The organism is Brevibacillus porteri (assembly GCF_003013475.1).
Lineage (GTDB): Bacteria > Bacillota > Bacilli > Brevibacillales > Brevibacillaceae > Brevibacillus > Brevibacillus porteri.
On sequence record NZ_PXZO01000053.1, the window covers coordinates 57672 to 115342 of the forward strand.

Here is a 57671-nt window from a genome sequence, read left to right on the forward strand (position 1 = left end):
CGCAGCTTCTCTCGTACGCAAAAAAGGGAGCCACCCTCATCTATTGCGGGAAAGAGGCGGATCATCATACATTGCCGCAAGAAGAGATCAACCTCCTTCTCATCCGGGAATCTCAAAAAGGGAAATATGTCGTTCGACTGAAAGGCGGGGACCCGAGTATGTTCGGGCGGGTAGGAGAGGAAGCACAGATGTGCCGTGACCATTCTATTCCGTTTGAGATCGTCCCAGGGATTACTTCCGGGATGGCGGCTCCGCTCTATACGGGGATTCCGCTGACTCATCGTGACTACAACTCTTCCGTCGCTTTTGTCACCGGTCACTTGTGTGAAAAAAATGCGGGAAAGGAACCGGACTGGGCTGCCCTCGCCTCGATGGAAACGTTGGTCATCTACATGGGTGTGAAAAATCTGCCTCGCATCAGGGAGCGCCTTCTTGCGCATGGAAAAGACATCCATACGCCCGTTGCTCTCGTGCGCTGGGGGACGGTGCGTGAGCAGGAGACGTTGATCGGCAAGCTTGGGACGATAGATAAGGAAGTCGAGCAGGCTCGTTTTGCCGCACCCGCTATCATTATCGTAGGTGAGGTCGTCCGTCTGCGGGAATCGCTGAATTGGTACGAATCACGCCCCTTATTCGGACAACGGGTAGCCGTTGCAGGAAGAGCAAGCGATGAAGGAAATAGCGAGCTCGTAATTGCATTGGAGCAGTTGGGCGCCGAAGTCCTACCGATTCCTTTGAGCGAACGTTGCACGTTTGACACACCATTGACAGAGCTTGCCACTTATCGTTGGCTCGTCTTCGAGAATGAGCAGCAAGTATCCTTTTTTACTTCTGCCTTGCGACAACAGCGTTTTGATGTACGGCGCTTGACGAACAAGCTGGCTGTTTGTGGGCAACTGGCTTTTGAGGCTTTCGAGAAACGGGGGATATATCCGGACTTGGTGCTGGATGAAAACACATCACTGCTCGCATTCCCTGACCTGCTTGCCTTGGAAAAAGAAGAGCAGGTGCTTTATATAGGGGCAAGGAAGCCGCAAAGAATCACGCTGGACCACGGCAAGGTGATTCAAGTGATCCAAGCAGGCACGGTGGAATGGGATGAGAAGCAGGTCGGTACGAAAGAGGCAGGATTGTCATTTGATTGGATAGCGACGGATGACGCTCATACGCTGTCAGCTCTGGCGCAATTCGCCGGCGATACCTGGTCAAAGACACCGATCGTATGTGTCGGGAAGGAAACAGCAGCTGCAGCGAGAGAAATGGGCTGGCAAACCGTGAGCAGCCAAGAAGATAAAGCGATCCATATAAATGAGCTCATGGCGTGGCGCCCATGCCAAGCGTGGGCAGACTCTTGTCTTGTCGACGACTAGTTCGCAGGAAGGATCGTACGCTGAATGATCAAGGAGGGGGCATATGAGCCAGCTGAATTTTGCGACAGCTACAGAGGAACAACTCGCTTCCATCAATAATAGTCTCGCAAAGGGCGACACCATAGATGTAATCAGATGGGCCTACCAAACGTTTTCAGATGATTTGATTTATTCTTGTAGCTTTGGGGCCGAGGCCATGGTGCTGCTCGATATGATCAGTGGAATAAAAAAGGATGCCAAGATCACTTTTTTGGATACGAATCTCCACTTTTCCGAGACGTACAGCTTGATTGAGCAGGTGAGAGCGAGGTATCCTGCGTTGCGGATATCGGTCAAGCAGCCGGACATCACGCTGGCACAGCAGGCAGACCTCCATGGCGAAGAATTGTGGAGCAGGCAGCCGGATATGTGCTGCCATATCCGCAAAGTACAGCCGATGGAAAGTGTGCTGACCGGAGCGGTTGCATGGTTGTCAGGACTACGCAGAGAGCAGTCGGCCACGAGAGCGAATGTCGATTTTATCAATCGCGATGAAAAATTCAAGTCGCTAAAAATTTGCCCGCTCATTCATTGGAAGTCGGAGGAAGTATGGCAGTACATTCGGGCATTTGAATTGCCGTACAACCCCCTTCACGACCAGAGCTATCCGAGCATCGGCTGCGCTCCTTGTACTCGTCCTGTAAAAGAGGGCGAGGATTCGAGAGCAGGGCGCTGGGCGCAAGCAGGGAAAACGGAATGTGGCTTGCATCTCGCAAGGTAACGAAAAAGAGAAAAACAAACCATGGATAGGAGGGACTTTTGTATGAGTGGGAAACCTCACGGGGGAGAGCTGGTAAACCGTTTTGATCCACAGGCAGACCTGTCGGTGACTACGCATGAGGTAGAGATAGATGCATTTGCACTCGCAGATCTGGAGTTAATCGGGATTGGGGGCTACAGTCCGCTTGAGGGATTTTTGAATCGTGCGGATTATATTTCTGTCGTAGAGCAGATGCGACTGGTAGATGGTACCGTTTGGAGCATTCCGATTACGCTTCCGGTCTCGACCACTGTCGCAGGAGCCTTGCAGATTGGAGACAAGGTGCGGTTGAGCCATAAAGGTTCGGTCTATGGCATTCTTGCGATCACCGATATTTATTCACCTGACAAGGAGCGTGAAGCCCGGCTCGTCTATGGTACCGACGATACGAATCATCCCGGGGTGAAAAAGCTACTGGAGCGTCCCGCCGTTTATTTGGCTGGCCCAATTACGTTAGTAAGGCGCACCGAAAAAGGTCGCTTTGCCAGCTATCACTTCGATCCGGCACAAACGAGAGAAAGATTTGCCGAGAAGGGCTGGAGAACGATTGTCGGCTTTCAGACGCGCAACCCAGTCCACCGCGCGCATGAATACATCCAGAAGTCAGCACTCGAAATCGTCGACGGTCTCTTTTTGAATCCTCTAGTGGGCGAAACGAAGGCAGATGACATCCCAGCGGATGTGCGGATGAACAGTTATCAGGTATTGCTGGAGAAATACTATCCGGCTACCCGGGTAGAGTTGGCCGTATTCCCAGCTGCGATGCGTTATGCAGGACCGCGGGAAGCGATTTTTCACGCATTGGTGAGGAAGAATTACGGCTGCACTCATTTTATTGTAGGTCGGGACCACGCGGGTGTTGGCAACTATTACGGGACGTACGATGCCCAGCATATTTTCCGCCAGTTCCAGCCAGAGGAGCTAGGGATTACGCCATTATTTTTCGAGAACAGCTTTTATTGCAAGAGCTGCGAAAACATGGCCTCTACCAAAACATGCCCGCATGGTAGTGAGCACCATGTCGCGCTGTCCGGAACAAAAGTGAGGGAAATGCTGGCGCGCGGGGAGGCTCCGCCACCTGAATTTAGCCGTCCTGAGGTCGCGCTGGTATTGATCGAAGGGATGCGACCGGTGTCCGTATCATAATCGGCTAGAAGAAAGCGGTTGTAAGAGAGGAGAGAGACGATGAGTAGAGAGGGCACCGCGAATATCGTATGGCATCCAACGACGGTAACCAAACAAGACCGTCAAAAGCGTGCGGGCCACAAAAGCTGTGTCTTATGGTTTACGGGGCTGTCTGGTGCGGGCAAATCGACGTTGGCCAATGCAGTCGAACACGAATTGCATCAAAGAGGACTGGCCAGTTACGTACTGGATGGTGACAATATACGTCACGGCTTAAACCGCGGATTGGGGTTTGGGACAGAGGACAGACGGGAAAATATTCGCCGAATTGGCGAGGTCGCGAAGCTGTTCGTAGATGCAGGCTTGATTACCTTGACGGCATTTATCTCTCCTTATCGGGAAGACCGGGAGCTTGCGCGTAATCTGGTAGAGGCAGGAGAATTCATCGAGGTATACGTAAAATGTTCATTGGATGAGTGTGAGCGACGGGATGTGAAGGGACTATATCAAAAAGCGAGAAACGGAGAGATTGGTCAGTTTACGGGGATTTCAGCACCGTATGAAGAGCCTGTTCAAGCGGAACTGGTCATTGAAAGCGACAAGCAGACAATTGAAGAATCTGTCCAGAGTGTCCTTACATACCTGGAAGAGCAGCAAATTCTCTAATTTTATGGGGATGTAAAAAAGCACGACGCGAGAGGCGCCGTGCTTTCTTCGTGAGGGAAAATATTACTTCGTAGTGGTCGCTGCTTCTTCAGCTTCCAGATCCTCAGTCAATTCTTCCATCCATTTTTGTTGATCAACCATGCTTTCAGCGATTGGACGAACAAAGCCTTTGTCGCTAAAGCTGTTGATTGCTTTTTCATCTTTCACCAGCTGTTCTACAGTCAGACCAGCATCTTTTGCTGGTGCATTGAACTTGGTTGCTTTTCCGAAGTTGTATGCATATTGATCAGCAGCCAGACCGATTGTCACTGCTTGCTTCATTTCAGGAGCTTGGAAAGTTACGCTCAGATCGCTTGTTTGTTTCACAGGCATTTTGTTGCTGTCGATGTAGAAGTCGAGGTTCCAAGCGAGCTTGTGGAAGCCTTCTTTTTTCATTTCTTCTACGATTTTTTCAGGTGTGTATACTTTACCTGTTTCATCCAGCCATTTTTTCGCTTCAGCCATGCTTTCGTTGATCATTGCTTCTGCATTTGCACGCTTCTCAGCCTCTGTAGTTTTCTTGCCCAGTTCTGGATACAGATCTTCTGTCATGGAAGTGGTCAGTACCATCATATCGATCGCAAAATCTTTTACTTCTTTGCTAGCTACTGCATCGTTAGCTGTGAAGAAGAACATTTTCACGAGTTCTTTTGCGTCGATTTTTACAGTTACGTGAGTCGCTTCTACTTTCTCACCGTTCGGCAATGTAACGGATTGTTTGCCATGGTTTTTCGCGTCTGTCAATGTATAGCCATATTTACTTACATACTTTTTAACAAAGTTGAAAGTAAGGTCGTTCATTTTGTCTTGGTAGTCTTTCAGCTTCGCAGCGTTAGCAGCATCGGAGCCGCCAAACTCAGCCATGAAAGGATTGGATGCGCTCGAATCGATTACCAAGTACTTGCTGTCCAGTGGAGACTTCACATAGACTTTATCTTCGTCAACGATCGTTTCAACAGATGCTTTTTTGTCACCTGTCCACAGCTTGTTGTCGCGCAGGAGTTTGTCGTCTTTTACTTCTACTTCAAACTTCACAGTATCCATATCCAGCTGGGAGCCTTTTACTGTTACGCCTGCTTTCAAAGCGGACAACAACGCCGTTCCTTCTTTGTCAGCCGTTTCTCCGAATGCTTCAGGCAATTTCTCAACGTCGCCTGTCAGCTTCAAGGAGCCTTCAAAATCATAGTTTGGCTTTTCAATTGTCGCTACGATAGAATCACGCACCAGGGATGCCTCGCCAGCACAACCGGTCAGCAATACTGTACCTGCTACCAGAAGGGCGCTTCCTTTTTTCCACATGATGTTGTTCCTCCCCTATGTATATTATTTTTTTATTCCCCTCTTCTTCTACGCACAAATAGAGAAAAGGTTTCGCAAAAACGGAAAAAAATCACAATCCAGCTAATTCTGCCCCATTTTCGTGGTAAAATGAAGGGGAAAAGATGGTTAGTGAAGAAAGGGCGTTGCAACATGTGGTCGTGGCTTCAAAAGCTGATGAACTTTTTTCAGGGAGAAAGAGAAGAAGAAATAGAGGAAGAAGGCCGTCCAGCAGGTACCGGTAACCCAACAGGTAATCCCGTTCCCCGTCAGCCTCAGCCTCAGGCGAAAACAAAAAGCATCTACCCAAAAGAACGGGTAAGCAATCGAGATATAGAAGACAATGTGCGTCAAAGAAGAGAGCGTCAATTTCGTTTTCCAGTTGTCCCGGATGACTATTTGGACAAGAAGCGTAATCATAGCGTAAATCCTGCCGAATCGAATGAACGCAGTCGTCAGCAGGCACCTCGTGAGAGATTCGAGCCCAAGCGTGAAACGGTGCGGCCAGCAAATGATCGTGTGCTGGAAACAAAGACAGAGCCTGTTTTCGAGAAAAAGAAACCTGAGCTTGTCAAAAACAACATCGAGATACCGCAGCGTCCAAACCGTACGCCGAAAAAAGAAGCGGAAAAAGTAACGAGACCCGTTTTTTCTACAGAAGAAAAGCGTGCCTACCAGCCGTCTGAAATCGTTTCCCCTGTTTATGGGAAGATAACCCCGGCGACGCGCGAGGCAGAGCATCGGATTCATACGACTGCAGGAATCATATATCCGCGTCTGGAGCAAGAAGAGCATTTGCAGCAGGTGAAGCAGTGGGAACAAGAGATGAGCGAGCGGTATTTTCCAGAGGAGCAAGAGACTGCTTCTTTTGAGCAAAATGAACCGCAGCATGTTGTTGGAGATGAATCTATACATAACGAAAGAGAAGAGACTGCTTCGGAGTCTGCTATGGCAGAAGCTCTTGATTCAGAACGAGAGGTTGCTGCTTCCATGCAAATGGAAGAGACGGTAGCAGAAGAAATAGCAGGGAAAATGATAGATACGGAGTTGCAAGCTACGGATCTGCAAGAGTCTGATGTTGATGCTTTTGAGCCAAAAGGCGAAGAGATTGTAGCTCGGGAGAATGAGGAAGAAGAGGCACAAACTGAAGAGATAGAACTTGCAGAATCAATGGCGAGCGAGAATTCCGAAGAGAAGGAATCGGAGTCTATTGGGCAACCAGAACCGACAGACTACTCTCAAACGATGGAAGAGCGACTAGCCCATGAGGAAGCCGAGCATAGACTGATCACTACACGCAGTGCGGTTGTGCAGGTGGAGAGCGAGAATGTTTGCGATCATGTGGAGTCTCCTTCTGTTGGGGAGGAGAATCAAGAAGACGAAACAGCGCTAGGGAGAGATGGCCTCGAAGAGCCTGCCTATGCATCTGCAATTAGCAGATTGCTAGAAAGGGCAGAAGTAGATTCACCACAGGAGCTCAGTTCTGCAGAAGTGGGTTCGGTTTCCGAAGATACGCCAGGGCCAACTGAGCCAACTGAACCTGAATCTATTATTCAACAAATTGTGGAACCAGTTGTGGAATCTGTAGAACCGATTGTAGAACCAGTTGCTGAATCCGTTGCAGAAACCATACCAGAATCCGTTCCAGTCTCTGTCCCTGCTTCATCCGCTGCACTGCCCGTGAACATATCTCAGGTATCCATGACGAAGCAATCTGCGTCTGCTCCGGTAAAAGACTCGTCCAATGAAGCGGACCAAGGAGCAGAGTCAGCACAGCCGCCATACGACTTGCCGGATTTGGGACTGCTGAATCCGAGCCCGCCGGTTAGCGATGACGACGATGAGCATACCCAAATTCAAAAGCTGTTATTGGAAGAGACGCTCGCGAATTTCAATGTCAGCGCTCAGGTAGTAGGGATTGTCAAAGGTCCATCCGTGACGCGCTTTGAGCTGCAACCGGCTCCCGGCGTAAAAGTGAACAAGATTACGGGATTGATTGACGATATCAAGCTGAATTTGGCTGCCAAAGACATTCGCATCGAGGCACCGATTCCAGGTCGCAATGCCATCGGAATCGAAGTCCCGAATATGTCCAGCCAGCCTGTATTAATCGAAAAGATCATCAGCTCTGACAAGTTTCAGGAGCATTCCTCTCCGCTGGCGGTCGCACTCGGTATGGACATCGGCGGAGAGCCGATTATTGCGGATATTAAAAAGATGCCGCACGGTTTGATTGCCGGCTCGACAGGCTCCGGTAAAAGTGTCTGCATCAACTCTATCATCGTCAGTCTGCTTTACAAGGCGACTCCTGAGCAGGTGCGATTGCTCTTGATCGATCCGAAAATGGTGGAGCTCGCCCCTTACAATCATTTGCCGCATCTGGTTACGCCGGTCGTGACGGAGGCCAAGCAAGCAACGGCTTCTCTCAAGTGGGCCGTGGAAGAAATGGAGAAGCGCTATGCGCTGTTCGTAGATGCGGGTGTTCGCGATATTGACCGCTACAATCAGACGACAGATGATCAGCTTCCTTATATCGTAATCATCATCGATGAGCTGGCTGACCTGATGATGGTCTCGCCGCAGGATGTGGAAGATTGCATTATCCGGATCGCTCAGAAGGCACGTGCTTGCGGTATTCATTTGCTTCTAGCGACACAGCGCCCATCTGTAGATGTTATTACCGGAAACATCAAGGCAAACGTACCGACTCGTCTTGCTTTTGCCGTGTTCTCCCAAGTTGACTCACGTACGATTCTCGATCAGTCTGGGGCAGAACGACTGTTGGGTAGAGGGGACATGCTGTTCCTTGAGAGCGGCACGACTCCGGTTCGTCTGCAAGGGAACTTCGTTTCAGATGACGAGATCGAGCGAATCACGCACATGATCAAAAAGCAAAGAAAGCCTGCGTACATTTTCAGCAAAGAAGATTTGGATCAGCAGGTTGCATCGTTTGACAGCGGAGATGATCCGTTGTATCTGGAAGCGCTCGTGTTCGTGGCCGATCAAGGACAAGCTTCTGCATCTGGATTGCAACGCCGTTTCCGCGTCGGATATAACCGTGCCGCTCGTCTCATCGAAATGATGGAGGCAGATGGGTACGTCGCAGGACAAAGCGGCGGTAAGGCTCGCGCTGTCCTTATTTCCAAGGAGGACGCACAAGCCGTAGTGGAGGGATCGACACTCCTGTAATAAATGAGGGTCTTGCATCGAGCAAGGTCCTTTCTAATCGGACGAGTTGCCTAAATATTCAGTAAGGTAGTATGCTATAGGATAGATGTGAGATGGAAAGGAACGATGACGATGAATCCGCTGGCGAAAAAGTATCAGGAGATTGACGACAAAATTGTCTTGTTCAATGAAGAGTATTATTTGAGCGTGGAAAAAATCGACATTACCGCAATGACGCTGGAAAAAAGGGAGTCTCTCTTTAACCAGCTGTACGATTTCGACAGTTCGGATATGGAACTGGAGATCGATGTCTCCGAGGAAGAAAAGGGCGTCTGGTACCTGCAATTACTCGTACCGCATGTATTGACATTGCCTGAGGCTGCCAAAAGACGCATCGAAAATGGAACCAATCAACTCACCCAGCATTTGAGTGAACAGGCAGATGAGCTCGTGAGAACGCAATTGCTCGGGGAAGAAATTTATACCTATGTGAAACGCTACAATCCGGATTTGGAGCGTATTGCCTAATAACAAACATCCATCTATCCCACAACGAGGGGCAAGATGGATGTTTTTCATTCCCCTTAGCTTTTGGCCGTTTTGGTCGTTAGCCAGGTGCAGGCAGTTTTATTTGTCGTAATCGCAATCCATTCGCATGGTTGATTGTTTACAGGAGTGATCAAGCGCAGTGTATCGCCTTTGAGACCGCCGTATTTGACGGAGGCGCTGGGGGCTGTTGCGACATACACCACACGTTCGTTGATGGAAACAGTTGGGATATAGGTAGAGTTTTCGGATTTGTAGCCGCTAGTGAGGGAAACAGGAACAGGGAGGTTTTTCATGGAGAGGGTTATTTTATCCGAAGACTTGTGATAAAACATTTTTCCAGTAACCTGGCTGAAGTCGCCACCATCCACGGTGACTACCAATGGGTACGTTCCGGTGCCGAAGAGCATGATCGCGTGATCAGAACCGGAATAACGGTTGTTGATGAGGGAGACATTTCCGCAGCGGTTCAATGAAATGTTTTGGGTCAACCGAGGGTCAAACGAACAGTCTCTCACGGTAACCTGTCTTTCGGCGAGTACATCCCATGGTTCCAAGCTCAAGGCATAGCCGCCGATGGAAGTAGCTGTATCATTGGCCTCGAAGCTGCAGCCATCAAATACAAGACCTACATCCGAATAATCCACGGTCAGACCGGTACCAACCGTCTTTGTACTTCCTTGTGCGGTCGTATGCAATACCCAGCGACAGTTGCTGAAAGTCATGTTTTTCATAAAGTTCACCCGATTTTTCTGATCAGGTGCCGTATAAAAAACCGAGGAACTGATACAGCCTGTCATGCCAGTGAGACTGAAGCTGGCGAGCGAAACAAGCTGACTACCTTGCACGACCATCGGGGAGGACAGGTCTCCTTCCAAGTCGAGCTGTTGACGGCAAGAGATATTGCTCAGGTTTACGAACATGGGTGTGGCTCCGTCGAACCCTGCATTGAGCTCGACCTCAAAACGATCACACGCTACATTCGCTGCATTCAGACGTTCCAGGCCACCCGTCACCGTAATATCTGAGCGTGTACGATTGCGGTTGTCACTGTAAAAATCGGTAATTTGCACAGTGCGGACATAGGAGTTCGTTTCCCCGGCAAAGTAAAAATGGTCGGCGATTCCATCCGTACACCATACTTGTCGTAGCGCTACGTAATTGATATAGCTGCTAGGACCGCCACCACGAATGTAGAAATCGGCGCTATGCTCGTAATCGTAAGGATCGGGAGGCAGTGGGTTTGCTCTGGCATTGGAATCAATCTTTAGGTTGGTGACCACAAAAGAATCCGCATCACCACCTGTGGATGTAATCGAGAACAGCCAGCGCCAATCTGCGGCAGTTGAATTGACTTTCCTTTTTAACACGGAATAAGGACCGATTCCCAGCATTACTAAGCTTTTTCCTGCCTCCAGGATGGCCTCCAGCCTGTTTGGTTCAATGATATAGGTGCCAGCAGGGAAAAACAGAGGAATTTGCAAGTTCAGAGCAGCAGTCAAGGCAGTCTGAATGGCTTGGGTATCGTCGGTCACTCCATCCCCCTTTGCTCCGTACGTTTTTACATCAATCCACATAAAAGCATTCTCCTCCAAAAAATGGGTAGACAAGATTGTCTTCTTTTCATTTCATTCAACCATTTCTCAAATGTTGACAACCATTTGGTAAAAAGGGCATGGACTACATAAAAAATGTGTTCCATAAACTTCGGGCAGCCACTGGCATATTTGTCCTAGAACCTCCGTATGAATAAGCAAAGAGGTGGATAGTATGTCGATTTTGGTGACAGGCGCAGCTGGATTTATCGGTTTTCATGTAGCACGACGGCTTTTGGAACAAGGACAGACGGTATGGGGGGTAGATAATTGCAATGAGTATTACGACCCGGTCTTGAAGAGCAAACGACTGGAAATCCTCCAAGCGTATCCATCATTTCGTTTTTTCAAAGCGGATATTGCAGATCAGAGCAAAATGGACGAGTTGTTCCGAGAAATGGAGCCGGAGATTGTCATTCACTTGGCCGCTCAAGCGGGCGTCAGGTACAGTCTGGAAAATCCTCATGCTTATACGACTTCCAATATCACCGGGTTTCTGCACATTTTGGAAGGATGCCGACGGTCGAGAGTCAGGCATTTGCTCTACGCATCCTCAAGCTCCGTCTATGGAGGGAATACAAAGCTACCATTTGCTGAGTACGATCCCGTAGATGAGCCGGTCAGCTTGTACGCAGCAACGAAAAAAGCCAATGAACTGATGGCCTATACCTATAGTCATTTATACGGCCTGCCTGCAACGGGACTTCGCTTCTTTACGGTATATGGGCCTTGGGGACGACCCGATATGGCACTCTATACGTTTACCAAGGCGATTTTGTCGGGAGAGCCTGTCCGCATTTTCAACTACGGCAACATGACAAGAGACTTTACGTATGTGGACGATATCGTCGAAGGGATGCTGCGACTGATGAATCGAATTCCCCAAAGGGAAGGGGATAAGGCGCCGCATGAGGTGTTCAACATCGGGAATCACCAGCCGATCGATTTACTTACGTTTCTCTCGATCCTGGAAGAGAAACTGGGTAAAAAGGCTGTTCGCGACTATTTGCCCATCCAGCCGGGGGATGTTCCTGCTACCTATGCGTCAGTGGAAGCTCTGTATGAGGCGACAGGATTTCGACCGAAAACACCAGTCGATGTAGGGATATCTCGCTTTGTAGACTGGTACGTCAGCTATTATGGTGTGGCTCATGCGTAAAAAAGTGGGAGTAGTAGGTCTTGGATATGTAGGACTGCCTGTCGCGATTGCTTTTGGGCAAGTGCTTCCAGTAGTTGGTTTTGACATAGACGAAAGACGCATACGCAGTCTGGAGGGCGGAATGGATGAAACGGGAGAGATGTCGACGGATGAGCTAAAGCGAGCCAACATCACGTATACAGATGACCCCGCAAGTCTCGCAGCGTGCAATTTTATCATCATCACGGTACCCACTCCTGTCGATTCTGCGAAACGGCCCGATATGCGGGCACTCATTCTCGCATCTGAAAGCGTTGGGCAACATCTGACTTCAGGGACCATCGTTGTCTATGAATCGACCGTTTATCCAGGGGCAACAGAAGAAATTTGTATTCCTGTATTGGAACAAGCATCTGGAAAGCTGGCGGGGACTGATTTTTTCGTCGGTTACTCACCTGAACGAATTAATCCGGGGGATCGGGAACGGAGATTGTCCCAGATCGTCAAGGTCGTTTCAGGGCAAGATCGCCAGACGTGTGAAACGATTGCCGAGATGTATGGGTTGATTGTAGAGGCGGGTATTCACAAAGCGCCTTCGATTCAGGTGGCTGAGGCAGCCAAGGTGATTGAGAACACGCAACGCGACATCAATATCGCCTTGATCAATGAGCTCTCGATTATTTTTGACCGCTTGGGCATTTCTACGGCAGATGTACTCGAAGCAGCACGGACCAAATGGAATTTCCTTCCGTTCTCTCCAGGACTCGTCGGTGGTCATTGCATTGGCGTCGATCCGTACTATTTGACATACAGGGCGGAGAGTGTTGGTTATCATCCGCAGGTCATACTGGCTGGACGACGGATCAATGACGGAATGGGCAAGTTCGTCGCGACCTCACTCGTGAAGCAAATGATCTGGCAAAATATTGCGATTCAAGGCTCGCGAATTACGATCATGGGCATCACCTTTAAAGAAAACGTGTCGGACATTCGCAATAGTCGGGTCATCGACATTATTCAGGAACTAAAGGAGTTCGGAGTAGAGGTCCAAGTGACAGATGAATTGGCTTGTCCAGAGCGGACGAGAGAGGAATACGGTATTCAATTACGAGAGTGGGAAGACCTGCAGCCTGCCCACGGAATCGTATTGGCCGTACCACATGAACGATATCTGCACCTGGGATGGGAGGAGCTTGCAGGGCTCTTGTATCAGGGGCAAGGTGTCATCGCAGACGTGAAAAGCGTGCTAAATTGCGAAACATGCCCGGCAGAAATTAGTCTGTGGCGTTTATGATGACCATTCTTTGAATAACGATCACCTGGAGCGGATGAATATGAGCTACCGGAAGAGAAGATTCTGGTTAAGCTTATCGGACGCAGGAATTATCAGCTTGGCTGTCTGGTTGGCCTGCCTGGTTCGATTTGATTTTTCTTTCACGGAGATAAGCGAATATCAACCTATGTATTTGATGATGGGCCACGTACTGTTCGTCGTGACAGGCATGCACTTTGCTCAACTCTATCGACCTGTTTTCCGCTATGTCAGTGTTCGCGAACTGGTCTCGATCATTTTAGCTACGAGCTTTTCCGTTTTAGCTCTCTATCTGGTACTGAAAATGACGTACCTGCTTGGTTGGTCCATCCGATTTCCCACCTCACTTTTTCTCATGACGCTCGCCTTTGTCTTGTTCGGGATCACAGGCTCCCGGTTTGTATGGAAGTGGTGGTATGAAGAGCGGGAGAAAAGAACCCAGGATCGCAGGCGCACATTAATTATCGGAGCAGGTAGCGCAGGTGTGCTCGTAGCCAGGGAGATGAAAACCTCGCCTTTGTCGGAGCTACGTCCAGTGGCTTTTATCGATGATGAGCCCAGCAAACAAAATCTGCGTGTGTACGGCCTGCCAGTTGTAGGGAATCGGGCTGACATCGCCCGCGTCGTGCAACGACTTTCTATATCAGACATCGTGATTGCCATGCCATCCGCTTCCCGGCAGACGATTAAGGATATTTTCGACATTTGCAAAACGACGAGAGCGAGCGTCAAAATTTTGCCGCATGTAGCAGACATCATCAGCGGAAAAATCACGATGAACATGATTCGGGATGTAGCATTGGAGGATTTATTGGGAAGGGAGCCTGTTTCTGTCAATCTGGAAGAGATTACGGGGTACTTGCGGCAGCAAGTCGTACTTGTGACAGGAGCGGGCGGCTCGATTGGGTCCGAGCTTTGCAGACAAATAGCTAGATTTGGTCCAAGGAAACTGCTTCTCTTGGGGAACGAAGAGAACGGCATTTTTGAAATGAGCCTGGAGCTCTCGCGTTTGTTTCCTGAACAGGAAACGGTCAGCCTGATTGCAGATATTCGTGACAGACAAAGAATTGCTTCGATTATGCATGAGTATCGTCCCGCCGTTGTGTTTCATGCGGCAGCCCACAAGCATGTGCCGTTAATGGAGAACAACCCGTGTGAGGCATTAAAAAATAACATTCTGGGTACGAAAAACGTTGCGGAATGCGCGCTGGAAACCAGCGTTTCTCATTTCATCCTGATCTCGACGGACAAGGCAGTGAATCCAACCAGTGTGATGGGTGCCACGAAAAGGATCGCTGAGCTTCTGATCCAGGGCTATAACCATTTCGGACTTACCCGTTTTGCGGCTGTTCGTTTTGGAAATGTCCTGGGGAGCAGGGGGAGTGTCGTTCCTGTTTTTCTCAATCAAATCCGGTCAGGTGGACCGATTACCATTACGCACCCAGATATGGAGAGATTCTTTATGACCATTCCTGAGGCTGCCCAGCTCGTCATCCAGGCGGGAGCACTCGCTCAGGGAGGGGAGATATTCATTCTCGATATGGGGAAACCGGTCAAAATTGTCGATATGGCCCTCGACCTGATTCGCTTGGCAGGCTTGGAGCCCGGTAAGGATATTCCGGTTGTATTCACGGGAGTTCGTTCGGGTGAGAAGCTGTACGAAGAAATTTTGACAGAGGAAGAAGGCTTGTCGTCTACTTGCCATAATCGCATCTTCATTGGGAAGCCGCTCGATTTTTCCTGGAATGAGCTCTTGGCAGGGATCGCCCGGTTGGAGCAAATTGCAGACAAGGGAGCGACGATGGAGGACAAACAAACCATTATCGAGACTTTGCAAGGGATCGTTCCTGGCTATCAATCCACTTCTTACGTGAAGGAAGAGTCTACGCCAGTCCCTTATCAAGTGGCGATCGGATGAGCGTCAGCAAATGGAAGGAAAAGATTTCCTCGATAAAGTGGAAGCGGCTGCTTGTATGGGGAGGATTGATTTGTCTCATCAGCTTGAGTGGCTATGGTGTGTATGTCTATCTGTCGTTAAAAGAAACGGCCAGCAAAATGTACCTCCCTGTTCGCACGCAGAAATCTGTCGAGGTACCTGTAGCGACTGCACCAGCTACAGTGAGGCAATCGCCGACCGTGAATTCACAAGAAGCAACTACACCGCTTGCGGCTGAAGTGGAGAACTCCGCTATCTTGCCCAAAGAACCGATCACTCTGCTGCTTCTTGGTGTTGATGAACGAGAGAATGACAAGGGGCGCTCTGATGTCATCCTCGTACTCTCCGTCAACCCGAAAACGAAATCTGCGTTGCTCCTCAGCATACCGCGTGATACGCGAACCGCTATGGCTCACAAGGGTACTCAGGATAAGATCAATCACGCATATGCATTCGGTGGAGTGCAACAGACAGTAGACACCGTCGAACAGTTTCTCCAATTTCCCATTGATTACGTGGTGACCGCGAATATGGAAGGATTCGCAGGTGTGATCGATGCGCTGGGAGGAGTGGAAGTCAACAACAAGCTTGCCTTTACTTATGCGGATTTCACCTTTCCAGTAGGTCCCATCCAGTTAGACGGGAAGCAAGCCTTGGTCTATGCTCGCATGCGCTACGAGGATCCGAGAGGCGACCTCGGGCGCAACGAAAGACAGCAGGAAATTATCAAGGCATTGCTGGACAAAGGTGTAACGCTTGCAGCGCCTACCCGATTGAATGACGTCCTTGCGACGATGGAGAAATACGTGAAAACGAACATGACCTTTGATGTGATGAAACAGCTTGCCTTAAGCTACAGCACGGCAGTTACCTCCGTTGAGACGATTCGTTTGGAAGGAAAGGGTCAAATGATCAATGGAATCTACTACTATATCGTCAGCCCGCAAGAGCGTGAGAGGTTGACCGAGAGTCTTTCAACTTTTCAAAAACAAATCGAACCTCCCGTACAACTGCCGAAAGAAGGAAGTGACAGCATGGCGGGGCAAAGGGGGAAGCAGGATGAATGAGGAGCTTAATCTTCGTGAAATACTCCTGATGTTGTTGAAGCGATGGAAGCTGATCCTTTTAATTACCTCTTTGTGCACCATCGGAACAGCGCTCGTGAGCTTCTATTTACTGACACCGATTTATCAGGCGAAGACGGAAATATTAGTGAATCGCTCACTGGATTCAACCGTAGAGAGCGTGCTATCCGTCGCGGAAATTGATTCCAATCTGAAATTAATTGAGACCTATCGCGTGATAATTGAAAGTCCGCGGGTGATGGAGCGCGTGCTCGAAGTGATCGGGGCGGGCGCTACGATGGAGGATCTGCTACTTCAAACAAAGGTGGAGCCAGTCAAGGATTCGCAGGTCATTTCCATTACGGTAGAAGACCCGGATCAGGGCAGAGCAGTGCTCATCGCCAATACAATCGCGACGACCTTTCAGAAAGAAGTCGTCAAAATGCTTAGCATGAACAACGTGCATATTTTGGCAGAAGCCCGAAACAATCCGGCGGCCATTCCAGTGAGTCCAAAACCAATCCTCAATTCGGTGATCGCCTTTGTCCTCGGGTTGGCAACATCTATGGTCGTCGTCTTCTTGCTGGTGCAGATAGATACCCGGCTTCAATCGGAAAAAGAAGTGGAGGAGTATTTAGGCTTACCTGTCCTGGCAACGATTGCGGTGATTGACAAAAAAACGCGGAAGGCATTTCGCCAGCCCAAGGTGGAGGAAGTGAGGAATGAGTATGAGAAGGCAGAAGCCTGATGATCGTTACCAAAAGCTGATCGCCCATTGGGAGCCGCTGTCTCCGCTGGTAGAGGGCTACCGTACCCTTCGCTTAAACATTCAGTTTTCCATGGGCGACAAGCTGATGCAAACGATTTTAGTCACCAGTCCAGGGGCTTCTGAGGGAAAAACGATCACCGCTGCCAACCTGTCCTTGATGATGGCAAAGGATCGCAAAAAAACGGTGCTGCTTGATTTTGACTTGCGCAATCCGCGGGTACATTTCACCTTTGATATGCCGAATCTGTACGGAATTAGTTCGTACTTTTCGGATATGTGCCAGATTGACGATATGATTCAACCATCTGGCGTGTCAGAGCTGTCGATCATTACGGCAGGGCCAATCCCGCATAATCCGGCGGAAATGCTCGGAACGCCACGGCTCTTGGAATTGATGGCATACCTGCGCCACAATTTTGATTTTGTGATTGTCGACAGCCCGCCATTAATCGTAAGCGACGCAATGGTGCTGGCAAGGGAAATGGATGGCTGTGTCATGGTGGTGGATGCAAGCAAGACGAAGCGGGATTCTGCTGTCAAAGCGGTAGAGCAGTTAAAAGCGGCAGGAGCCAATCTGCTCGGTGTTGTTCTCAACAACAAAAAGGTAGGGAAGAGAGAAGGCTACTACGGATATGGGTACAACGCATAGCAGAAAGCGGGGCGTTTGTAGGCATGCATGCCCTCAAATTAGCTTGGCAACGACAATGGAACCGTCTGCATAAAGATCGCGATGTTCACGAAGTGATTCGCGGCTCGGCCTTCACGTTTTTGTTTCGGCTCCTTGGCTTCATGCTGCTCTATCTCTTGCAGTTCTACATTGCCAGAGAGTATGGAGCCGAGAGCCTGGGCATCTATTCGCTGACGATCACCCTGATGAACATCGGAATGGTGCTGGCCGTTTTGGGGACGGATACAGCCATAATCCGCTTTCTCTCGGAGTTTCGCGCGAAAGGCTCGCTTTATCAGATTTCCGAAGTATTCAACAAAGTAGTGCTGTGGGCGACGCTGATTTCGATTGTGCTTGGGGTACTTTTGCATGTGTTCTCGGAGCAGGTGTCCGCCTACGTGTTTGCAGGGGAGCTGCCAGCAGAGGCACTGCGAGTCGTCGCGTGGATGCTTCCGTTTGTGTCGCTCGCAAGGCTGTATGCATCTGCGTTTCGGGCACTGCATCGGGTTGTCATCTCGATCACTGTCGATATCGTCGGTATGCGTTTTCTGCACTTGGCGTTTCTTTTCATCGCCATTCCTTTTTTCGAACCCAGTACGATGCTCTTGATTCAACTGCTCGCAGCTGCTGTTATCTTGAATGCTGTCTATGGGATGGGGCAGTGGTATGCGACGAGCCGAGGATTCCGTAATGGTGTACAGCCAACTACGCGAGAACCTGGCGTTGGCTTGAGGGAAATTATTGCAGTCGCACTGCCCATGTATCTCAGTGCATCGATGGAATTGATTATGACGTGGACAGATATGATCATGCTGGGCATTTTTACGGATGCAAAAACAGTCGGAGTATACAGTGTGGTCATTCGTCTGGCAATGGTGACGGGCTTTGCGCTGATTTCCATCAATACGATCCTCTCTCCCAAGTTCTCTGAGCTGTACGCACGTAATGATATGGACGGCTTGAAAAAGATGATTGCGTTTGCCAATCGTCTCATTTTCTTCACCTCTGCTCCTCTCAATCTGCTCGTAGCGATATTCGCCGTTCCGTTGCTTACTTTTTTTGGTGAAGAGTTTGCGAGTGAGAGCCTCGTCCTTGTGATTTTGTGTATGGGGCAGTTTGTCAATTTTTGCACAGGCAGTGTCATCCCCTTATTGACGATGACCGGACATCAAAAAACGGCCCGCAATATTCTTATCTGTTCAGCTGCACTAAACATAATCGGAAACGCTTGTCTCATTCCGCTGTATGGAATTATCGGGGCCGCCATTGCTACTTCGATCAGCCTGATTTGTCGAGATCTTTGTGCTTCGTATTGGGCATCCAAATATTTTGGTTTTCGCACGTGGTATATCCCGTTTTTATCCGAAAAATATTCCGTCTCGCTCTCGGAGACGAGGTCATGAAGAAGGTGGCTTACCGTGAAGGATGAGCTGTATCCGTCTATGTTTTGGGATAGTGAAGAGACCCGCTATTGCCGTGTGCAGGTGCAGAAGCCATGGAGCAGGGAGGAATTTTGGTCGTACTACTTCACACGACGCATCTCCATCTATGTGAGTTTATTGCTGACCCGAAAAACACAAATATCCCCCAACGCGATTACGATTGGGGGGATTGTCGCCGGACTCCTTAGCGCTGGAGCATTTATGTACGGAACGGCGGCATCCTTTCTGCTCGGCTGCTTCTTCTGTCAGGTGTGCTACTTGGCGGATTGCGTCGACGGAGAAGTAGCCCGCATGCGCAACCAGAAGAGCAAGGGAGGAGAATGGCTGGACATCGGGCTCAACTATGCACTCTACCTGGCGTCATTCGGTGTGATATACGGCATCACGAATCATCACGCGATGTTGAGTCCGTGGCTGCTCTATTTGATTTTGCTCACGATTTTTGCAGAGATATTGGCGACCAATGGCTCCGATCTCGTCTTTAGTCAAGGGAAAATCTCTCACGAAACAGTCTCTATGAGAAAGCGCAGCAAATGGATCGATGCTTTTGTCTTCCTTTTTCTTACCCAAACGGGCTATCAGTTGGGCGTGCTGGTTACCGCATTTCTGTGGGCAATCAGTGGTCAGATGCTATTTTTGCTCCTATGGTCCTTCTACCACCTGTTTGTCGGGCTGGCCAGATCGATGTACAAGCTGAAGCTGAACATCAAATACGTCATGCCATCTCTGAAAGAAGGAGGGGAGTCAGATGAAGGCACTGCTCATGGCAGCAGGTCTCGGGTCACGAATCAACGAGCAAATTGACGGAATTCCCAAGTGCACAGTGGATATCGGAAGCCAAGCGCTCATTGAAAATACGATAGCGGAGCTAAGGCGCCACGGAATTGAAGACATCGCATTGGTGGTGGGCTATCAAGCTAACGTGATTACCGAGTTGCTCAGAGATGAACCTATTCGTTTTTATCACAATCCTTTTTATGATCGGACGAATAGTATGGTGTCCCTCTGGTTCGCCCGCGAGTTTTTGCAAGGAAGCGACTGCTTGCTGTTGAACGCCGACGTTTACTTTGAATCGAAGGTACTGGAAGTCGTGTTGCAAGAGACCGCGTGTCCCGTCATGTATGCTGATCCAGCCCGCCGCTATGAGGGAGATTATAAATTTGGTTATAAAAACGGACTGCTACTCCGCCACGGGAAGGGACTCTCGCTGGAAGAGACAACTGGCGAATACGTTGGAATTGCTAAACTACACGAGAGCTTTCTGCCGATATTTTTGCGTCGATTACAAAGGTTGATTCAGGAGAAGCAGTATGATCTGTGGTGGGAAAATGTCCTCTATTCTTTTTTGGGCGAAAGGAATGTATATGTCGCACAAATACCACCGGGATTGTTTTGGGCAGAGGTTGATACGTGGGAGGATTATCAACGAATCCTGCAATTCACCAACCATCTGGCGCACAGGTGAATGATGATCAAGGAGAAGCTCTCACCGGACAAGGTTCTACTTTTGCTATATGTGGTGCTCAAGCCCTTCTACTTCTTCCCAAGTGGCAATCCGCAAATCGCCGATTTTATTATGCTCATCTTGATCGGCTACAGCTTCTTGTTTCGCCTGGGTCGCATTAACCGCAGACTCGGACTTTTTCTCTTCCTTACCCTTCTGTTTTTGTACGACATTATGATGGTGAATGGCATATGGACGATTGCACTCGGCGGGGAAATGGATGTATTCAGCTCGACCAAGTGGTATATGTACAACGGCGCCGTGATGCTTGCCCTGGTTATTTTGTTCAGGCGCAACCCTCAAGAGTACGTCAAATGGGTCTTCCTGGCTACGTCCACTTCCTTGCTCATTCAGGCATTCATTCTCGTGTCAGGGCTGTCACCGGATAGTGACGAGTTCAGGCAATCCTTGTTCTTCAACAATCCGAACCAGCTCGGCTATTTTGGGCTTTTGTGCATGGGGATATGCCTGCTGTGTGCTCGTTTCGTATCTGTGAAGACCCTACCTCTCTTTATTGCGATCGGCACGGCGTTCAGTATCATTGCAGCATCCTTGTCGAAAGCAGCGATCATTAGTGCTGTAGGGATGTACCTCGTTTTTTTGCTCCTCTCCATCAAAGAACGAACGGGCTTGTTTTGGATGAATCTGCTTTGTGTGCTCGTCTCGTCCTTCACTGTCTTCTTCATCTATTTGTACACCAACGAAAACGTACTGAGCGATGCATCTATTTACACACAAATCGAAGAGCGAATGGTATCACTCGGGGAAGATTCGGATGACAATTTGGCGGCGCGGGGCTATGACCGGATTGCCAACCATCCGGAGTACATTTTGTTCGGAGCAGGGGAAGGGATGTACGATCGATTTAACAGCAGCATTTCATTGGAACTCCATTCTACCTTAGCCAATCTGTTCTTCTCCTACGGTGTCATGGGCACGGTGTTGTTCATTCTCATGATTTATGGGGCGGTCCGAGGGCATCGATTGGTTGCTTGGTATCCACTTGTCTTCCAAATTTTGTACGGACTCACTCATAACGGAATTCGCGAAACGTTTTTCTGGATCATGCTCGCGCTGTATTTCGTGACAGCCGAAATCAATACGCGTCAGATCAAAAATGGCGGTGATCTGCTTGAAAAAAATCTTGCAAGTATGCGCAATTGACCGCTCTGTAGAAAGCTTGCTGTTTCCTCTGATTGAAAAGCTGATGGGTGAAGGCTACGAGGTGCATACCGCGTGTTCGGATACGGGGCGCTTTGATGTGTTAACAGCAAAGGGATTGACGCTCAAAAGTATCCCCATTAAGCGAAAGATCGACCCGATTTCCAATTTGGTGACAATTGGGGCATTGTATCGACTGATGAAAAGGGAGAAGTATGATGTCGTGCATGTCCATACGCCGATTGCCGCTGTTCTCGGGCGCGTGGCGGCAAGGCTGGCAAGAGTGCCACATGTCATTTACACAGCGCATGGCTACTTCTTTCATGAGGGCATGAGCAAAAGTACGTATCAGATGTACTACACGCTGGAAAAATGGTTTGCCCGGCATATGACTGACTATCTTTTACTTCAGAGTCGAGAGGATTACGAGTTGAGCGTGAAGGATAGCTTCTCCTCCCAGACGGAGCGGATTCTGCACATTGGCAACGGCGTTGATCTCACAGAACGCTTTCACCCGCGACACGTAACGAGAGAAAAGGTCAAGTCTATCAAGGCCTCTCTGGGGCTGCGGGATGAGCAGGTGGTGATCACCTATGTAGGACGTATGGTCTCGGAGAAAGGGATTTTTGAGCTGTTGGAAGCCTTTCGCAAGCTGGCGGGCGAATTTCCGCGCCTGCGCCTCTTGTTGGTGGGGGATGTGTCTTCCAGTGAACGCGATCAGCGAGGTCAAGACTTCGTAGGGCTTTGCCGCCAGCATCCGCAAATCATTTTGGCTGGATTCCGCACAGACATCCCGGAGCTGATGGCCGCCAGCGATATATTTGTTCTTCCCTCTCATCGCGAAGGACTGCCTCGATCCATCATTGAGGCGATGGCGATGGCAAAACCAATCGTCGCCACGAATATCCGTGGATGTAGGGAAGAAGTCAGGGACGGTGTCAACGGATTTTTAGTAGAACCGAAACAAGTGTGTCCCTTGTATGTAGCCTTAAAAAAGCTCGTAGTTGATTCCAGACTCAGAGAAGCATTCGGGCAGAATAGCCGCAGCATCGCGCTTGAGCACTTCGATGAGCGAACAGTCCTTGCGAAGCAGGCGGCCTTGTTTGCCCAACTGACTGGTCAGCTACGAGAAGAAAGAGGGCAGGAGAAAGGAGGCAGCGGAGAAGATTGGACAAGACGGGAGCATTCGTCATTTCCCTAGACTTTGAACTTTACTGGGGCGTCCGAGACAAGAGAACCATTCAGTCATATGAGCAAAATTTGTTAGGTGTTCGTCAAGTGATCCCCGCACTTTTGGAGCTGTTTGCCAAGTATGAAATGCACGTCACCTGGGCTACTGTCGGTTTTTTGTTTTGCGAGTCGCGCAAGGAGCTAGCAGGTGTCATCCCACGGCATCTCCCGACGTATTCCGATGATAAGCTGTCACCCTATCCCTATTTGGACACAGATGCGATCGGTGAGCATGAGCAGGTCGATCCGTATCACTTTGCTCCTTCCTTGATCAAGCTGATTTCCTCTTACCCGCATCAATTCATCGGAAGCCACACCCTTTCCCACTATTATTGTCTAGAGCCGGGACAGACTCCCGCAGCTTTTGCTGCTGACCTGGATTCTTTTCAGAGAGTGACTCGCAAAAAAGGGTACTCATCTTCCAGCATCGTTTTTCCGCGGAATCAGGTGCAGCCTGCCTATTTATCTTTGTGCAAGAAAAAGGGGTTCCGTTCCTATCGCGGCAATGAGCAGTCTTGGATGTATCACACAAGAGGGGCTGCCGAAGAGACATTGTTCAAACGAGCCATGCGACTGATGGATGCGTATGTAAATCTCTCCGGTCATAACAACTATGAATCATTGCGGCGTAGTCCAGAGGGAATGGTCGATGTTCCATCCAGCCGGTTTTTGCGTCCTTATTCTCCTCGCCTACAGAGGTTGGAAAAATGGCGCATGAAGAGAATCAAATGCGACCTGACTCATACGGCGGAGCACAAGCGCTTGTATCATCTGTGGTGGCATCCGGAGAACTTTGGGAGTCATATCGAAGAGAATCTGTCCTTTTTGGAGGAAATCCTCCAGCATTACGCCATGTTGCGCGAGAGGTACGGCATGCAGAGCCTCAGCATGGAGGAAGCGGCAGCGAAGTGGAATCAACAGGAGGTGCGGCATGAAGTCCTTGTTTGATCGTTGCGTTTCCTTCCTGATGCTCGTCATTCTGTCCCCCTTGATTTTGCTAGTGAGTCTGCTCATCCGCTGGAAGCTGGGCTCTCCGGTTTTGTTTGTACAAGAGCGACCGGGTTTGCACGGAAAACCATTTTTCATCTATAAATTTCGCACGATGACCAATGAACGCGATGAGAGTGGAGAGCTTCTCTCTGACGAGCAGCGACTGGGATCATTCGGAACGCTTCTGCGCAAGTATAGCTTGGATGAACTGCCGCAAATATGGAATGTGCTTCGTGGTGAAATGAGCCTCGTAGGACCGAGACCGCTACTGATGGAGTACCTGCCCCTGTACACGCCACGGCAGTTGAAGCGACACGACGTAAAGCCGGGGATTACAGGCTGGGCGCAGGTCAATGGGAGAAATGCGATTGACTGGGAGCAAAAGTTCGAGCTGGACGTCTGGTATGTAGAAAATGGCAGCTTTTTTCTGGATATGCGGATCATCGGTCTGACGATCAAGCGCGTTTTTCAATCGACAGGCATAAATCAGCAGGGCAGCGTCACGGTAGAAGACTTCAGAGGGAGTGAAAACACAGAGCGCGCTGGGAGGGAAGCATGTGAGCCTGATCGTACTTTCGGAACTGGATGATTGGACCGAATATTTGCAACGGTTTTTAAAATTAGATGTGTCCTACACGAAAGAATACGTACAGCTGTACGCCAAAATGGAGCAGGGCACGCCAGAAGCTGTTTTTTTCAAGAGTGGGGAGAACGAGGTTTTCTACCCGTATTTGGTCAGACGTCTGGATGAGTGGATTCCTGGCTATGCCGATTTGGTTTCGATTGGATACGGAGGGCCATTCGTCGTGGGGGGACAGACGGCTGCTCGATTGTTCCAGGAGCAATTCCATGTCTACTGTCGGTACAAAAACTACCTGACGGAAACGGTTCGCTTTCATCCGTTGCTGGGGAATGCGGAGCTGTTCGTGGGTCAAATGCGACTGGATCTGGTGAGAATGGTAACGGCAGTCGATTTGCGCCCCACACTTGCATACATTCGTGCCCACTATACGCAAAACGTGGGACGAAATATGAGGAAGGCCGCAGCAAACGACGTCCGGGTTACATTGGGCGGAACTGATTGGCTTCCTTCTTTTATCCAGTTGCATCGGGAGACGATGGACCGCAACCAAGCCGCGGCGATCTACTACTATGCTCCAGAATTTTTTTTAGGACTCATGAAAAAAACAGCACTGTGCAATCCGCGGCTTCTGCTTGCCATGCATGAGGATCGGCCGGTGGCGGGAGTGCTTTTGCACAGTGGAAATCAATTCGCCCATTATCAGCTAGGGGCATCACATACGGAAGACATGGCGCTTGGCGTCAACCACCTCCTCTTCGACGCCATGATCCAGCAGGCAAAGCTGGATGGAGCGGAGCTGCTTCTCCTTGGAGGAGGGAATCTGGACGGAGATGGCTTGTTCCGTTTCAAGTCCTCGTTTGCAAATGGCAATCATTTTGCTTACTGGATGGGCAAGAAAGTTCACGATGAGGAAGTGTATTTGGCTTTGTGCCAAAAACTACAGGTCGATCAGGCTGGCGAGCAAGATTTTTTTCCTGCCTATCGCAATGGGGGGACGTCGAAATGAGTGTGCAGCAGCGGATCTTTTTATCACCGCCACATATGGGGGAGGACGAGCGGGACTTGGTGGCAGACGCCTTTGCCTCCAATTGGATCGCGCCGTTGGGGGAACACGTCGATGCTTTTGAGAGAGAGATTGCCCAGTATGTGGGCGTAAAAGCTGCATTGGCTGTTTCCTCTGGTACGTCTGCTATCCATCTCGGGCTTAGGCTAGCAGGCGTCGCTCCGGGTGATACGGTGTTCTGCTCCAGTCTCACCTTCGTTGCCAGTGCCAATCCGATTCTGTACCAGGGAGCAACTCCGGTATTCATTGATTCCGAGGAAGAGTCTTGGAATATGTCACCGCTGGCATTAGAGAGAGCCCTGCGGGAAGCGGCAGCAGCGGACAAGTTGCCCAAGGCGGTGGTCGTCGTTAATTTATATGGGCAGAGCGCGGAAATGGGTCAGCTGATTGCGCTTTGTGAGCAGTATGGAGTGTACGTGGTGGAAGATGCCGCAGAATCGTTAGGGGCTGTATACAAAGGGAGAATGAGCGGTGCCTTTGGTCATGTTGGGACTTTTTCATTTAATGGCAATAAAATTATGACGACTTCAGGTGGTGGAATGCTCGTCTCCGATGACGTTGAGGCGATCGAAAAGGCGCGCTTCTGGTCGACGCAGGCGAAGGAGCCAGCCAGGCATTACCAGCATGAAGAGATGGGCTACAACTATCGGTTGAGCAACGTATTGGCGGCAATTGGCCGAGGGCAGCTGCACGTTTTGGAGGAGCGAATCGAGGCAAGGCGAGGGATTTACAAGCGTTATGAACAAGCTCTCGGACAATTGCCTGGTATTTCGTTCATGCCAGAGCCGGCGACAGGGCGATCCACACGATGGCTGACGGTGATGACACTGAATCCAGCGGACACAACCCTCTCTGCTGCACAACTGATCGATGCACTGGGCAAAGCAAATATTGAAGCCCGTCCCGTGTGGAAGCCGATGCATCTGCAACCGTTGTTCGCGCAGTGCCAATACTATCCGCATCAACCTGATGAGAGTGTATCAGATCGGCTATTTGCCCAAGGTGTTTGCTTGCCGTCCGGTTCCAGCTTGACCGCTGAACAGCAGGAGCGAGTCATTGGTGTTATCACGAATTGCCTCCTGAACCAGGAGCAGGGGGTGCGCCATGTATAGTTATGAGCAGATAGAAAAATGGCGTAGTCTGTGCTCGTCTTCTTTTTATGTACTGGACACAGTGAAGCTCTCCGAGAACTATCGTCGTTTCCAACGGGCTTTTACTCGACGCTATGAGCATGTGGTCGTCGCGTATTCGTATAAGACCAATTATTTGCCGTTTTTATGCCAAAAGCTGCATCAGTTAGGGGCGCATGCAGAAGTCGTTTCTCGACTGGAGTACGAATTGGCACTGAAGCTCGGCGTCGATCCTGCGTCCATCATTTTTAACGGCCCGCTCAAAACGGAAGAGGACATTCACCTTGCCCTGGAGCAGGGGAGCCTGATCAATCTGGATTCCTTTTCGGAAATTCCGTGGGTGGTGGCCTACGCCAAGCGGTATCCCGAGAAGACGTTTCGGATTGGGCTACGGATTAATGTGGATTTGGCCAGGGGTGGAGTGAGTCCTCTGCAAAATGGGTACGAGGTCAGCCGATTTGGTTTTTGCGTCGAAAACGGCAATTTGGAAAAAGCCCTGAGCCATTTGGCTGTCGCCCCGAATGTGCATGTAGTCGGGTTGCATGGACACTTTTCCACCAATCGCAGTGTCGGTGTGTATCGCCAAATTGCGCGCCATCTATGCCGTGTGGGGAAGCAGCTTCTGGGCGAACGGCTTGCTTTTATCGATATGGGAGGCGGATTCTATGGCGAGCTCCCGACCTCGTTCGGGATGACGGCTGCACCAACCTTTGAGGAGTACGCCGAAGCGATTACGTCAGTTATGAAGGAGGAGCTGGCAGAGCTGGTTCATGCGCCGTTGCTAATTCTGGAGCCAGGTATTTCACTCGTGGCAGATGCCCTTGATTTCGTGTGCCAAGTCATCGATGTAAAAGAAAACAGAGGAGAGCGGTTTGTTCTCGTGGATGGAAGCATTCACAATGTCAAGCCGACGATGCACGCGCACCTCTTGCCAGCCAGACTTGTGTGCAACCGCAAGTCAGTTCCCGAAGCGAGCTATCATGTTGTCGGGTATACGTGCATGGAAAAAGATTATTTGCTTCAAGGCTACACGGGGCCTCTGCCTGATATCGGGGATTATTTTGTCTTCGGACACGTAGGGGCGTATACGCTTGTCTTTAATCCGCCTTTTATTCGGGAGAGGCCGCCGGTTCTCGCCATCGACGGAAAAGAAGCGATCATTGTCAGAGGAAAAGAGACTCTCCAACAATTCATTCCCGAATCGGTTTATCGTTTTCACGTTGACAAGCAGGGGGTCGTGAACTGAATGAACATACTTGTGACCAGTGTAGGCAGGCGAGTCAAGCTGCTCCACTATTTTGTACGAGAATGGGGTGACACTGGCAAAATCATCGCAGTCGACTGTGACCCGACGGCCCCCGCCCTGTACGCTGCTCATTATCATGAGCAGGTGCCGCGTATCGATGATCCTGGTTATCTCGATGCCCTGCTACAAATTTGCCAACGGTACGAGATCAAGGCAATCCTCTCCTTAATTGACCCTGAGCTGACACTGTTGGCTGCGCAGGCAGATCGGTTCTACATGCAGGGCATCGAGGTAATCGTGTCCAGCCGGGATGTAATCGAGATATGCTTGGATAAATGGGCAACGTATGAGTTTTTGTCCGCGCATCAGATTCCCGCCATTCCCACCTTTACCAAAATGGACGAGGTACAAGCAGCGCTTTTTGCGGGGCAGATTATGTATCCACTGATCGTCAAGCCGCGGTATGGAAGTGCCAGTTTGGGCATCACACGTGTGGAGAATGATCAAGAATGGTCTGTGCTCATGGAAAAAACGGAGGATGTCGTCATTCAACCGTTCTTACAGGCAGAGGAGTACGGAGTGGATGGCTATGTGGATCTGATCTCGGGAGAGCTGGTGACACTTTTTACCCGCAAAAAGCTGCGAATGCGGGCAGGGGAGACAGATCGCTCCCTCGCGGTAAAAGATCCGCGTTTGCTATCACTAGCGAAGGAACTCATTCGTGTCCTAGAGCCGCGTGGGCCAATTGACATCGATTGTTTTTTGGTGGGAGATCAGTACGTTGTGTCGGAGATCAATCCCCGTTTTGGCGGCGGATATCCGCATGCGCACGAAAGCGGAGTGAACAGCGTGCGTGCGCTTCTCCAAAACATAAAGGGTCTGGTGAATGTGCCAAAAGTGGGGGAGTACAAGGAAGGAAGCATCATGATGAAATACGATGAGGTCATGCTGCTGGAATGAACGCAACCACCGTCATTCATGAGCGGAGCATGGGCAGGAAGCAAAACGAAGTTCCTGCCCTCTCCCTGCATTCCGGCACCAACACTTTATAATACCAGTAACAGTATATTTCTCTACTGTGCTACAATCATAGTTGGGCGAGTCGCTCATTCGATTGAAGGTCAGGAGTGTTACTTGGTATGGTTATGATCCAGTTCGTTCGTAATCGGTAATGTGAGGTACAGATCAACGTAATCCCGCATTTTTTGAAAATGCTTGGGGTTTATTTGACTGTGCCTTTTTTCATTCACCGAAATACGAATGAATGGGGTGCTTTTTTTGATGTCTACAGCTATTTCTCAGCATGTGGAGATTTTTCGTTGTCCAATTTGCCAGGCAGCTATGCGCAACGTACCTGCAACCAGCTTGGTATGCAACAATCATCATTGCTTTGATTTATCCAAGCACGGCTACGTTCACTTGGCAGCACGAACCTACAAAACAAAGTATGACAAGCAAATGTTCGCAGCGAGAAGGACGATAATGGAGCAAGGTTTTTTTGATCCATTGTATGACGTGTTAAGCGAAGTCATCCTGCATACGACAGAACCCGAGGAAAGCCAGATGTATGGACTGGATGCAGGATGTGGCGAAGGCTATCATCTGTCGCAGGTTCGGCAGCGAGTGATGCAAACGAGCGAAGTCCCCTTTATCGGAGTGGGTGTCGATCTCGCCAAAGAGGGAGTTATGCTCGCGGCGAAGAGCGATCCAGAAGTAGTTTGGTGCGTTGGCGATTTGACGAAGGCGCCGTTTGCGAACAGACAGTTTCCGTACATTTTCAATCTGTTATCTCCATCCAATTCGGATGAGTTTCATAGACTCCTGGCTGATGATGGACGGATGATCAAAGTCATTCCCGAGGCCAACTATTTGCGAGAACTACGAGAAGTCTTGTATCAAGAGACACCAAAAACAAAATATTCGAATCATCGTACGATCGATCACTTCAAAGCCAGCTTCCAGCTAATCGGCAAGGAACGGATTCAGTATCAATTCCGACTGGATGAAGGGAGTCTTGCTTCCCTGCTCCAGATGACTCCGTTGGCATGGGGGGCGACACCTGAGCAGTTAGAACGGGTGTCTGACTTGGCAGGAGTGGACATGACGATAGACTTGGTTGTGTTGATTGGCAGGAAATAACGTAGCGACTGTCCTGAGCGGGAAAAATCCGTTCTGGACGGTCGTTTTCTTTTGTTTGACAGCGTTCCTTCTTTTATCGAAAATAAATGTGAATAGTCAGAAAGGTTTCGGAGGGATAGTATGGGAGCGGATCAGGATGAGGCTTCCTTTTTGCGCGTAAAACCTTTTCTTGCGGATATCCAAAAGCATTGCTTGTCCCTCACGCAAAACGACTGGGATGCGCAGGATCTCCTGCAAGAAACCTTGACGAAGGTGTATCGATCCTTGCAGAAGGCTCCAGGCAGACAACTGACCAAGGCATTTTTGAGGCAAATTGCCACGAATGCTTGGATCGATCATTGCCGGAAAGGAAAGGCGAATGAGCACAGGATGAAAGCCCATCCAGCAAAAAGAAAATCGACAAAGCTGGACGTCGTGATTCGTCTGGATTGGTATCAAAAGAAGGGTTCGAGCAATTTTTGGCTGCTTTTCGTGCGGGGGATGCCTATGCGATTTGTCAAACGTACCTACGCCTCGCAGAGCAGGGCGTGAGCGTGGAAAAGGTTTCGGTAGCAGGCGATCGCCTTTTCTTTGCTGTTCGTGACCCGGATGGACATTTGCTGCATTTTTTTCAGAAATGGTAGAGGAACCCGTTTCTTTTTGTTGGATTCTTTCGTTCATGAGGGTGAACGTATATTGAAAATAAAGGAGCGAACACAAATGAGTATTCATGTACATAACTTTGCGGTTGTACAGCTGCCAGTCAAAAACTTGGAGGTATCCATAAAGTGGTATCGGGATGTGCTTGGCATTCCGTTTACTTTCGAATTTTCACCTGGAGACAACGAGGCTTGGTTGAACGTAGGCGGAGTAGGTCTCGGACTCATCCGTTGTCCGGAAGTTCCGCGTTTGGACTTTACTGATATGGTCGGACAAGCCCAGCCGATCATCTCTTTGCAGGTAGACCGAATCCATGAGGTTTATGAGGAACTGAAAAGTAAAGGAATCGAAGTAGGTGAAATGACGTATAAGAGAGGCGGGGGCTATAGCTTTAGATTTCGTGATCCAGATGGGAATTTGAACCACCTATGGGGTGGATGGCCATCTGCTGAAGATGAAGAGAGAAACGCATAGAGTCATTCTGTTCGAAAAAGCCACCTGTAAGAGGTAAGCAGGTGGTTATTTCTATATACGGGGCTGCAGTGGAGAGAAGAATATTTCCAGTCTACGCTCCGGGCTACGTCCTGCTAGGAAGTGGAGACTGTCCGCTCCGCAGCGATCCTGCGGTTCAATTCGGCCGGAAACGCAAGGGAATGTTCGTAACAATTTTTTACGGTCCTTCATTAGCGAAAAGGTGGTGCTTGCCATTATGCAGAACATATAGAATAACTACAGATATCTATAGATCAATGAAGCACGTAAAGAGGGAAACAGGTGATCACCAAATGAGAGCAAACCGGATGGAAGCGTTCAGCGATGGCGTACTGGCGATTATCATTACGATCATGGTGCTAGAATTCAAAGTACCGGAAGGCCACGACTGGTATTCGTTAATCGAACTAGGCCCAAAAGTGCTTAGCTACATCTTTAGTTTCGTTTATGTCGGCATCTACTGGAACAACCATCATCATCTGTTGCACATGATTCGAACAATGAACGGGCGGCTAATGTGGCTCAACTTGATATTGCTTTTCTGGCTATCCTTTATTCCCTTCACGACCGCCTGGATGGGGGAAAGTCATTTTGCCCCCGCCCCGATGGCATTGTATGGGATCGTTCTTCTGCTTGCAGCGACTTCTTACAGGTTTCTCCAGCTCGCAATCATTAGCCAGCATTCCGGCGATTCCGCATTCGTAAAGTCAATGGGCAGAGACTGGAAGGTGAAAGTATCTCCTTTTCTCTACTTGCTCGCAATATTGACCGCGTATGTGGGTCCATGGGTTTCCGGTTTCTTTTACGTACTCGTTGCTGTGATCTGGGTCGTGCCGGAAAAGCGAATCGAGCACATCTTGAGAAGCGAATAATTGGGCCGAAGCAAAGCCTCCAAACCGGAGGCTTTGTTTCAAGTAAATCCGAAATGAATTATTTTTCGAAAAAATAGGTTTCTTTACAGCTTGATTAAACGAACGGAGAACGATCGTCGAATACAACGAACTCAAAAATGGCCATCCCGCAAAGGATGGCCTTAAAACTTATTATCAACCTTGCTTCACTTTATTCAGTAATCGCGTGCTGCGTCGAACCAGCGTTGAGCCATCTCCTCCGTTATAGGCTGGCCGATTTGGTGGTCAGACTGGCTTAGTTGCCATACAGCTTCACCAAGGTCTTCTCGTTCAATGGTTTCGATACCTTTGAGGGTGTTGAAACGCACGGTGAAGGCGGTAATGGCTGTCTCCGCATCAGTAAGGCTGCGGGCTTGAGCCAAGGCCGCTTGTGCAACGTCATAAGCTTCATTAGCCAGCTTGGCCAGACGTTTCGGCCAGGACGAAAATGGGCGGCCAAACTCGGTCGTCCACCACTCAGACTTCCGTAATTGGCTCACTGAAGCGTAGCCCGTCCACGGGCGGGTCTTAGCTCGCGCTTTCATTTGCTGTCTCAGTCGCTTGCCAGCAATCTCCTCCACGTTATAGGCGATAAATCTGTCAAGCAAAGGCCACACATGTAATGGCGGCAAGTCACCCAGATCAGGCATGAAGCGCAGCTCCAAATTCGTTAACTGGGACTGACGAGCTAGCAAGTCCAAATCGCAGAAATTCCCCCACAAACTCAGTGATGTAAGATTCTGAAATCGACTTAGGCACTCCAGTGAGATAGGCTGCGCCAGCGGTTCGTTTCGAAGCGTCAGGCTCGTGACCTGGTGCAGCTCGCCCAGATCGGGTAGCAAGAAGGGATCCTTATTCTTGCGGCGGCTGGTGCCCGGCTTCAGTGTTAGAGAGTAGGGCATGTCGCCATCGACAGAGAAGCGCGATAGATCGCCAGCTACACTCAGACGGAAATATTCAGAGACCTGGTGCTTCGGGAGTTTTAGATGCAAACGGCTTTCAAACTTGTCCAGCTCGATAGACAAGTCGTGCAATTTGGAATGGCTGGCGTCCACGACTATGTCATTAGGCAAGATCGGAACCCATGACATTCCTTCAATGGGGCGTTCTTTGGCCCAGTCGAAGAAGCCCACGTCGCTACCTGTGTAGTACAGAACTCGCGGCCAGGGCGATCCAGCTGGTGTGGCAAAAGAATCGAATACGTTCCAATTGATAGGTGTATAGGGATCGATGTGAAGGTCTGCTTTATTGCCCAATTGTGACGGTCCGATGGAGAGGCTCCCTACGCCGGGCTTGAGAACAAGCGTGTGGCTCTGTGGGCCAGTCAGGTCGATGGGATAACGACCATCTTCTCTAATAGAACCAATAGGAGAACGAGATTGCTTATGAATTGGCATTTCCTTCATCCTTCCTTCTTAACTCCTGACTTCTGTGCTATGTATCAATCCATCTCAGTACTTTGGAGATTAATAAAAATATAGCATATAAATCCAGACTGAACTTGTAGTTGCTGCGGTGGAGAGAAGAATATTTCCAGTCTACGCTCCGGGCTACGTCCTGCTAGGAAGTGTGAGACTGTCCGCTCCGCAGCGCTTTGCGGGGAAACGCAAAAGTGGTAGCCGCTCCGTCGCAGGGGCACGTTGCGTTTCTTTTGCCCGCAAATCGCCGCGAAGCTGGGTTGGACTTCGAAAGTCGCTAGGACTGGAAATATTCTTCTCTGGCGTAGCGAATGGTTTGTCCTCAATCTTTCAAAGCCTATCTGAAAACCAACAGCTTGTAAGGAAACAGGAGGAATAAGCGAAGATCTTTGGGGCACCTACCGAGGTGCAATGGAAAAAGCGAAACACGCCTTTAAGCGTCCACCTCTGAAAAGCATCCCTGAACCTCTACTTTGGACGCGGTTTCGCTTTTTCCATGGAGCCGTGCAGTCAATCCCCCAAGCTGGTGACCCAAGAAGCTGGAGCGTTTTCTCCTGTTTCTTCCCACCACAGCAGCTGGAATAACAAGTCTCAAAATAATACTTTCAGTATCAAATTGATACAATCGAATCTCATTTTGATACGATTGCCACCAAACTAATAAGCCATCGACGCCTCGCACCGTTGGCACGATCCTTGCTCTATCAAAAAGGATGAAACCACACGAGGAGGAACCCATCGATGGATAAACGCCCACCAATCTACGTTGTGAAAAATAATAGAAAAAATAGCGAGACTTCTCGCATTCCTACCTATTTGACTGAAAAAGAAACCCGTTTTGCCAAAGCCTTTCACCAATCTCTTGCAAACTACGAGCCGACTCCCCTCGTTACATTGCCTGTACTAGCACGTGAGCTGGGAGTAGATCAGGTACTTGTAAAAGATGAGTCTAAGCGATTTGGTCTCAATGCCTTCAAGGTTCTGGGAGCTTCTTATGCGATGGCTCGTTTCTTGTGCGAAAAGCTGGGGAAATCGACAGAAGAGATGACCTTTGAAGCATTATGTTCCCACGACATGAGAGACCGAATCGGAGAAGTCACCTTCGTCACTGCGACAGATGGCAATCACGGACGGGCAGTTGCATGGGCTGCTAAGGCGCTAGGACAGCATGCCGTTGTTTATTTGCCCAAAGGCTCCGCCCAGCAACGGGTAGATGCGATACGGGAGGCGGGTGCACATGCCCATGTCATCAATGGAAACTACGATGAAGCTGTGCGTCTCTCAGAACAAATGGCGAAGGAACGTGGTTGGCAAGTGATTCAAGATACGGCATGGGAAGGCTACACGACCATTCCCACATGGATCATGCAAGGCTATACGACGATGGCAGCAGAGGCCATGGAACAACTCACAGCCCTCACCGACTCCAAACAGCCGACGCATCTATTCTTGCAGGCAGGTGTCGGTTCCATGGCCGCCGCAGTCTTAGGACATTTCGTAGTAGCGCAAGCAAATAAAGACCTAACGACCGTGATCGTCGAGCCGCATAGCGCCAATTGCATGGTCCTCTCAGCAGAAAAGAACGACGGACAACCACATGCAGCTACGGGCGAGCTAGGAACCATTATGGCGGGTCTAGCATGTGGTGAGCCGAATCCGATGGCATGGGAGATCTTGCAGGAGCACGCAGACTTCTTCGTCAGCTGTGCCGATTACGTGGCGGCAAACGGCATGCGTCTACTTGCGGCACCGACTGGAGCCGACCCTTCCATTGTGAGTGGGGAAAGTGGAGCAGTCGGGGTAGGGCTTCTTGCTGCCTTGATGAGCAAGCCTATGTATCATCAACAGCGTGAGCAGCTCGGCTTGAATGAAAATTCCGTTGTTCTGTGCTTTAGTACGGAAGGGGATACGGATCGGGATATCTACAGACGTATCATCTGGGAAGGTGCATGCCGAGAAGAGGAGGAGATGACAAAATGAACGTGACGATCAATCGAGACGAACTGATTTCATTGGTACAGAATTTGATTCGGATTGATTCGGTGAACCCGTACCTTGATGAGGATGGACCGGGCGAGAAAGCGATCGCCGCATTTATTCGAGAGCGTTTGGAGGCGGCAGGACTGGAGGTTCATGTCACGCCTATTAACGACACCGCGGTCAATGTCGTCGGGATCCTACGGGGAGCAGGCGGAGGCAAATCCCTGATGCTAAACGGACATATGGATACGGTGAGCGCCAAACGCATGGAGATTCCGCCGTTTGAGCCTACCCTTGTGGACAACAAAATTTACGGTAGAGGCAGTCAGGACATGAAGGGTAGTCTGGGGGCCATGATCGCCGCAGTAGAGGCGATCGCACAAGCAAAGGTTTCTTTAGCAGGAGATGTCATTTTGACTTTTGTCGCTGACGAGGAGTATAAAAGCATCGGCACAGAGGAGCTGGTAAAGGCGTACAAAGCAGATGCGGCGATATGCTGTGAGCCTTCCGATCTGGCGATTGGCGTCGTTCATAGAGGATTTGCCTGGGTTAAATGCGAGGTGCTGGGCAAGGCAGCTCACGGAAGTCGTCCAGCAGAAGGGATTGATGCAATCGTTCGTGCGGGCAGGGTCCTGCAAGAGCTGGAGCGTCTTTCAGACAGATTGGCTCAAGGCACGGCTCATCCGATACTCGGTGCGGCATCTGTCCATGCTTCACTCATTCAGGGTGGAACAGAGCTGTCCACCTACCCAGATTATTGCCGCATCGACTGGGAGAGAAGGACGTTGCCGGGCGAGACAGAGGCAGACGTGGCCAATGAAATAGAAGCAATCCTACAGAAGCTGCGCGCTGAAGATGAGACGTTCCAAGCAAGCGCCGAGCTGTCATTTTTGCGAGAGCCGTTTGAAGTCGGGCTGGATGAACCTGTTTATATCGCTCTTCAGGCAGCATGTAAGAGCGTGATGGGAAAAACTCCCGAAGTATGCGGATTCTCGGGGTGGACGGATGCGGCATTATTGCAGGAAGCGGGAATCCCTACTGTCTTGTTCGGACCAGTGGGAGCCGGTCTGCATGCGGCAGTCGAATATGTAGAGGTAGATAGCTTGGTAGACATGAGTGCCATCTTGGTGGAGACAATTTGCGATTTTTGCCAGTAAAAAAATGCATAAGGGCTGGCTTCCCCTGTGATGCGCTATAATGTAGGCAATAGATTGACGGGAGGGGAAGCCCGATGCCCTTGCGAGATATTCAAGAAAGTGTGCAACAGATTGCTTCGGCTGTTGCATCCGTTCTGCGCGTAGAGGTAGAGATTGCGGACAGTCAGTTTTTGCGGATCGCAGGGACGGGGAAGAATGAGGCTGGCGTTTTGCGGACGATGGCAGGAGAGGACCATATATACCGGGAGTCGTTGCTCGCCGGGCATCCTGTTGTGATCATGCATCCAGGGCAGGATGAGCGGTGTCGTCCCTGTATGCATTATGGAAATTGCACGGAGACGGGAGAGATTTGCTGCCCGATACAATTAGACAATGAAAATATAGGTGTGATCGGCCTGCTCGCTTTCGATGAGGAGCAGCGCGAGCGGTTGTTTGCGGATGTGGATGCGATATTGACCTATTTGCAAAAAATGGCCGAGCTGATCGCCATTAAGCTAAAAGAGCATTACTTGTACGTCGAGCAGTTGCATACGGTAGAAAAGCTGCGTGTCGTCATGGATGAAATGGACAAAGCCATGTTTCTCGTCGATCAAGACAATCGGATCATTCAGGCGAACCAGCGTGCCCGTCAGTATTTGCAGCTCGATCACGACGACAGTCAAATGGCAGGATGGATAGACGCTATTCGCGATGCAGATGCCGCGCAGTCTGCGCCAAAGCAGGTCGTTTTGTCCATCGGGCAGGAAGAAAAGACATTTTTGTTTGCCATCAAGCCCATTCTCCTGGCAGGAACGGTCAAAGAATGGGTGATTACGCTAGATGATGTACAGGAAGTCGTGCAAATCGCAAGGCAGGTGAGTGGATACTCGGAGCCCGACGCTTTTCGGATGATCGGTGGAAACAGTCCTGCGATTGTACAGGCAAAGGAAGTGGCAAGACGTGTAGCAGCCAGTGATTCGACTGTCTTGCTCCAAGGGGAAAGTGGAACCGGAAAGGAGCTCTTTGCTAGAGCCATTCATCAGGCAAGCCTGCGCCGTGACGAGCCGTTTCTCTCGATTAATTGCGCCGCAATCCCTGAGCATTTGATGGAGAGCGAGCTGTTCGGTTACGAGGAAGGCTCATTCACAGGAGCGCGAAAGGGTGGAAAACCGGGGTTGTTTGAGGTCGCAGGAAAAGGCACACTGTTTCTCGATGAAATCGGGGATATGCCCATGCACTTACAGAGCAAGCTGCTGCGCGTGTTGCAAGAAAAGGAACTGTATCGAATTGGAGGTAATGGCAAGCCCATACGCTTAGCGGCAAGGATCATTGCAGCAACCCATCTGGATTTGCAGGAGCGGGTAGACGCGGGGTTGTTTCGCTTGGACTTGTACTATCGATTGCATGTGATTCCCATTCACTTGCCCTCGCTGCGAGAACGTAGAGAGGATATACTTCCTTTGGCGAACGATATCCTTTTGGCGCATGCGAATCGGGTGGGGAAGAAGTTGCACGGCTTTTCCCAAGAGACGCAAAACGTCCTGTTTCATCACGACTGGAGAGGAAATGTCCGAGAGCTGGAAAATGTAATCGAGTACGCAGTCAATATGGAAGCAAACGCTTGGGTTCAGCCTTCGAGCTTGCCGATTCGAACGGGAATGCTGCGTGAATCTTCCTCGCATTCCATTAAAGAAAGTCAGGGGTCATTCGACTGGCAAAAGCAAGGGCTTACACTGAAAGAACTGGAACGAGCAGCAATAGATACTGCGATGCAACAAATCCGGGATAGAAACGGACGAAAAGAAGAAGCAGCTGCACTATTAGGCATAAGCCGGGCAACGCTGTTTCGGAAACTGCGCGAGTATGGTCTCACCTGATCTTTGCTTCTAGCTGATTTTTTGGGATTGAGCGGATAATGTGGTATGATGGTTTCGATGAATGAAAGAGAGAATGGTATAAGGAAGGAGTGCCAAAAGAAAATGAGAGAAGTATTAGGATGGATTCGATCGATAACCTTTGCTGTCGTTTTCGCTCTTGTCCTCGGAATCTTTGTATTTCAACCGTTCAAGGTTGATGGGCATTCCATGGACCCTACCTTACAAGACGAACAGCGCATATATGTGTCTAAACTATCACACACGTTTTCTTATTTGCCAGATTACGGCGAGATTGTCGTGATCGACAGTCGGGTAGAGCGAGACCGTACATTGATGGACGATATCGTGGGGCATCCCTTGGTGTCGCTGGTCACTGGTCAAGGCGATGATCACACGATGTATGTTAAGCGAGTCATTGGAAGACCAGGCGACGTACTAGAGTTCAAAGACAACAAGGTGTATCGAAACGGTGAGGCATTGAACGAACCATATATCAAAGAAACGATGGAATATGTAGCAGACGGAAAGATCACGGTTCCAGCCGATCATGTTTTTGTCATGGGAGATAACCGGAATCACAGCACGGATTCCCGCGATATTGGTTTTATTCCGCTGGATCATGTGATGGGAACCATGATCGAAAATCCTCTCAAAAAGTAAGAACGTGAGTGAGAAAAGGTTGTCCAATTATGGGCAACCTTTGTTTCATAGAAAAAGATGTCCCACTCTTCTGATAGCTCTAAAAAGGAGGACGGCTTATGCCCAGCATTTTGATAGCGGATCGGGACCAGAACGAACGAATCGGAATCGGATGGCTCGTCACCAGCTATGCCATTCCGTATGACAAGGTGCATAGTGCCGGGACCATGGAAGACGTTTACGAAATGATGGAAGCGCATACACCGGAAGTGATCTGTATTGAACTGGACATGATTGGGCGCGGGCAGTGGGATCGGCTGAAGCTTCTGGTGGATCAGTATCGTCCGACTGTTGTGGTGACCACATCAGAGGCGACATTCGAGCGTGCGATGCAGGGGATTGGACTTTTTGCACGCGATCTATGGCTGAAGCCACAGACACCTGAATACATCAGGAGAATCCTGACGAGATGTTGCCAGGAGCGCTTGGATCGGAAGCGAATGAACGAAGAGAAGGGAATGGGAGCGGACAATGACAGGGATGTCTCGTATCTTGACCTGTTTTTCCCCGGGCATGCTCAAGCCAAGTCTTTTTCGCTCATGCTGGCTCAATTGGAGGATCCGAAGCGGCATCCGGAATTGCTGCGCTTTTTTGAGGAATATCCGTTTCGCGACAAACCCAATCTATTGCCGCTAGGGGAGACCATTGTGGGGGTTTTTCCAATGGATGCTGCGGTCTCGCCTTCTACGCTCCACCAAATGGGTAAGCGTTTGCTGATGGACTGGGAAGCAAACAATGATGCGCCGCTCTTTTTGGTCATGTATGACGCAAGCAACTATGAGCAGAGCTTGAACGAAACGTATGCGGAAGCGAGCCAAGCGCTGCAAGTCCGCTTTTTCAAAGGATATCGGCAAGTGACGGTCATTGATAATCGTGTGAATTGGACGATGATTGACCCATTTTTGACCCCTGCCGAACAGCGCACGTGGGTTGAAATGCTGGATGAAGGCAATCGGGAAGAGTTGAAGCAGTGGCTGTATACACACTTTTTTTTCAAGGAAGAGCCTTATCCGGAGCCGGGACTGTTGCGTATTCGGCTGACGAGTATTTTGGCCCAAGTCAGGAGATACATGATATCACGTGGTCTTGACTCTGCACCTTTGGAAGAGGAGTATCACCGGGTTTTCGAAACGATTCTTTATTCGCCGATCTTGTATCGGATCGTAGTGGAACTGCTGCTGTTCATCAATCAGCTTCTTGATGTCGCTCATCATCCCATCGACGAATCCCGTGCAGATGTTGTGGAACAGGCGATTCGCTATATAGAAGGCCGCTACACCGATCCAGCACTGCGCTTGGAGGAAGTCGCACGCTATATCGACCGCAGCCCTTCCTATTTCAGTACGCTGCTCGCACAAAAGCAAGGAAGCTCTTTTCGCCAAATACTCACATCGTTGCGAGTAAAAGAAGCACGCCGATTGCTTCTCGAGACATCCTTGTCTGTCCAAGAAGTGGCAGAACGATGTGGATTCATCAACGCCAATTATTTCAGTAAAATTTTTAAGGAAAAGACCGGGACAACTCCACGTTTGTTACGAAATCAGAAAAAAAGATAGAAATCGAAAGAAAAGACAGATTTTTTTGTCAAACCATGAATGCGGTTGCATGTGAATCGAAAATAGAGGCACCAAATCGAAATTGCGGTGCCTTTTTTGTCTTTCCTTGCTTTTTTACAATGGAGCTAAGAAATACATCCTTTTAGAAAAGCAGGTGGAAATGATGACGACGACACAATCCGTTGAGCAATTGATCCAAGCCTTTTCAGGTACCCAATTACATACAAAGGGATGGGTGCAGGAAGCGGCGTTGCGCATGCTTTTGAACAACCTCAATCCTGATGTAGCTGAGCGTACAGAGGATCTGGTCGTATACGGCGGAATTGGCAAGGCGGCACGGAACTGGGAATGCTTCGATGCGATTGTCAAAACATTGCAAACGTTAGAGAGTGATGAAACACTCCTCATCCAGTCTGGGAAGCCGGTTGCTGTATTCAAATCGCATACCGATGCACCGCGTGTGCTGCTGGCAAACTCGAATCTGGTGCCTGCTTGGGCGAATTGGGAGCATTTCCACGAGCTAGACAAAAAGGGTTTGATGATGTACGGACAAATGACGGCGGGAAGCTGGATTTATATTGGCAGCCAGGGCATCGTGCAAGGGACGTACGAGACGTTTGCAGAACTGGCACGCCAGCATTTTGAAGGCACGCTGACCGGAACGATTACCTTGACAGCTGGCTTGGGCGGCATGGGTGGTGCGCAACCGTTGGCTGTATCGCTCAATGGTGGAGTCAGCATCAATATCGAGGTGGACCCGACTCGTATCCAGCGCAGACTGGACACGAAATACCTGGATGTGATGACAGAAAGTCTAGACGAAGCGATCCGTTTGGCGGAAGAAGCGAAACGCGACAAAAAAGACATTTCCATCGGACTGTTAGGCAATGCACCGGAAGTGCTGAATGCCATGCTGGCTCGCGACTTTATCCCGGATGTGCTAACGGACCAGACCTCCTCGCATGATCCACTCAACGGCTACATTCCCATCGGCATGTCACTTGCGGAAGCAGCCGAACTGCGGACACGCGATCCGAAAGCGTACGAATCCCGTGCAAAAGCAAGCATCGCTGAACACGTTCGCGCCATGCTCGCCATGCAGGAAAAAGGAGCAGTCACTTTCGACTATGGCAATAACATCAGACAGGTGGCAAAAAACGAGGGTGTAGAGGATGCATTCCGTTTCCCTGGCTTTGTGCCAGCCTACATCCGACCGCAATTTTGTGAGGGCAAGGGGCCGTTCCGCTGGGTAGCGCTATCCGGCGATCCTGAGGATATTTACAAGACAGACGAAGTCATTCTTCGCGAGTTCTCCTACAATACCCATCTGTGCAACTGGATTCGCATGGCGCAGGAGCGCATTCAGTTCCAGGGACTGCCTTCCCGCATTTGCTGGTTAGGCTATGGCGAGCGTGCGCGTTTTGGTCAAATCATCAATGAGATGGTAGCGCGCGGTGAGCTTTCGGCCCCTATCGTCATTGGGCGTGACCATCTGGACTCCGGTTCTGTTGCTTCGCCAAACCGTGAGACGGAAGCGATGAAGGATGGCAGCGATGCGGTTGCAGACTGGCCGATTCTCAATGCCATGATCAATGCAGTAGGCGGAGCGAGCTGGGTATCTGTGCACCACGGAGGAGGCGTTGGCATGGGCTACTCTCTCCACGCCGGAATGGTCATCGTGGCAGATGGTACTCCAGAAGCAGCACGTCGTCTGGAACGAGTCCTCACGACCGATCCAGGCATGGGCATCGTCCGACATGTCGATGCAGGGTACGACCTCGCAGTTCAAACAGCCAAGGAAAAAGGCGTCCACATTCCGATGATAAAGGAGTAAGAGCCGTGACTAAACCTGTATGGATTCGCCACGCCAGTCAGCTTGCTACGCTGGCTCGCAGCTCCTCTTCCCCGGTAGTAGGAGCGCAAATGAATGAGCTGTCGATCATCGAGGACGGAAGCATCTGGCTGGAAGACGGCGTTATCCAGCGTGTGGGAACAGATGAGGAGCTGGCGCTTTACTATCGAGACCGTGCACATGAGGCGCAAATCATCGATGCTTCGGGTAAGCTGGTCACACCAGGGCTGATCGATCCGCATACACATCTGGTGCACGCGGGCAGTCGGCAAAACGAGTTTAACATGCGGCTAAACGGTGCGACGTATATGGAGATTATGAACAATGGCGGGGGAATTCACTCGACAACCGCAGCGACGCGCGCAGCTACCCACGAAGAGCTGTTTGCTCAGAGTAAGCAGCGTCTTGACCAATTTCTGTTGCATGGGGTTACAACTGTCGAGGCGAAAAGCGGCTACGGCCTGACATTGGAAGATGAGCTGAAGCAGCTGGAGGTCGCCAAGCAGTTGCACGAGGAACATCCCATGGACATCGTCAGTACCTTCATGGGAGCACATGCGGTGCCGCGCGAATACAAGGAAAATCCGGATGCATTTGTAGATGTGGTCATCGAGGAAATGATCCCAGAGGTTGCTCGTCGCAAGCTGGCTGTTTTTAACGATGTGTTTTGCGAAAGAGGTGTGTTCACCCCTGAGCAGTCCCGACGCATTCTCGAAGCAGGAGTCTGTCATGGGTTGCTGCCGAAGATTCATGCGGACGAAATCGAACCGTATGAAGGGGCAGAGCTGGCAGCTTCGGTTGGCGCGGTATCAGCGGATCATTTGCTGCGCGCCTCTGACAAGGGGATTGAACAGATGGCAGAAGCGGGTGTCATCGCTGTGTTACTGCCCGGTACGGCGTTTTTCCTGATGGCAGAGTCAGCAAATGGCAGGAAAATGATTGATCGTGGGGTCGCTGTCGCGATTTCGACGGATTGCAATCCGGGCTCGTCTCCAACCGTTTCGCTCCCACTCATCATGAATCTGGGTTGCCTGAAAATGGGGATGACGCCAGCCGAGGTGCTGACGGCAGCTACCATCAATGCTGCTCACGCAATCCGCTGCGCGCATGAAGTCGGCAGCCTTGAGGTAGGGAAAAAAGCAGATGTCACGATTTTTGACGTCCCTGATTTCATGACCTTGCAATATCGTTACGGAATCAACCACGTAAACACAGTAATCAAAAACGGAGCGATTGTCGTTGCTGGGGGCAGACTGGCGTAATATGACCCTCTCCGGACTTCCTGCTTCTGCCATGAGCAAGAAAAGTGGTATGATGGTGGCAGGTTTGAACAAGCAGAGGAAAGAGGGGTTATTCATGTCAGGATTCGGAATTTTCCGTGATGTGGTCACGTCAGAACAGCAACTGCGCGAAATGGTTGGAGAGCCAAGTCGTCTCGTACAGAACAAGGCGATAACCCAGTTGGATGACCATAGCCGCAACTATATTGCCCAAGCGCCATTTCTCATCATTGCCACAGCTGACAAAGATGGCCATTGCGATGCTTCGCCACGCGGAGATGCGCCTGGTTTTGTGCATGTCATCGATGATCATCATCTCGTCATCCCTGAGCGCCCAGGAAACAAGCGGATGGATACCATCACAAACATTTTGGTCAACCCGCATATTGGGCTTATCTTTTTGATTCCTACGCTGGAAGAGACGTTCCGCGTGAACGGCAAGGCTTGCATTATTCGCGATGAAGAAATACTGGCGAAGATGGCGGTAAACGGGAAGGTGCCTACGCTTGGGATCGGTGTGAAGGTAGAGGAGTGCTTCGTTCACTGTGCGAAGGCATTTATGCGCTCTGGTCTATGGAAGCCGGAGTCATGGCCGGCAGAGGGGACGACTCCTAATGTCGCACAAATGCTGGCGGACCATGTGAAGCTTCCGGGTGTGACGGCAAAAGAAGTGGCGGAGGGCTTGCAAGACAGCTATACGAAACGATTGTACTAATCATGTCGAAAGAGAAACGGCAGCCATCCATTCAGCGTGGCTGCCGTTTCGTCATGTTATTCGCGAACAGGATCATCTACCAGCCACCCTGCACCGATTTCACCCCAGTAGTAACACTCCAACGAATACGATTGCATATTCGAATAGCGGATGTGTTCCGGGATAAGGAATGCGGGATTTACGCCACCTGTTCCGCCTGTGGGCGTTCCTTTGGTGATCCCGCGGAAAATGACCTTGATATTATAGGTGGGCAGATTGGTCATGCTCCTCAGTCTATTAATAACTCTTTGCTTGAGATCGCCGAGTTCGGCAGCCGCATTGTTTTCCGTTTTTGTGTAAGGCCAAGGATTTTCCGAATGATACTTTTGAATGACGATGACGTATTCATCATAATTACCAGTGTCGCGCCGTTTGTCCAATTGGCCGATCGCTTCGTGAATGCGGGCGTTAATTTGTAAATCATCATGGGAGCTGATCGTTTTGATCTCCATCGCAACGCGTTTATTTACTTCTAAAACGTTGGAATGATCCTCGTCTTCGTCCATCATGTGGACTCTCTCATCGTTGGCGTTTTCCTGCTTCTCCAAATAGTTGTAATCGATGTCAGGATCGTTGTCCTTATCTTGACCGAAATATGGCGTGATCTCCTGTCCGAAAAGACGCTGTGCTTCTTCTAGTTCTGTATAGTTCCCACCTGTAATTGAGAAAATATCCGAAATTTTGGAGTGCAGACTGTAGCTGTATTTCACTTTGTTAAAGTAAGACAAGTAGTTTGTCTCGTCAAAAAGTTCATTGATTGTTCCTTCATGCAAATCATTGGTTTTCGCCACATGCTTATTCCACATTCTGCGTGCATCTAACAAAGCTTCATCCCACGTTCCTTGTATGATCGGGGATGATACAGAACTTGTTGCGTTATAGTCTGTGCTGTCCAACTGGGTACCAGAAGCCGCAACAGACCCGTAGCGATCAGCTTCCGCTTCGAGAGCAGGATCGTCATTGATCGGTAGGCTGGAATCTGGAGCGTTCGCTTTTACCCGTCCTTGTCGTTGCTGGACCACATGTGTCAGCTCATGACCGAGCAGTTGTTGACCACTTCGCGTCTCCGGCTGATAAGTGCCGGGAGCAAAGTGAATGTCATTCCCTTGGGCAAAGGCAACAGCCCCGATTTGGGAGGCGACAGACGATTCTGGATGAATCTGTACATCTGAAAAATCAGTGCGAAAAGCCTTCTCCATTTTTGCTTGGACGGAATCGGGGAGTGAGCGACCGCTGCCGGAAGAGAGATTCTCCGATTTTTGCAAGAGAGTCCTCGATAACATGCGCTGCACAGCCTGATTGCCAAGAGTCTTTTGCAGAGAAAGGATGTGGGAAGAGTGACTGGCCTTTCTTTGAACCTGGCTCGGTTGGAGCAGGGGCCTGGAAGCAGGTGCTTTCGTTTTTTCATGAGTCGCATCCATAGATGGCTTGCTAGATTCATAGCGTCGCATGATTACACCCCCTCTGCTTTTGTCACGTCCAATTGAATGGGTTCCTTTTGCTGTGCTTGATAGAAATAGAGATACAAATACGGGTCGACCAAATAGCTCGTGATAGCTCCAGTATGGTTAGAATACGTGGTGGACGTCTTGGGCAAAATGGCAGATTTGCTGTCGAGCTCGTTCCGATCTTCTTTGACGATAGAGATGATCTGTGGGTGATATACGTGGACGGCAGTGACAATCTGCTTGCTAGGGTGTCCTGGTGCTGGTTCAAGTGTAAAAGACATGTTCATGTCACGGTAGGTAAGCTTTTGAGACGATAAGGTGGCCTCGTTTGCTGGTAGAGCTTCGGGTACTTTTTGATCGGCAGAAGGAGTGACAGCTCCCTCGGCTTGTTTTGGCGCGTCATCGTCGGGCTTGCCCATAATCTCTTCCAGCTTGCTACTGGAGATGCCGATGAATCCAGGCAAATAAATACGTCCTTCACGGAAGTACCCCTTGTACAACGGCAAGCCTTCCTTGTCGTAGAGCACCCCGATGCCATCGTAGGAACCTGCCCGAAATTGCCCTTGATACAACAGAGCGTCTTCGGCAGAACGAAGCTCTCCCGTTCCGTGATAATGCCCTTCGGCAAAGCCGCCTTTATACAGCGTTACGCCACTTGTATCACGAAGCTCGCCCTGCCCGTGATATACACCCAGCAAAAAATCACCTTGATAGACGATGCTACCACTGGGGGAGAGTTTGGTTCCGGCTCCATTGAAGTGCCCATTTCGAAAATGACCTTCATACACGAGCTTGCCATCCCGATCAAAAAAACTTCCGGTTCCATTGTATCTGCCGTCCACAAATTGCCCTTTGTACTGCACGAGCCCGTTTTCGTAGTAATCGGTACCTTCACCGCCGTAGAAGCCATTGTCAAACAGTCCGTCGTAGAGCAGCTTTCCATCCTTCGTAAAAAGCCTGCCAGCTCCGTTGTACACGCCATTTTTAAAAGCGCCCTCGTATTTGATTGCGCCGTTTGTGTACAATTCCTGACCGGCTCCATCGAGCTTCCCATTCTTGAATTCTCCCTGAAAAACGACTTGCTGGTTGTCGGTGTACAACGCTCCCTGACCAGCGTAAACGCCATTTTCAAACCCACCTTGATAGACGAGAACGCCTTTCCGGTATCCTTTGCCTAAGCCTTGTGGAGTGCCACTTTTGAACTCGCCATTGTAAAGGAGCTTCCCATTGTCGTCATAGAGCTCGCCTTTTCCGTCATACAGACCATCTACGAGCTGGCCATGATAAATCATCGTGCCTTCCGGGTTGTAGATAATCGCCAGACCCGTGTCGGAAATCTGCTGATTTGGAGTTTTTAGATGAATGACGATGGGACGCTGCAAATAACGGTTAAGCGCATCGGGAGGATTGATGAACAGGAAGTAGACCAGGACAAGGAGGAATAGTCCTGTCAAAATGAGAAAGCGTTTGGCGATGTAAAAACGGCCGACATGCACGTAATCGTTGAGTGAAGTTTCTTTTTTGGCGAACAGTCCGGCAATGCCGTTCTTGATCCAATCGAGGGCTTGCTTGGGGAGGGCGGCTCCTTTTTTTATCCAATCCTGCACCCATTTTTTGAGCGGATTGATGAGCGGGTCGACAATCGTTTGTTCCGTTAGCTTTTGGAGTTGTTTGTCCATATCGTTTCCTCCCTATCTGTCAGGGAACCTGAATCGTCGCTTGACCGGGGTTCGTGATCTGGATGACGCCACCCCAGCTACACATGAGCTTGGAGGTTTGATTGAGGGCAGGCATGTTGGCGACGAGAACAGTAGGGGAGCCAGGAACCCAAGGGGCGGCGGTGACAGGAACGCAGGGGACTGGAGTGAAAACACCCAGCTTCGCCGCTGTGGCTGCTGCGACCTGAGGGTTGGACATCGTATTGCACATCCCGAATGGAAGGACGTTTACCATCGGTTTATTGTCCATGATGTTTGCGATCGGCATACTGGTTGTGACGCGGTTCACTGGGAGCACCATGAGTGAGCTGGGAGCTGCCCCGAAGCTGCACTGTAGCATGGCTCCTCCGCAGACGAGTTGTCCCATAAAGCCAACTCCTTTGCATAAGTCATCTGGTAAGATATTGAAAATCAATCTGTATAGTAGTATAAATGTCAAATAGAGAAGATGTATAGCGAAATTTGTAATTTTTAGTATAATGTTGCTTGGTATCATTTTCGAAAATATGTTTTCGAGAGATGGGAGAACCGCAAACGATGGGAAATAACAAGAAGTATTCCTGGTTGACCGGACTGCTGATTGTGTTTGTTGGGATCGGCTTGCTGCTCGTTTGGAACGTGGATAGAAGCGGGAAGCAGGGCGTACCGTTTCGAGGGATCGACAGCATCGCGGTCAATAGTCAAAAGGATGTCATCCTCATAACGGATGGACATCAAAAGCTGACTAGCCTGTCCCCTGATCGGTCGCTAAGGTACCAACAAGTACTGGAGCAAAATCCAGAAGAAGGCTTGGAAAATTTCACAGAGGTAGCCATCGACGAAGAAGGTTATGCGTACGTGCTGATTACAAAGCTCGATAGCTTTGGTTTGCGAACCGTATCCGAGAGAATCGTGCGAATGTCGCCAGATGGAGAAATCGTACAAGTCGTGTATGAAGATTCATACGGAGCGAACAGCTCGTACAAGCGCATTGGCAAGGTACGCTCCCTGCAAGTCGCGAAAGATCGTCTTTCCTTTTATGTTTATCAACACCCTGAAGTGATTGCCTATCAATTTGTACCCTCTGATTCACCCCCCACACAACTCTATCAAATCCAATTGCCTAATGAAGTATACGTCAATGAAATCATAGGAGTAGATCCGCAATATACCTATGTCACTACCAAGCGCGGAGAGGTTTTCCAGGTCGACGTTCCCCTTGGGAGCCGGGAAGCTCAAGTGAAGGGTCCGCTCTACATTCACTCCGAACGGTCCGAAAAGAATCAAACCGTCCCCAATCATGTAAAAGTGGGGCCAGCAGGTCGTCTCCTTTTCTACAATTCCGATCAAAATGTCATGGAACGCTTCGATCCCGCACACCCAGATGAAATCGCCTTGATGGTGCCTTCCAAAACATTCGAGCAGATCAAGTCGAGCGATAGCAGTGCACTAACGGCGTTTGCTGTTACCCCCAAGTATGAGTTCGTAGTGGCCACTGATAGTCAGCTCGCCTTCTTGGATCAACAAGGAAATGTGATGACCAAGCTCACTTCCCCGTCAGTATCCGAAAAAGACCGCTTGAAGGAATGGGCCTGGTGGACAGGATTGGGCGTGGAAATTCTCCTGTTTTGTGTCATTCAGTTTCTGTTGTTTCGCCTCTTCCGGATTCCGTTGATTATCAAGCAAACGATCGTGATAGCTCCACTAGTTGTTGTCCCCGTATTCCTTCAACTGGAGGGAACGAAGCTGACCTTTACGTTTATGGAGCAGGAAAATCAAACCGATCTTCGCCTCCAAGCCTATGTTATTTCTACCCTGATCGAAGGGGACAAGCTGGATGGAATCAACGGAGCCATTGATTACATGAATGCGGATTATCAAGCAGTACAGGCCGACCTGAAAAAACTGGAGGTCCCAGATGATGTGAATGTGAACAGGGGGCTGTACAAAACGATTTACAAATACAAAGATGGCGAATTGTTTCTCATGATGGATGACAATGACAGCGCAGAAGTGTTTGAGAATGTGCCCATTGATGACGAGTTCCGCAGTGTGGTCATGAAAAGGGAGATCGTCTCCGGTAAAGCACAGGATCGGACAGGCTACTGGATGTACGCGATGGCCCCGATATACAACTCCTCCGGTAAGCTATCCGGTGTGTTGGAGCTGGGCAGAGAAATGAACGGAGTCCGTATGCAGCACACCGACATGTCCCGTGAGCTCGGAAAAGGAGCTGCACTGGTCTGGTCTATTTGTGCGAGTCTATTTTTCCTTTTCTCGTGGCTGACATACCGAAACATCCGCAATCTGCAAACGAATGTCTCCGATATGGGAAAAGGCGACTACAGTGTGGTGGCGAGGGTTCGCTCCATGGATGAAATTCAAAAGCTGGCAGAAAGCTTCAACCAAATGGCAAAGCGCATTCGTCAGTACATCTCGAATATCACGAGGATGAGCGAGGCGAACAATCGTTTTGTGCCGCAGCAGTTTATCCATTTTCTCGGGAAGGAAAGCATACTCGACGTGGAGCTAGGTGATCAGGTGGAGCGGGAAATGGCGATTATGCGCATGAGTCTGCAATCGTTTCATGACATCTCTCATCGTCTGCGACCAGAGACGACCTTCCGCGTCATCAATGCGTTTCTCAAGCGCTTTGCTCCGATTGTGAACGAGAATCAAGGAATGATTACCGAATATCTCGATCCCGGCGTGCTTGCTGTTTATCCAAAAGAAGCGAAAGACGCGCTGGATGCGGCCGTACAAATGCGCCGTACATTAGCGGACTATAACGAGCAACGGGCGGAAAAAGGGTACGATCCGATTGATTTGCGGGTTGCGCTGCATCACGGTCCACTGATGCTCGGAATTATTGGCGAGTCGACGCGTCTGGAGGCTGCGATCATATCGGATCACGTCCGCGTGGTGGAGAAAATGGAAAAGATGGCAGAAACGCTCGGAGCCTGCATCCTAATGTCCGATTCGCTGTTTGCCAAAATGGGAGAGAGCACGCCGTACCGATATCGTGATTTAGGCTGGGTGCATATGGAGGGAGAGGCTCAGCCGATGCAATTGTATGACGTCTACGAAGGGGACACTGACCAGATTCGTGCACACAAGGAGGAGACGAAGGAATTGTTTGAGCAAGCGATTGTGATGTATCAAAATGGGAGGTTTCACGATGCACGCTCCGCTTTCCTGTCCGTCATCAAGCAAAACCGCTGGGATCAGGCGGCGCGACAGTATTTCTACTTATGTGACGAATACGCCCAAAAAGGGGCCGAACGAGATTGGTCTGGCGAATTGAAAATATCGTAGGAGCGGTGAAAAAGCGAAATGACTAGTCCCGAATCGAATCACAACCAGTGGAACTATTACGAAGAAATGCTTCGATGGCTGGATGTTCATCTGATGCGCTTGCTGGCAGTGCGAGCACAGCAGGGGGATGATTATCCGCTTGATCAAATGAGGGGGGTGATTGTCACAGAGGAAGAAGTCGTGCAATTGCTCGAGGCAGCCCCGCCAGCAACGCAGCTATGGGAAGCTTTCACAGAGCGGGTGGCAGCATGCGAGGAACGCCTGGATGCCCTGCACATGCAAGAAGCAGGTAGCGTACCGATTCTGGCAGTGGCAGAGGCTTTTTTGCTCAATCGCTTCGAGCTGGGATGTTTATTTCTTTGCCTGGCAGTCGAGCTGGATCGGAAGTACGAAAAGCTGTTTGGCTACCTCCTTGATGATATTACGTGCAAGTCACCTACTCCCGAATTGGCGATGCAGCTATTTTGCCAGAAAGCTGCTGAGAGAATAGAGGCCTGGACAGCGTTTACGCAAAAAAGCAAGCTGGGCCGATTGCTGCTTTTTACCGAGGCGGACATGGGTGGAAGCGGCTCTTGGCTCTCTCGGCCGTTAAAGCTGGATGAACGCATGCTGCACTTTTTGACGACAAGGGATGGAGGTGATGCCAGTCTGCCGCCTTGGCTATCCTGGAGCTTGCCAGATCAAGAGTTGGAACCATTTGTAGGGGAGAGCGCGATTCATTTGCAGGAGCGCTTTGAAACATTGTGGGAAACAGCAGGAGCAGATTCAGAGCGACTTCTCCTGCACTTGCATGGTCCGACTGGCGTTGGTAAAAGGCATCGCGTTAAGCATTTGTTTCATCGCGTCAGGCGGCCGGTGCTGTTCGTCGATGCAGAGCGCTTGATCCGGGAGGAAGCTTTTGCACGAAGATTACAGCAGGTATTGCGGGAGGTGCAGCTGCGGCGGGGTGTACTGTGCTTGCATCAGTTCGAGGTTTTTCTGACAGAAGAGGTACAAACAGCTGTGCGCAAGCAGCTGGTAATGGATGAACTCGAAAGCTTTTCAGGACCCACTGCCATTGTGGCGAAAAGTCAATGGAAGCCGAAAAACGCTCTGGGGAAGCGGATTTGGCTGGAAATGGAGGTGCCTAGTCCAGATGAAACGGAAAGGAGGCGATTATGGGAAACGGGCAGTGCAGGCATGAGCTTTTCTCAAGAGATTGACATAGGCGTTTTCGCAGGGAAATTCAAGCTGAATGCGGGGCAAATCAATCAGGCGCTTCACAGAGCAAATGAGATGGCGATGCAGACGAAAGAAAGGATCATTACGAAAATACACCTGCATGACGCTTGTTTCCTGCAAATGAGACATGCGCTAGAAAAGCACGCTTCTCGATTGAGACCCAAATACAGATGGGAAGATCTGATTTTGCCTGAGGAGCAACTGACTTTGTTGCGAAACGCCTGCAATCAGGTGACCTATCGAAATGTTGTTTTGGGGGAGTGGGGCTTTGGGCGAAAGCTTTCTTATGGCAAGGGCGTCAGCATGTTGTTTGCAGGTCCTCCGGGTACGGGCAAGACGATGTCGGCGGAAGTCGTGGCAAATGAACTGGGTCTGGAGCTTTTTAAAATAGACCTGTCGCAGGTGATCAGCAAGTACATTGGGGAGACGGAAAAAAACCTCCACCACATTTTCTCAGAAGCGAGAATCGGCAATGCCATCCTCTTCTTTGATGAAGCCGATGCCCTTTTTGGCAAGCGCTCAGAAGTGAAAGATTCGCATGACAAATACGCGAATGTGGAAACGGCCTACTTGCTGCAAAAGATGGAGGAGTACGAGGGGGTCTCCATTTTGGCGACGAATCTCCTGCAAAATTTTGACGAGGCTTTCATGCGCAGAATCAACTACGTGGTGAAGTTTCCTTTTCCCGAACCGTTCTATCGCGAAGAAATATGGCGCAGCATGTTCCCGGCCGATACGCCGCGAGCTGCTGACATCGATTTTGAGTTTCTCGCGTCCAAGCTACACATTGCTGGGGGCGGGATCAAAAATGTGGTTCTCGCTGCCTCTTTCTTGGCTGCATCGGAAGGCACGCCCGTTTCCATGAGTCATTTGATTGCGGCTGCAAAGCAGGAGTTAAAAAAGACGGGTAAGCTGCTATTGAAAGAGGATTTGGGGGAGTATGCCATCAGGTAGTGCGTATCAGAAGAATGCATGATTTTACAAAATTAGATAAAAATTTATGCAAAACCATTAATTTCAATGTTATGATAAGTATATTCTGTCAAATAATGTCGAGGTGAACGGGTATCAGCCAGTACACCGCCATTGCTGAAGTAGGAGAGACGCTGCTCACTCTTTTGCGCAAAGAGATGACGCCGGAGCCGATTAGTCAGCCGGAGTTGATTGGCCTAAGCTCGCCTGCTCAGCCAGGAGATTTGGCGCTAGCCTTGTTTTTATACGAAATCCGGGAAAGTCAGGAGAGGCAGCACATGATGATCAGTGAAGGTACTGATCAGTTGCGATATCCCCCAATGACGGTCAATCTATCCTACATATTGACCGCCCATTCCCCAGCAGAACAGCATACCCGCATGCTGGACGAGCATCGCATCCTCGGGCGTGCCATGCAGGTTCTCTACGACAACGCCATTTTGCGTGGCGATCAGCTTCAAGGCTCCCTCGCAAACATGGATACAGAGCTTCGTGTCGTCGTGGAGCAGCCTCCCGTTGATAAACTCATCCAACTATTTCCACATGTTCCGTACAAGCTATCCATCGGCTACTCGGTAGGGCCGGTTCATATCGATTCAACCCGAGTTCGTTCAACGAAGCGCGTACTGGAACGGGATATTCGCATACGAGGGGAAGGTCATGGTTAATGGATCAGCATTTCCAGGTGCGCATTCGTTCCGTCTTCTCGTATGCCGTCCGTCTGGTGGACATGTATACAAGAGGAGCCCCTTTTCGCTCGAGCTTGTCTGCTCGCTTGGCGAATCATCCACAAGTGCCCGTATGTAAAGGGGACGGATGGTATATCTTTACGGACTTGCCTGATGGGATTTACACGCTCTCCATAAGCAGCCGGGAGTATATGGATCACTCCATGTCCTTCTCCGTGATCACTGGGAGTACATCTTACACGGAGTCCATCATTTACTTGCAACCGAGTCCAGCCTATCCATTCCAGGCAGGAGACTCCCTTGTTCGAGGGAGAGCTTGCGTGGAGGATGGTTCCCCAGCTGGCGGAGCCTATGTGCAGGCTGTCATCTCGTATGAGCGAGATGCCCCGGTGAGATTGGCTGAGGGCGCTGACAAAGAGGCCACGGAGCTAATCGTAGCCAGTAAAAAAGGTCAAGTCGATTTGGCTGACGCTTTTCTTCTCGAAACACCCACATGCAAAGGGACGATCATTCGTTTTGCAAGTCCCCCAAAAGGTCGGGTTTATCCCTTGACCGAACCTCTTTCTTTTGCCTACCCAAGAGGCACTGTCTTACTCCCCCTGCTCGAAACGCATTGCGACGACAGAGGAGAATTCGTAGTTGCCCTTCCGTTGTTTCTGGAAAAAACTCATGCTCGTATGAATATTGAAGTGCGGCGGGAAGAAGCCGCTGGTTTTGCCGAGCTTTCCATTCAAGCCGGTACGACCCAATCCATAGGTATCATCCAAATGAACAGACCCAAATAGGGTGATCCGGCAGTTGTTTGGCGTCGGTCCATGACATCCTGCTGCCTGATTATAGAGCAAGACTCACGTATCAAAACGGCTTTTTTCGTAAGTGGTAAAGCCAGTGATGAAATTATTCGGAGGGAGGGACTGATTGCAGGTTTCTGCTGTCTGATACAAGCGGAACTCTCCAATCAGGTTACGATGCCAGAGTACTTATCACCAGGGGTGTATGTCGAGGAGTTTGATAGTGGCCCCGTTCCCATGGAGGGAGCGAGTACGAGCACGGCCGGCTTTATCGGGTTGGCCCAAAAAGGACCCGTTGCGGGATTGCCTGAGCTGATTACAGGTGTCAATGATTTCCGCAAGTTGTTCGGTTCCTATTTGTCTGAGAACGCGTTTGGCGAATACCGCTATCTCGCCTATGCGGTGGATCACTTCTTTCTGAATGGAGGCTCCCGTTGCTATGTGATGCGAGTAGCGCCAGCAGATGCGAAGCCAGCTTCCAATGAAGGCAACAGCGAAGGAGCTGTCCTTCGGATTACTGCAAAAAACCCTGGGGCATGGGGAAATCAGATCCGCGTAAATTTGATTCCGTCGAGCAAGGCAAAAACGCAGATTTACGAGCAGCTAGGCGAGGCTCCCAAGTACCGTGTGAAAAATAGTGCAGGCTTTCAACCAGGTGATGTCGTTTCTTTCTATGACGGTGAAACCAAACAGTACAGGGAAGTGGTTTCATCCCAAGACAATGTGATCGAGCTGTCAGCTGTGCTCACAGGAGACGTCGTCGATAACAATTTGCTGCCAGTCAAAATTTTGTCCACATGCGAATTCACGGTGCAAGTCTTCTACAACGATGAGGCTGAAGAGTTCGACAAATGCTCGCTCAATGTCTCTGCTGCCAATCATGTAAGCAAGCTGCTGTCCAAGAGCAATATCGTTGAGGTCGAAGCGGGTGCTGCCCCAGCAAGCCCTGAAGTCATTCCTCCTTTTACCGTCATTTCAGGGATGGCAGAAGAAACTCAATCCGAGGGCGGAAAGACGGAATTCGGTCTGTATCAAATCTCTTTGGCAGGAGGTAGCGACGGTTCTGTCGCCAATCTGTCAGCGGGCGAATACATGGGGGAGGATCACGGACCGGGGAAACGTACGGGAATCCAAGCCTTCATCGATAATGACGAAGTGAGTATTATGGCCATTCCTGGCGTGACAGACCCAAATGTGCAGCTCGCGCTTGTGGCTCATTGTGAAAACTTGAAAAGCCGCTTCGCCATCCTCGATATCCCACGCGACAAGAAAAAAGTAAGCGATGTGTTGACGCATCGCAATATTTTCGATACGCAATACGCGGCCATCTACAATCCTTGGCTGCAAGTGTTTGATCCACTGGACAAGCGCAACATCTACATTCCGCCATCAGGCTCCATGGCTGGTATTTACGCACGCTCGGACAATACCCGAGGCGTGCATAAGGCTCCGGCAAACGAGGTCGTGCGCGGCTGCACAGGACTGGATTGCCAGTACAATACGGGCGAACAGGATATTTTGAATCCGAAGGGAGTCAACCTGATTCGCGCGTTTACAGGTCAAGGAATTCGCGTCTGGGGTGCGCGGACGATGTCATCGAATGGGCTATGGAAGTACATAAACGTACGGCGCCTGTTCATTTTCCTCGAACAATCGATCAAAAACGGGACAAATTGGGTGGTATTTGAGCCGAATGACGAGAGGCTGTGGGCCCGCGTCCAACGCACGATTGATTCTTTCCTGACGCGTGTTTGGCGAGATGGCGCGTTAATGGGCTCAAGCCCGCAGGAAGCCTTTTACATTCAAATCGGCAGAAGCACGATGACACAGGATGATATCGACAATGGCAGATTGATCTGCGTGATTGGTATAGCACCTGTCAAACCAGCAGAGTTCGTCATCTTCCGTATTACGCAAAAAACATCTGATCAGCAATAATTCACGACGGAAAACGGTGTGAGGAAAGGGGTACAGTATGGCAGATCGCAAGGATCCATACCGCAAGTTTCGGTATCGGGTAGAGATGGACGGGATTCAGCAGGCTGGCTTCAGTGAGGTTTCGGGTTTTGATGCGTCTGTGGACGTAGTTGAGTATCGCGAAGGCAATGAGGTAATTACTCCGCGCAAGCTCCCGGGCTTGGCGAAGTACGGGAATATCACGCTGAAATGGGGCGTGACGGATTCGATGGATTTGTACAACTGGATGCAGGACACCATCCAGGGCAAGGTCGCACGCAAAACGGTAACGATCATCGCCATCAATGAAGCTGGAGATGATGTCGCTACATGGAAGGTCATCGAAGCATGGCCGACCAAATACACGGCGCCTGATTTTAACGGTACGTCCTCAGAGGTAGCGATTGAGCAGCTGGAAATCGCCCACGAAGGAATGACACGCACGAAATAATAGAAGATCCCGACGCCAAAGAGTGGCAAGGAAATGACTTTTCTTTGTCACTCTTGCTGGCCTAGGGTGATGAGGAGGATGACACCATGGCATTTAAAACGGAATACGAATTCGAGCTCCCGCGCGGCTATGTTGATGAAGAAGGAAACCTTCACAAACGAGGTGTCATGCGCTTGGCGACGGCTGCCGACGAAATTTTGCCGATGCGTGATCCACGTGTCCAGCAAAATCCCGGTTACTTGACGATTATTTTGCTGACGAGAGTGATTACCAAGTTGGGAGATGTACGGGGAATTGACACAAGAGTGGTGGAAAGGCTGTTTACCGCTGATCTCGCGTACCTGCAAAACCTGTACAGACAGATCAATGAATTGGACAGCTCGATGTTCAAGACATCTTGCCCGAAATGCGAGCATGAATTCCAGGTAGACATGGCTTTTTCAGGGGCGCTGGAGGGAGTATGAGTGGGTATCCCATCGACAAGATCTATGAAGAAGCCGCCTTCATCGCCTACTATTTTCACTGGCCACATGACGAGATCATGTCGATGGAACACAAG

50 protein-coding genes (2 of these 50 cut by a window edge) are annotated in these 57671 nt (G+C 50.0%); 43 read left to right on the forward strand and 7 right to left on the reverse strand.

Annotated features, from left to right (window positions below):
• The 4 genes in view from cobA to cysC are tightly spaced (at most 43 nt apart) and all read left to right on the forward strand, a layout consistent with a single transcriptional unit that may run on beyond the window.
• On the forward strand, positions 1-1370 hold the 3' portion of the coding sequence (gene cobA, locus C7R92_RS25170) for a uroporphyrinogen-III C-methyltransferase (protein WP_244195812.1). 121 nt of this gene lie to the left of the window's left edge; the window shows 1370 of its 1491 coding nt (coding positions 122-1491); the start codon falls outside the window, past its left edge; its stop codon occupies positions 1368-1370.
• A gap of 43 nt (positions 1371-1413) precedes the next feature.
• The gene (locus C7R92_RS25175; RefSeq protein WP_106836041.1) at positions 1414-2130 is read left to right on the forward strand and encodes a phosphoadenylyl-sulfate reductase; all 717 of its coding nucleotides are present in this window, start codon (positions 1414-1416) and stop codon (positions 2128-2130) included.
• 42 nt (positions 2131-2172) lie between these two features.
• The gene (gene sat, locus C7R92_RS25180; RefSeq protein WP_106836042.1) at positions 2173-3315 is read left to right on the forward strand and encodes a sulfate adenylyltransferase; all 1143 of its coding nucleotides are present in this window, start codon (positions 2173-2175) and stop codon (positions 3313-3315) included.
• 39 nt (positions 3316-3354) lie between these two features.
• Complete coding sequence (gene cysC / locus C7R92_RS25185) at positions 3355-3960, forward strand: adenylyl-sulfate kinase (protein ID WP_106836043.1); 606 nt, start codon at positions 3355-3357, stop codon at positions 3958-3960.
• A 63-nt stretch (positions 3961-4023) separates the two neighbouring features.
• Here cysC and C7R92_RS25190 read toward each other — a convergent pair whose 3' ends face one another.
• Positions 4024-5298, reverse strand: a complete 1275-nt coding sequence (locus C7R92_RS25190) for a hypothetical protein (RefSeq protein WP_069847729.1) — start codon at positions 5296-5298, stop codon at positions 4024-4026.
• 171 nt (positions 5299-5469) lie between these two features.
• Here C7R92_RS25190 and C7R92_RS25195 point away from each other — a divergent pair, with 171 nt between their 5' ends.
• Positions 5470-8505 (forward strand): DNA translocase FtsK, encoded by a 3036-nt coding sequence (locus C7R92_RS25195; RefSeq protein WP_106836097.1) that lies wholly within the window; start codon positions 5470-5472, stop codon positions 8503-8505.
• Between the two features lie 111 nt (positions 8506-8616).
• Positions 8617-9012 (forward strand): hypothetical protein, encoded by a 396-nt coding sequence (locus C7R92_RS25200; RefSeq protein ID WP_026043245.1) that lies wholly within the window; start codon positions 8617-8619, stop codon positions 9010-9012.
• Between the two features lie 56 nt (positions 9013-9068).
• Here the strand turns inward: C7R92_RS25200 and C7R92_RS25205 are convergent, their stop codons facing one another.
• The gene (locus C7R92_RS25205) at positions 9069-10607 is read right to left on the reverse strand and encodes a glycosyl hydrolase family 28-related protein (protein ID WP_106836044.1); all 1539 of its coding nucleotides are present in this window, start codon (positions 10605-10607) and stop codon (positions 9069-9071) included.
• A 193-nt stretch (positions 10608-10800) separates the two neighbouring features.
• Between C7R92_RS25205 and C7R92_RS25210 the strand changes: the two genes are divergently transcribed.
• The 21 genes from C7R92_RS25210 to C7R92_RS25310 all read left to right on the forward strand — a co-directional run bounded on the left by C7R92_RS25210 (position 10801) and on the right by C7R92_RS25310 (position 32002).
• The gene (locus tag C7R92_RS25210; protein WP_106836045.1) at positions 10801-11784 is read left to right on the forward strand and encodes an NAD-dependent epimerase; all 984 of its coding nucleotides are present in this window, start codon (positions 10801-10803) and stop codon (positions 11782-11784) included.
• Positions 11777-13057, forward strand: coding sequence for a nucleotide sugar dehydrogenase (locus tag C7R92_RS25215; RefSeq protein WP_244195814.1), 1281 nt, complete (start codon positions 11777-11779; stop codon positions 13055-13057). Before C7R92_RS25210 ends, C7R92_RS25215 begins: the two co-directional genes overlap by 8 nt.
• Before the next feature lie 40 nt (positions 13058-13097).
• Positions 13098-14993, forward strand: a complete 1896-nt coding sequence (locus C7R92_RS25220) for a polysaccharide biosynthesis protein (RefSeq protein ID WP_106836047.1) — start codon at positions 13098-13100, stop codon at positions 14991-14993.
• Positions 14990-16078, forward strand: coding sequence for an LCP family glycopolymer transferase (locus C7R92_RS25225; RefSeq protein WP_106836048.1), 1089 nt, complete (start codon positions 14990-14992; stop codon positions 16076-16078). Before C7R92_RS25220 ends, C7R92_RS25225 begins: the two co-directional genes overlap by 4 nt.
• Positions 16071-16823, forward strand: coding sequence for a YveK family protein (locus C7R92_RS25230; RefSeq protein WP_069847717.1), 753 nt, complete (start codon positions 16071-16073; stop codon positions 16821-16823). The genes C7R92_RS25225 and C7R92_RS25230 overlap by 8 nt, the downstream gene beginning before the upstream one ends.
• Positions 16798-17493 (forward strand): CpsD/CapB family tyrosine-protein kinase, encoded by a 696-nt coding sequence (locus C7R92_RS25235; protein WP_106836049.1) that lies wholly within the window; start codon positions 16798-16800, stop codon positions 17491-17493. The genes C7R92_RS25230 and C7R92_RS25235 overlap by 26 nt, the downstream gene beginning before the upstream one ends.
• A 23-nt stretch (positions 17494-17516) precedes the next feature.
• Entirely contained in the window at positions 17517-18914 is a 1398-nt protein-coding gene (locus tag C7R92_RS25240; RefSeq protein ID WP_106836050.1) for a flippase, read from the forward strand.
• 15 nt (positions 18915-18929) lie between these two features.
• The gene (locus tag C7R92_RS25245; RefSeq protein ID WP_017250530.1) at positions 18930-19757 is read left to right on the forward strand and encodes a CDP-alcohol phosphatidyltransferase family protein; all 828 of its coding nucleotides are present in this window, start codon (positions 18930-18932) and stop codon (positions 19755-19757) included.
• Positions 19702-20418 carry a phosphocholine cytidylyltransferase family protein gene (locus C7R92_RS25250; RefSeq protein ID WP_106836051.1) on the forward strand — a complete coding sequence of 239 codons (717 nt, stop codon included), beginning with the start codon at positions 19702-19704 and terminating at the stop codon, positions 20416-20418. The genes C7R92_RS25245 and C7R92_RS25250 overlap by 56 nt, the downstream gene beginning before the upstream one ends.
• Positions 20419-21621: an O-antigen ligase family protein gene (locus C7R92_RS25255; RefSeq protein ID WP_106836052.1), complete on the forward strand. Its 1203-nt coding sequence runs from the start codon at positions 20419-20421 to the stop codon at positions 21619-21621. It abuts the gene before it with no gap.
• Entirely contained in the window at positions 21581-22819 is a 1239-nt protein-coding gene (locus C7R92_RS25260; RefSeq protein ID WP_244195818.1) for a glycosyltransferase family 4 protein, read from the forward strand. Before C7R92_RS25255 ends, C7R92_RS25260 begins: the two co-directional genes overlap by 41 nt.
• Positions 22786-23796 (forward strand): polysaccharide deacetylase family protein, encoded by a 1011-nt coding sequence (locus tag C7R92_RS25265; RefSeq protein WP_106836054.1) that lies wholly within the window; start codon positions 22786-22788, stop codon positions 23794-23796. The genes C7R92_RS25260 and C7R92_RS25265 overlap by 34 nt, the downstream gene beginning before the upstream one ends.
• The gene (locus C7R92_RS25270) at positions 23780-24427 is read left to right on the forward strand and encodes a sugar transferase (protein ID WP_106836055.1); all 648 of its coding nucleotides are present in this window, start codon (positions 23780-23782) and stop codon (positions 24425-24427) included. Before C7R92_RS25265 ends, C7R92_RS25270 begins: the two co-directional genes overlap by 17 nt.
• Positions 24396-25427, forward strand: a complete 1032-nt coding sequence (locus C7R92_RS25275) for a GNAT family N-acetyltransferase (protein WP_106836056.1) — start codon at positions 24396-24398, stop codon at positions 25425-25427. The genes C7R92_RS25270 and C7R92_RS25275 overlap by 32 nt, the downstream gene beginning before the upstream one ends.
• Positions 25424-26596, forward strand: coding sequence for a DegT/DnrJ/EryC1/StrS family aminotransferase (locus tag C7R92_RS25280; protein ID WP_106836057.1), 1173 nt, complete (start codon positions 25424-25426; stop codon positions 26594-26596). Before C7R92_RS25275 ends, C7R92_RS25280 begins: the two co-directional genes overlap by 4 nt.
• A complete protein-coding gene (locus C7R92_RS25285) occupies positions 26589-27860 on the forward strand; it encodes a type III PLP-dependent enzyme domain-containing protein (protein ID WP_106836058.1) in 1272 nt (423 codons plus the stop codon). The genes C7R92_RS25280 and C7R92_RS25285 overlap by 8 nt, the downstream gene beginning before the upstream one ends.
• Complete coding sequence (locus tag C7R92_RS25290) at positions 27861-28820, forward strand: ATP-grasp domain-containing protein (protein ID WP_106836059.1); 960 nt, start codon at positions 27861-27863, stop codon at positions 28818-28820.
• 321 nt (positions 28821-29141) lie between these two features.
• A complete protein-coding gene (locus C7R92_RS25295) occupies positions 29142-29999 on the forward strand; it encodes a putative RNA methyltransferase (RefSeq protein ID WP_244195815.1) in 858 nt (285 codons plus the stop codon).
• Between the two features lie 120 nt (positions 30000-30119).
• Positions 30120-30530, forward strand: a complete 411-nt coding sequence (locus C7R92_RS25300) for an RNA polymerase sigma factor (protein ID WP_244195816.1) — start codon at positions 30120-30122, stop codon at positions 30528-30530.
• Positions 30531-30698: 168 nt separating this feature from the next.
• Entirely contained in the window at positions 30699-31112 is a 414-nt protein-coding gene (locus tag C7R92_RS25305) for a VOC family protein (protein WP_106836061.1), read from the forward strand.
• 311 nt (positions 31113-31423) lie between these two features.
• On the forward strand, positions 31424-32002 hold the full coding sequence (locus C7R92_RS25310) for a TMEM175 family protein (RefSeq protein ID WP_017250517.1): 579 nt from the start codon (positions 31424-31426) through the stop codon (positions 32000-32002).
• A gap of 194 nt (positions 32003-32196) precedes the next feature.
• On the opposite strand, the gene C7R92_RS25315 is transcribed toward C7R92_RS25310, so the two are convergent.
• Positions 32197-33417, reverse strand: a complete 1221-nt coding sequence (locus C7R92_RS25315; RefSeq protein ID WP_106836098.1) for a hypothetical protein — start codon at positions 33415-33417, stop codon at positions 32197-32199.
• Positions 33418-33871: 454 nt separating this feature from the next.
• A complete protein-coding gene (locus C7R92_RS32085; RefSeq protein WP_158265766.1) occupies positions 33872-34129 on the reverse strand; it encodes a hypothetical protein in 258 nt (85 codons plus the stop codon).
• 50 nt (positions 34130-34179) lie between these two features.
• Between C7R92_RS32085 and dpaL the strand changes: the two genes are divergently transcribed.
• From dpaL to C7R92_RS25360, 8 genes are all read left to right on the forward strand, one after another.
• Positions 34180-35418, forward strand: coding sequence for a diaminopropionate ammonia-lyase (gene dpaL / locus C7R92_RS25325; RefSeq protein ID WP_106836062.1), 1239 nt, complete (start codon positions 34180-34182; stop codon positions 35416-35418).
• On the forward strand, positions 35415-36575 hold the full coding sequence (locus C7R92_RS25330) for an ArgE/DapE family deacylase (protein WP_106836063.1): 1161 nt from the start codon (positions 35415-35417) through the stop codon (positions 36573-36575). The genes dpaL and C7R92_RS25330 overlap by 4 nt, the downstream gene beginning before the upstream one ends.
• Before the next feature lie 74 nt (positions 36576-36649).
• Entirely contained in the window at positions 36650-38431 is a 1782-nt protein-coding gene (locus C7R92_RS25335) for a sigma-54 interaction domain-containing protein (RefSeq protein ID WP_106836064.1), read from the forward strand.
• A 102-nt stretch (positions 38432-38533) separates the two neighbouring features.
• Positions 38534-39091 carry a signal peptidase I gene (gene lepB / locus C7R92_RS25340; protein WP_017250512.1) on the forward strand — a complete coding sequence of 186 codons (558 nt, stop codon included), beginning with the start codon at positions 38534-38536 and terminating at the stop codon, positions 39089-39091.
• 98 nt (positions 39092-39189) lie between these two features.
• Positions 39190-40686: a helix-turn-helix domain-containing protein gene (locus C7R92_RS25345; protein ID WP_106836065.1), complete on the forward strand. Its 1497-nt coding sequence runs from the start codon at positions 39190-39192 to the stop codon at positions 40684-40686.
• Positions 40687-40849: 163 nt separating this feature from the next.
• Positions 40850-42520, forward strand: a complete 1671-nt coding sequence (hutU, locus tag C7R92_RS25350) for a urocanate hydratase (protein ID WP_106836066.1) — start codon at positions 40850-40852, stop codon at positions 42518-42520.
• Between the two features lie 5 nt (positions 42521-42525).
• A complete protein-coding gene (gene hutI, locus C7R92_RS25355) occupies positions 42526-43800 on the forward strand; it encodes an imidazolonepropionase (RefSeq protein ID WP_106836067.1) in 1275 nt (424 codons plus the stop codon).
• Positions 43801-43894: 94 nt separating this feature from the next.
• A complete protein-coding gene (locus C7R92_RS25360; RefSeq protein ID WP_026043241.1) occupies positions 43895-44533 on the forward strand; it encodes a pyridoxamine 5'-phosphate oxidase family protein in 639 nt (212 codons plus the stop codon).
• 56 nt (positions 44534-44589) lie between these two features.
• Here the strand turns inward: C7R92_RS25360 and C7R92_RS25365 are convergent, their stop codons facing one another.
• From C7R92_RS25365 to C7R92_RS25375, 3 genes are read right to left on the reverse strand one after another with little or no spacing between them, the layout of a single operon-like run.
• On the reverse strand, positions 44590-46023 hold the full coding sequence (locus tag C7R92_RS25365; protein ID WP_106836068.1) for an eCIS core domain-containing protein: 1434 nt from the start codon (positions 46021-46023) through the stop codon (positions 44590-44592).
• Between the two features lie 2 nt (positions 46024-46025).
• Complete coding sequence (locus C7R92_RS25370) at positions 46026-47699, reverse strand: MORN repeat-containing protein (RefSeq protein WP_106836069.1); 1674 nt, start codon at positions 47697-47699, stop codon at positions 46026-46028.
• Between the two features lie 19 nt (positions 47700-47718).
• Positions 47719-48105, reverse strand: a complete 387-nt coding sequence (locus tag C7R92_RS25375) for a DUF4280 domain-containing protein (RefSeq protein WP_007721356.1) — start codon at positions 48103-48105, stop codon at positions 47719-47721.
• Between the two features lie 170 nt (positions 48106-48275).
• Here C7R92_RS25375 and C7R92_RS25380 point away from each other — a divergent pair, with 170 nt between their 5' ends.
• The 8 genes from C7R92_RS25380 to C7R92_RS25415 form a co-directional block, all read left to right on the forward strand.
• Entirely contained in the window at positions 48276-51032 is a 2757-nt protein-coding gene (locus C7R92_RS25380) for an adenylate/guanylate cyclase domain-containing protein (protein ID WP_106836070.1), read from the forward strand.
• A gap of 18 nt (positions 51033-51050) precedes the next feature.
• Positions 51051-53207 (forward strand): ATP-binding protein, encoded by a 2157-nt coding sequence (locus C7R92_RS25385; RefSeq protein ID WP_106836071.1) that lies wholly within the window; start codon positions 51051-51053, stop codon positions 53205-53207.
• A 131-nt stretch (positions 53208-53338) separates the two neighbouring features.
• Positions 53339-53893, forward strand: coding sequence for a Pvc16 family protein (locus C7R92_RS25390; protein ID WP_279629829.1), 555 nt, complete (start codon positions 53339-53341; stop codon positions 53891-53893).
• Positions 53893-54699, forward strand: a complete 807-nt coding sequence (locus C7R92_RS25395) for a hypothetical protein (protein WP_106836072.1) — start codon at positions 53893-53895, stop codon at positions 54697-54699. Before C7R92_RS25390 ends, C7R92_RS25395 begins: the two co-directional genes overlap by 1 nt.
• A gap of 183 nt (positions 54700-54882) precedes the next feature.
• Positions 54883-56643 carry a phage tail sheath subtilisin-like domain-containing protein gene (locus C7R92_RS25400; RefSeq protein ID WP_069848284.1) on the forward strand — a complete coding sequence of 587 codons (1761 nt, stop codon included), beginning with the start codon at positions 54883-54885 and terminating at the stop codon, positions 56641-56643.
• Positions 56644-56680: 37 nt separating this feature from the next.
• On the forward strand, positions 56681-57112 hold the full coding sequence (locus C7R92_RS25405; RefSeq protein WP_007721341.1) for a phage tail protein: 432 nt from the start codon (positions 56681-56683) through the stop codon (positions 57110-57112).
• Positions 57113-57198: 86 nt separating this feature from the next.
• Positions 57199-57576, forward strand: a complete 378-nt coding sequence (locus C7R92_RS25410) for a hypothetical protein (protein ID WP_007721338.1) — start codon at positions 57199-57201, stop codon at positions 57574-57576.
• Positions 57573-57671, forward strand: partial view of a DUF6760 family protein gene (locus C7R92_RS25415; protein WP_017250500.1) — the 5' portion only. Its footprint extends 93 nt past the window's final position; only the first 99 of its 192 coding nucleotides appear in the window; the start codon lies at positions 57573-57575; the stop codon falls past the right edge of the window. The genes C7R92_RS25410 and C7R92_RS25415 overlap by 4 nt, the downstream gene beginning before the upstream one ends.

Bases quoted from the DNA above. Each gene is read 5' to 3' on its own strand.
- C7R92_RS25175 (WP_106836041.1), top strand. From the start codon at position 1,414: ATGAGCCAGCTGAATTTTGCGACAGCTACAGAGGAACAACTCGCTTCC.
- sat (WP_106836042.1), top strand. From the start codon at position 2,173: ATGAGTGGGAAACCTCACGGGGGAGAGCTGGTAAACCGTTTTGATCCA.
- cysC (WP_106836043.1), top strand. From the start codon at position 3,355: ATGAGTAGAGAGGGCACCGCGAATATCGTATGGCATCCAACGACGGTA.
- C7R92_RS25190 (WP_069847729.1), bottom strand. From the start codon at position 5,298: ATGTGGAAAAAAGGAAGCGCCCTTCTGGTAGCAGGTACAGTATTGCTG.
- C7R92_RS25195 (WP_106836097.1), top strand. From the start codon at position 5,470: ATGTGGTCGTGGCTTCAAAAGCTGATGAACTTTTTTCAGGGAGAAAGA.
- C7R92_RS25200 (WP_026043245.1), top strand. From the start codon at position 8,617: ATGAATCCGCTGGCGAAAAAGTATCAGGAGATTGACGACAAAATTGTC.
- C7R92_RS25205 (WP_106836044.1), bottom strand. From the start codon at position 10,607: ATGTGGATTGATGTAAAAACGTACGGAGCAAAGGGGGATGGAGTGACC.
- C7R92_RS25210 (WP_106836045.1), top strand. From the start codon at position 10,801: ATGTCGATTTTGGTGACAGGCGCAGCTGGATTTATCGGTTTTCATGTA.
- C7R92_RS25215 (WP_244195814.1), top strand. From the start codon at position 11,777: ATGCGTAAAAAAGTGGGAGTAGTAGGTCTTGGATATGTAGGACTGCCT.
- C7R92_RS25220 (WP_106836047.1), top strand. From the start codon at position 13,098: ATGAGCTACCGGAAGAGAAGATTCTGGTTAAGCTTATCGGACGCAGGA.
- C7R92_RS25225 (WP_106836048.1), top strand. From the start codon at position 14,990: ATGAGCGTCAGCAAATGGAAGGAAAAGATTTCCTCGATAAAGTGGAAG.
- C7R92_RS25230 (WP_069847717.1), top strand. From the start codon at position 16,071: ATGAATGAGGAGCTTAATCTTCGTGAAATACTCCTGATGTTGTTGAAG.
- C7R92_RS25235 (WP_106836049.1), top strand. From the start codon at position 16,798: ATGAGTATGAGAAGGCAGAAGCCTGATGATCGTTACCAAAAGCTGATC.
- C7R92_RS25240 (WP_106836050.1), top strand. From the start codon at position 17,517: ATGCATGCCCTCAAATTAGCTTGGCAACGACAATGGAACCGTCTGCAT.
- C7R92_RS25250 (WP_106836051.1), top strand. From the start codon at position 19,702: ATGAAGGCACTGCTCATGGCAGCAGGTCTCGGGTCACGAATCAACGAG.
- C7R92_RS25255 (WP_106836052.1), top strand. From the start codon at position 20,419: ATGATGATCAAGGAGAAGCTCTCACCGGACAAGGTTCTACTTTTGCTA.
- C7R92_RS25270 (WP_106836055.1), top strand. From the start codon at position 23,780: ATGAAGTCCTTGTTTGATCGTTGCGTTTCCTTCCTGATGCTCGTCATT.
- C7R92_RS25280 (WP_106836057.1), top strand. From the start codon at position 25,424: ATGAGTGTGCAGCAGCGGATCTTTTTATCACCGCCACATATGGGGGAG.
- C7R92_RS25285 (WP_106836058.1), top strand. From the start codon at position 26,589: ATGTATAGTTATGAGCAGATAGAAAAATGGCGTAGTCTGTGCTCGTCT.
- C7R92_RS25290 (WP_106836059.1), top strand. From the start codon at position 27,861: ATGAACATACTTGTGACCAGTGTAGGCAGGCGAGTCAAGCTGCTCCAC.
- C7R92_RS25295 (WP_244195815.1), top strand. From the start codon at position 29,142: ATGTCTACAGCTATTTCTCAGCATGTGGAGATTTTTCGTTGTCCAATT.
- C7R92_RS25300 (WP_244195816.1), top strand. From the start codon at position 30,120: ATGGGAGCGGATCAGGATGAGGCTTCCTTTTTGCGCGTAAAACCTTTT.
- C7R92_RS25305 (WP_106836061.1), top strand. From the start codon at position 30,699: ATGAGTATTCATGTACATAACTTTGCGGTTGTACAGCTGCCAGTCAAA.
- C7R92_RS25310 (WP_017250517.1), top strand. From the start codon at position 31,424: ATGAGAGCAAACCGGATGGAAGCGTTCAGCGATGGCGTACTGGCGATT.
- C7R92_RS25315 (WP_106836098.1), bottom strand. From the start codon at position 33,417: ATGCCAATTCATAAGCAATCTCGTTCTCCTATTGGTTCTATTAGAGAA.
- dpaL (WP_106836062.1), top strand. From the start codon at position 34,180: ATGGATAAACGCCCACCAATCTACGTTGTGAAAAATAATAGAAAAAAT.
- C7R92_RS25330 (WP_106836063.1), top strand. From the start codon at position 35,415: ATGAACGTGACGATCAATCGAGACGAACTGATTTCATTGGTACAGAAT.
- C7R92_RS25335 (WP_106836064.1), top strand. From the start codon at position 36,650: ATGCCCTTGCGAGATATTCAAGAAAGTGTGCAACAGATTGCTTCGGCT.
- lepB (WP_017250512.1), top strand. From the start codon at position 38,534: ATGAGAGAAGTATTAGGATGGATTCGATCGATAACCTTTGCTGTCGTT.
- C7R92_RS25345 (WP_106836065.1), top strand. From the start codon at position 39,190: ATGCCCAGCATTTTGATAGCGGATCGGGACCAGAACGAACGAATCGGA.
- hutU (WP_106836066.1), top strand. From the start codon at position 40,850: ATGACGACGACACAATCCGTTGAGCAATTGATCCAAGCCTTTTCAGGT.
- C7R92_RS25360 (WP_026043241.1), top strand. From the start codon at position 43,895: ATGTCAGGATTCGGAATTTTCCGTGATGTGGTCACGTCAGAACAGCAA.
- C7R92_RS25365 (WP_106836068.1), bottom strand. From the start codon at position 46,023: ATGCGACGCTATGAATCTAGCAAGCCATCTATGGATGCGACTCATGAA.
- C7R92_RS25370 (WP_106836069.1), bottom strand. From the start codon at position 47,699: ATGGACAAACAACTCCAAAAGCTAACGGAACAAACGATTGTCGACCCG.
- C7R92_RS25375 (WP_007721356.1), bottom strand. From the start codon at position 48,105: ATGGGACAACTCGTCTGCGGAGGAGCCATGCTACAGTGCAGCTTCGGG.
- C7R92_RS25380 (WP_106836070.1), top strand. From the start codon at position 48,276: ATGGGAAATAACAAGAAGTATTCCTGGTTGACCGGACTGCTGATTGTG.
- C7R92_RS25385 (WP_106836071.1), top strand. From the start codon at position 51,051: ATGACTAGTCCCGAATCGAATCACAACCAGTGGAACTATTACGAAGAA.
- C7R92_RS25395 (WP_106836072.1), top strand. From the start codon at position 53,893: ATGGATCAGCATTTCCAGGTGCGCATTCGTTCCGTCTTCTCGTATGCC.
- C7R92_RS25400 (WP_069848284.1), top strand. From the start codon at position 54,883: ATGCCAGAGTACTTATCACCAGGGGTGTATGTCGAGGAGTTTGATAGT.
- C7R92_RS25405 (WP_007721341.1), top strand. From the start codon at position 56,681: ATGGCAGATCGCAAGGATCCATACCGCAAGTTTCGGTATCGGGTAGAG.
- C7R92_RS25410 (WP_007721338.1), top strand. From the start codon at position 57,199: ATGGCATTTAAAACGGAATACGAATTCGAGCTCCCGCGCGGCTATGTT.